The sequence below is a fragment of the Nostoc sp. CALU 546 genome (assembly GCF_048836525.1).
On the sequence record NZ_JAWJTF010000044.1, the window covers coordinates 1 to 57,671 of the forward strand.

Below are 57,671 nucleotides of genomic sequence, written 5' to 3' on the forward strand. Positions count from 1 at the left end.
TACCTTATCCCCCCTTGGCAAGGCTACGGTGTACACACAAGTCAAAAAAAGATCAATTTCTCATTGTTCGTTGGTTTATCTCGTTCCTATGCAGAGCATAGGAATGCCTGATTAGAGGCTCTGCCTAGGCTGTTGACTTTGTTGGTTTTAAGGCAAAATTATTTCATGCAATAATGATGTTGCTAGAGTCGAGAAAAGCCAAAGTAAATGCAAGAGTTTAAAAGCCCAGTCAGTAGATTAGCACGGTTGTTTCATAAAGGTCGAGATAGCTGGAGAGAAAAAGCCTTAGAAAAACAAAAGAAAGTCAGGACGTTAGAAATAAAAGTCCGAGATTTAACTGCATCACGAGAGCATTGGAAACAGCGTGCGCTGGCAGCAGAATCACAGATAAAAGAGCAGAAAATGGGAGGAGAAGTCGGTGAAAAAAAGAAGAAATTGCTAGCGAGGAGAACAACTTAGACGAGAAAAAATATAGTGAGGAATTAAGTATTAAGGGACATACTTATGATGCTCAGACAATTCAACAAGCTTTAGAACTTTTAATTGACTGTGGTATCAGTTTTAGAGCGACAGAAAAAGTATTCGAGTTATTTAAATCTGAGTCAAATATAACCCCAAGCTTTACTTGTATAAGAAAATGGTTAGGAAGGATGGGGATATATGAATTGACAAGAAAAAAAGAGTATCGGGATGATTGGATATTTATTGTTGATTTTACACTGGAATTAGGAAAGCAAAAAGCTTTAGTTATACTAGGAATCTCACAAAAGTATTTTAGTGAACAAGTAGTTGCAAAAGGACGAGCATTATCACATGAGGATGTCGAATTATTAGGATTAGAAATTATGGGTTCGACAAAAGGAGAAATGATTCTTCATCAGCTAAATAAAATCACTGAAAGAGTTGGCGTACCAGTACAAATAGTTGCAGATCATAGTAATGACCTGGCTCGTGGAATCAAGCTATATAAAGAAAATTATCCAGGAATCATTTACACTCATGATGTCACTCATGCAATGGCTTTACTTTTAAAATACAGGTTAGATGCAGATGATAGATATCAGTCATTTATGCAAAAATGCAATACATGCAGGCAAAGACTCCAACAAACAGAATTATCTTTTTTGTCTCCTCCATCTCAACGTTCTCAATGTCGTTACTTCAATGTTGAAAGATTAACTAATTGGGCGATTAAGCTATTAAACTCTCCAGCAGAAACTCTGATTAAATTAATGCCAGATATTGAACATAAGCTGATTTATCCAAAAATAATAGAGAAATTGGGATGGTTAGCTGATTATGAAGCAGACCTGATTCACTGGAATCAAATGGTGGCAATGACGCGCAGTCTAGAAACCCAATTAAAACAATTAGGACTTAATTCTCAATTCCTGGAATATTTTCAGCAAAGTAAATTTGAATTTGTTAACAGTTCGCTCCAAGATTTCCAACAGCAAATATTTGATTACGTGACTAATCAGTGTTTGCAAATCAAGGATAAAGAAACTTTTTTAGCTACTTCTGATGTAATTGAATCGTTGTTTGGAAAATATAAGCAATTTTCTGCACGTTGTCCAATTAAAGAGATGGGGCAGATGTTATTAACTATTTGTTTATCTACCATGAATTTAACAACCTCCGTTATTAAAAATGCACTGGAAAACATTAGTTTTACAGATGTTGAAGAATGGCTCTCTGAAGTTTTTGGACAATCTATGCTCTCAAAGAGAAAAACTTTATTTTCAGCCAACACTAACGACACAGAAACTGCATGAACTTTTACCCTCCAAAAAGGCACAAAGTCAACAGCCTAGGCTCTGCCTCTAGTCAGATATTGAGTCAGAGACTCAATGAATGCATTCCCAGTCGGAGACTGGGAACGAGGAAATGCTTATCAAGCTAGGTTTTTAGGACTTGTGTGCACACCGTAGAAGGGGGGTTAGGGGGGATCTATAAGTGCCTAAAATTACAGCCAAATACTTTTCAAACAACCTCTTAGCCAGCCAGTCTCGCGTACTAGTAGCAACACCGAGATACAAAGCACTCGCTTTACTACTACTGAATCCCATCCCGCGAAAAATTGATATTCCTGCAAACTTAATAGATTCTTCTATCGGAGTTAAGCGATCGCAACTACATATAGCCTAAATCCTGCTTTCTTTTATTCGTCAGTTTTTGACCTCGATATCAGTCATTACGCAAGTAATTTATACTACGCAAAATCGGTCGAGTTTTAGTAGTTAAATGACTTCTGTAAGAATGACACAAACTGCTTTCACAGAGCAAGACAAACCAGAGGATTCAGCGATCGCTCCACTTAACGGATCGCCAAATTGCATACAATTGTGACGAGATGTAAAATCAAAAAAACAGTTTAGAAATTGGCCATTCCACACTTTTTACAAAACTCAATATACATACGTTTTATCGTGCCGACTTATTTATTCCCTTATTTCCTGTTAAGAGTTTCCTGTTAAGAGTTTCCTGTTAAGAGTTCCCTGCCTACGCATTTAGTACTTTACTTGATCGCATCGCAATCCTAGATTTTGAAAAAACGAACTTGCGACTTATTCTCATTTTTTTAACTATAGGCTCATTTAAATATGAGGGATTTTTTTGAACTTATATCAAGCTGCAATATGCATTTCTGCTATATCTTCGCATGGCGAAAGTGCTATGGTTGTGGTAATTTCCTAGTGTGTGTGCTTGATCACAGTATTAACGTGTTTAACCTCACTGCTAATTTAAACAACTTACTATATGCCTTAAGAAGACAACATCCGCCATCATCACTTCCATCATGCTACGCTGCCTATCTGCTTACAGATTTCATATATAAATGGTTGTAAATATATTTTTTCTGCTAGAGACTATCTACTAGATGATTTTCAAAAAAAATACATTAAGAAAGTCCTAAATTCTTCCAATTCAAAGTTGATCGGTGTAGACTAATGGTGTCTAATGATGTAAATATGATGTTTGCAAATATTTTTTAATCACTTGCATTTATGACACTACCGGAGGTATGATATGAACTTAAGTGACTTGCTAGATGTTCCCTTAAAGATATAAACATGGCTGCCAAAGGATTCGCTGTAGAATCTTGTGAGCCGACTTAAACAGTACTTGTTTAAGTGAGATTTTTCCTGATTAGTAAAATCTCTAAGAGTTATGATGTGCTTTAGAATTTTTATAGTCCTCTAATTCCTGTAGCCTATCCAAATCTAGCTTTTCAGTGAGTGATTGAGGCTGCACCCTTGAAACTGAGGCTATCCCGGAGGCTCTCCCCTAGACTCGCAAAACCCTAGGGGAATAACACCGGGCACTAATTGCACATTGTGTAAATCCCTGATTAACCCTACAAGGTTAATCAGACATGTAGTTGTGGTATTTTTGCTGTCAGGCTTTGGTCACACAACTGCAATGGATTAACTTTGCCCATAATTTACGACTCAATGCAATTTATACAATTATGTCACACCATTTTAGTCAAGACAAGGCTGTTAAAAAACTAAGAATGCCTGAAATCAGACTTTTAAGGCTATTTCCGAGTTAGGTCTTGTTCAAGAGCCTGAAAGCTAATTTTCAGCCAGGACAAACTCTTGACAATCAATATATGGAAAAAATTTTGACAGTTGGTGATTGAGAACTGGAATAATTTCCATAGCCATCGCTGCATCTACCAAATTTTGATCTGAAGATAAATCCTCTTAATCATCAATTACAGACGCCGCTGATTGTCAAAATGAGCGAACCATAAGGGTGTCGAGTCTGTTGATGCAATTAGTTGATGTTTGCCTAAGTCTAGCTAAACAAAGCTTTAGCTCAATTTTTGGGCATTCACATTAGTGATTGTCACATCAACATTGATCACATCAATACTTGGCTTGGTGCAACGAGCAAGGCTGTCCACCAAACAAAAATACCTTGTATTTAAGAGAAGGTTTTTACCCTGCTCTTTCCTCCCAACATTACTTTAAGGAGGTTTAGGGTTTCCTCAGTGAAATTACGGCATTCAAAAATATTTTTTATTAACTTTTGTATCTGATTCAGGCTGATAACTAAATTCTGTTGCGGAGACGAAAAAATGCCACCAGTGCTTTATGAGCAACATCTGGGTGAAAAGCTCTTGTACACCTTGGGTGCAAAGCTTTCAGAAAAAGAATTACAAAACTTCCTGGTAGAAATGGAGATTGTGGAGCCACCAGTGGCAAAGCAGTTCTGGCAATCTGCACAGACGAATCCTGGTATCTACATTATCCTCACAGGTAAAGTCAGACTGTTGGATAGCTCTGAGAATTTAATCACTACCTTTGATGCATGGTCTTGTTTTGGCGAATTGACTCTGTTTCCCGAAGCTAACTTTAGTCCTTATGTAGTCAGAGCTTCAACCAACCTAAAACTTGGCTATTTCAGGCAAGAGGCATTGCAAATATTAATAGAGAAGTATCCCAGCATTCGCGATCGCCTATTTGCCCGTGCAGAACTTTGGGATCTGCTATTGTTATGTCGCCAAACCTCACAATTTCCGGGTCATACATCACAAGTTCCAGGGATGCTCAAAGCCTTATCTCTCTTTGAGCGACACCAACTAGATCCTGGCTCTATAAGTCCACAAATATCCCAAGATTCGCAATTGTGGCTATTGTACAGAGGTCAACTGCGGCATTCTCAAGGCCATTCTTTGACACCAGGCACTATCTTTGCACAACCAGAACAAGGTGATTGGCAAGCAACGCAACCAACGATTGCTTACACTCTGAAAAACGACCAGAGGCAAACAGCACTACAATACTTCCCGGAGTTAGGAAACTGGGGACTGGGGACTGGGGACTGGGGGCTGGGAACTGGCGACTTGGGACTGGGAGCTAGGGAAAAAACTTCTCAATCTCCAAAAGCCAAAATTATTCCTTTTCCCCAACGAGAGAAGCAATCACAACAACAGCCAAAAAAATCAAATTTTTATTTTCCCAGTCCCAAGGTGCAAGTAGGGCATTGGTGGAAACGCCTCACTAAGAGCTATCCCTTTTATGCCCAACAAAGCGCAGCCGATTGCGGCTCTGCTTGCTTGGTGATGGTTGGTAAGTATTGGGGCAAGCATTTTAGTATCAATCGCCTTCGGGATATGACCAACGTTAGCCGCAGTGGTGCATCCCTAAAGGCCATGGCAGCAACAGCAGAAAACCTGGGTTTTTCTACCCGTCCGGTGAAAGCGACTCTTGATAAATTGGCAGAACAACCTTTACCTGCAATTGCTCACTGGGAAGGCAAACACTTTATTGTCGTCTATGAAATCACCAAAAAGCGGGTGGTTGTATGTGATCCCGCTCTTGGTCAACGCAGCCTGACAAAAGCTGAATTTCAAGCAGGTTGGAGTGGTTATGCATTGTTACTGCAACCTACAGCTCTCCTAAAAGATGCTAAAGACGAAAGTATTAGTTTTTGGAAGTTTTTTGACTTAATTAGACCTCACCATCGGGCACTACTAGAAATTTTTATAGCTTCGATATTAATCCAATTATTTGGATTGGTAACGCCAGTATTCACCCAGCTTTTGCTCGATCGAGTACTTGTACAGCGTAGCGTTACAACCTTAAACGCCATTGGTTTAGGGATGATTATTTTTGGGTTGTTTGGTGTCGCTGTTAACGCCCTACGGCAATATCTTCTATTTCATACTGCTAACCGCATTAGTGTTTCCTTACTCGTAGGTTTTATTAAACATACCTACCGCTTGCCCCTTTCTTATTTCGAGTCGCGTTTTGTTGGGGATATCATCTCGCGCATCCAAGAAAACCAGAAAATTCAGCGCTTTCTCACCGGTCAGACACTCTCCATCTTGCTGGATATGCTGACATTGGTGGTTTATCTGAGCTTGATGTTTTCCTATAGCTGGCGAATGTCATTATTTGTATTGTGTACAGTACCGCCATTTTTTATCTTGGCGCTGGCTAGCACAAGTATTTTGCGCCGGATGTCCAGAGAGATTTTTACTGCTGGTACTCAAGAAAAAAGCTATCTCATTGAATCCCTCAGCGGAATTCGTACCGTCCGTTCATTGGCAATTGAACAGACCGTGCGCTGGCGTTGGGAAGAACTGCTGAATGATTTGGTCAAAAAAGGCTTTAATGCTCAGATAATTGGTAATCGCCTGCAAATTATCAGTGGCGTCATCCAAACTTTTGTCAATACTGCATTGCTATGGTATGGAGCAACCCAGGTAATTAATGGCGACCTGACTATTGGACAATTAGTTGCTTTCAATATGTTGGTGGGTAACGTCTTGAGTCCTTTCCAACGGCTGTCTATGTTGTGGAATCAATTACAGGAAATTGTGATTTCCACTGAACGCATTAATGACGTGTTGGAGGCGGAACCAGAAGAAGACTTAGAAACTAAGCCCCGGAAGACTTTGGGTAAGCTGCACGGTAACATTCGCTTTCAGAATGTCACCTTTCGCTATCACCCAGAAAGTGAGATTAACGTACTAGAAAATCTCAACTTTGAAATTCAGCCAGAACAGATGGTTGCAGTGGTGGGGCGTAGCGGTTCTGGAAAAACAACCCTTAGTAAATTGATTTTGGGTTTATATCCACCAACAGACGGCAAAGTATTGATTGATGATCATGACATCACTGCTGTTGCCTTGCGATCGCTCCGTTCTCAAATTGGCGTTGTAGACCAAGATACTTTTCTCTTTGGTGGGACTATTCGTGAAAACATTGCGATCGCTCATCCAGATGCCTCTTTAGAAGAAATTATCCAAGCAGCAAAATATGCCGGAGCCGATGAATTTATTCAAAAACTACCAATGGGTTATGAATCCCAAATTGGTGAAGGCGGCGGTATGCTCTCTGGAGGACAGCGCCAACGCCTAGCGATCGCTCGTGCGTTGCTCGGAAATCCTCGGTTATTGCTGTTTGATGAAGCCACCAGCCACCTAGATTCCGAATCTGAGCGAATTATTCAAAACAACCTCAAAACAATTCTTCAAGGACGCACAAGTGTAATCATTGCCCATCGTCTCTCTACAGTCCGCAACGCTGACTTGATCTTAGTTTTAGACCAGGGCGTTTTGGTAGAAAGCGGTACCCACGACGAATTAATCGCCAAAAAAGGTCATTACTACTACCTGAATCACCAACAACTTGCTCAAACCGGTTGAGTCTAGGAACTGAGGACTTGGGACTACTTTGTTTTTTCACTCCATCTACAATTTATTGGAAATAAAACTATGCCATATCCCAACAGATCATCCCCACTTACCCAAGATGAGCGGGATGAGTATCAAAGTTACACACAGCAAGAGAAACCTGTAGAAGTTAACGAGGAGACAGAGGCAGAAAGTAACAGTCAAGACTTGTACTACGGTACTGAAGAATTGCTCGATGCCTTACCTCGAATTTGGACTCGTGGTTTGTTGTACCTACTCATAGTATTTTCTGGTCTATTCTTGCCTTGGGCAACTCTATCGCGAGTAGATGAAACTGGCACCGCCAGAGGGCGGATAGAACCTAAAGGTGCAACTCAAAAATTAGACTCTCAAACTGGTGGTAGTGTCAAAGCCGTTCGGGTCAAAGAAGGAGATACAGTCAGAGCCGGTCAGGTTCTACTGGAACTCGATTCTGATGTCCTAGAAACAGAACTGCAACAAATCCAGAGCAAATTGCAAGGGCTACAAAATCGGCAATCGCAACTGGAAATACTTAAAAATCAACTCCTAATGTCAACTAGCCTTTTGGAGCAACAAAGTAAATCCCAAGACTTAGAAAAAATGGCTCAAGTGAACCAGGCACAGCAAGACCTTGACGCCAAACTAAATAGCTATAACCTCCAAAAGTTAGAAAAACAAGCATTAGTGAAGCAAGCAGAGCAGCAGATTTATACCACTCGCAACGATCAAGAATCGGCTAAAACTCGTTTGAGTATAGATTCTAAGCAAGTTGAACGCTTTAGTAAGCTCGTTCAGGATGGTGCGGTTTCTGCCACCCAAATTGATCAACTCAAAAAAGAAGAACAAGAGAGCAAACGACTCTACAACAAGTCTTTATCAGATATAAAACAAGCACAGTTGCAGTTAGCAGGAGAGCTAAATCGTTATCAAGTCACTATCAATACGTTGGAGTCTGATATCAAACAAGCAAAACTCCGGCTGCAAGGGGAACAAAGTAGCTATAAAAGCGTGATGCAAGCTGGGAAACTGGCTGTAATGAAAAATCAAGAACAGCTAAAAGACCTACAAACACAAATAACAGCAGTGCAATCAGAAGTTGCTCAGACTAAGAGCCAGATTCTATCTATCAGACTCCAAATGCAGCAACGAGTGGTGCGATCGCCAATTAATGGGGTGATTTTTGAATTACCCACCACTAAACCGGGAGCAGTAGTCCAACCAGGTCAAAGGATTGCCCAAGTCGCACCCCAAAATGCAGACTTCGTACTCAGAGCAAGTATGCCTAATCAAGATAGTGGTTTCTTGAAGCTAGGAATGCCAGTTAAGGTCAAGTTTGATGCCTATCCCTTCCAAGAATATGGCATTGTCGCAGGGAAGGTTACTTGGATTTCTCCTGACTCAAAAGTAAGCCAAACACCCCAAGGGAACGTCGAAATCTATGAGCTAGAAATCACCTTAGATCAGCAGTATGTCGAAAATGGCAACAAACGTATCCCATTAGGTGCCGGTCAGACAGCAAATGCTGATGTCATCATTCGTCAACGGCGCGTGATTGACTTTGTTCTAGATCCGTTCAAGAAACTGCAAAAAGGCGGTTTAGAGATTTAGTTCAGAGCGATCGGGACTGAGGAAGAGTTTCTCTAATTCCCAATCCCCTTAATTATTGGAGATATCATGTTATGCCCCATAATCTAAACATTTCCAGTTCAGATATCATTCACAGTCTCAAACTCTCTTGTCAGATACCTGATCTAGTGGAAGCAATAGCATCGCAAAGCATTATTGCCGAAACCGCCCAAGAGCTAGGAATTACGGTCACACCAGAAGAACTACAGCAAGAAGGAGATGACTTACGGTTCGCTAAGAAACTTGTTAGAGCTAAAGAAACCTGGACATGGCTAGAAAAACACCACTTGTCTGTGAATGAGTTTGAAGAATTAGCCTACAACAACGTCCTTTCGCGGAAGTTAGCAAATCATTTATTTTCTGCTCAACTCGAAAAGCACTTTTATGAACGTCAACTGGATTATGTCAGTGCCGTTACTTATGAAGTCGTCTTAGAGGATCGAGATTTGGCTTTAGAGCTTTTTTATGCTCTAGAAGAAGGCGAAGTCAATTTTCCAGAAATCGCTCGTCTATATATCTCAGAGCCAGAAGCCCGCCGTGCTTATGGATACCAGGGAATTCGATACCGAAAAGATTTTCGTCCAGAGATTGCAGCCGCCGTATTTGCTGCTGCACCACCAGAAGCTCTCAAACCGATTACGACTCCCAAAGGAGTGCATTTAATTTGGGTGGAAGAAGTCATTCAACCCAAATTAGATGAACAGTTGCGCCAAAAAATCATTACAGAATCCTTTGCTGGTTGGTTAAAGCAACAAATCAACGCTATGAAAATAGTCACTCGGCTAGACTCGGACGCAAATATGCGATCGCAGGAGGAATTACTAGAGCAAGTTTAAATCTGTTATTGACCAACACCCAATAGCTAATTAAGTGTCAAATATTTTTATGGCTGACAATCTCCCTTTTTTAGGGTTGATTCTTAGAAATATAAAATATTTTAAACGCCTATTTGCTGCGCTAAAAAATAGTTTATTTTTTTAGCTTTGGTCTTTTAAGAAATAAAATTCTACATTACAAAATTGACATACCCAGAAATTAGAATAATTTCTGGAAGCTTTTGCTGGTATTGATTAAATCGATCAATGCCATATTTTGCTGTGCTTTTTTAGAGCAGAAAACAAATTATTAAATATGATGATTATTGGCTAAATTTATCTTTTTTCTATAAGCAAATCTAATTAAAAAACTTTCAAAAACCTATTGACTTTCACTGTAAATCAACTATAGTTAGTACATAGCCAAAAACAACTTGGCTAGCCGAAAAAAGCTAAAAAAATTTACATCATTTCAGGAGAAAATCAATGATTATTGCAGACTTGAACTACTTGGAAATCACCTCTGAAGAAGTTATCGGTGGCTTTGGTTACGGTTACGGTTATGGCGATTTCGACATCGACAAAGACGTAGACATCGATGTAGACTTCAATGAAACCATCGATATCGACAAGAACGTAGATGTTGATGTTAACGTCAGCGGCAACCTAGCTACTTCTGAATCAGGTGCTACCGCATTGGGTAACAACAGCTTTGCTGAAACCTTCGCTTTCACCTTCACAAATGATGGTGTTGCTTCTGCTAACGCACTCAGCGTATCTGGTACTGGTAACTAAAAATTAAACTCCACTTACAATGAGTATAAACTCTTGCAAGTAGAGTCGGCTCGAAAGCCTACTAGATTCATAAATTACCGAAAGCTCTCTGCTCATTTGAGCTTTCGGTATTCATTTAAACTACACCGTTTAATTTCAAATAATAGTTTCAGCAACAAATTTTTACAAAGCTTAGTCCTCAACCCAACCTATAGTTATGTAAAGTTCGACCGCCCTGAGTTAAAACTCTAGGGTAGTAGCTATGTCTGCGATGTTTCCCTATAACAGCGTCCTGATCGTAAACCCCCCGAAGGTTAGATGAGGATGATTCGTTTTAATATACTAAAAATCAGAATTTTAATCGGTTAAAACCGACTTCAGCTATAGGTTACAGAAACTCAAGTTCCTGGTGGGTGTAGCAATAGAAAGACATATCAGATGTATAAGTTATGACTACACTTCCTGAGTCTCTAGAACTCGCTGTTCAACATTACCAAGCCAAGCGCTTCACCCAAGCCGAACAGGTTTATCGTCAAATTATAGAGGTAAATCCCAGACAAGCGGAGGCACTATACGGCTTAGGTATGCTGGCGCAACAGCAAAAAGAATATCAAAATGCAGAATCATTTTTCCAAGCCACCTTACAATTACAGCCAGAAATAGCGGCAGTACACAACAGCTTAGGGTATAGTTTACAACAGCAAGGTAAGCTAGAGGATGCGATCGCTTGCTATCAAAAAGCACTGGAAATTCTCCCCGACTGCATAGAAGTAAAAGCAAATCTCGGTAATGCTCTCCACCTCCAAGGAAAGCTGTCATCGCAGGAAAAAATTTACTATGCAGACTTAAATCAGCAATTTGCTTTAGGTAGACAAAACGCAGGTGATTTGAGGATTGCAGAGTTATACTATCGGCAGGCTATTGCATTGCAGCCAGATTTAGTATCAGTTCATAATAATTTAGGAGATGTACTTCAAAAACAGGCACGGTTAGATGATGCCATCAAGTCTTACCAACAAGCAATAAAAATTCAACCAGACTCTTTTTATGCCTATCACAACTTAGGGCATACTTTGCAGCAAAAAGGTAAGCTTAAGCAAGCAATAGCAGCATATCAAAAAGCGTTAAATATTAAACCAGATTTGGCATTAACCCATAATAATTTGGGAAATATTTGGAAGAAACTCAACAAATTTGATGCTGCTATTGAATCTTATCAAGAAGCAATCAAACTTCAGCCTGATATAAATATCATCCATTACAATTTAGCAACTGTTTTCAGACAAAACGGTAAATTAGAGTCAGCAATCAGAGCATTTGAGAAAGCTTTAAAAATTGCCCCAAATTATGCTCCTGCTAAATTAGGTATTTGTATCAGTCAGCTACCTATTATATATTCTAGTGTTGATGAAATTGAATTAAGCCGTAATCAGTATCAACAGCATTTGCAAAATTTAGCTGAAAGCTATCAATTAACTAAACAAGAAGAACAAGCAAAATCATCTGAAGCTGTGGGCACATTACAGCCTTTTTATCTCGCATATCAAGGTTTAAATGACCGAGATTTACAGCGAACTTACGGACAAATGATTTGTCAGATCATGTCGAGTCGCTATACCCAATGGAGCAAACCGCTTGTTCTCCCGAACTTAGATAAAAATGAAAAGGTTCGGGTTGGTATTGTCTCTAGATTTTTCTGCAATCATTCTAATTGGAAAATCCCTATTAAGGGTTGGGTAGAAAATCTCGATAGAAGTGAATTTGAAGTATTTGGTTATCACACTGGAACAACCAAAGATAATTCAACAATCAGAGCCGCTCAAGTTTTGGATAAATTTGTTCAAGGCGTTCGCTCAATTGAACAATGGTGTGATGCGATAACTGAAGATAAATTACACATCCTGATTTTTCCAGAATTTGGAATGGACTCAATGACTGTACAAATGGGTTGCTTAAGACTAGCGCCAATTCAAATGACATCTTGGGGGCATCCTGATACTAGTGGACTACCAACTATTGACTATTACTTGAGCAGTGATTTAATGGAATCAGAAAATGCTCAAGAACACTATACAGAAAAGCTAGTTAAACTACCAAATTTATCTATTCATTATACACCTTTGGCAATTAAACCGCAAGCAATTACGAAGGCAGATATAGGTTTAAAAGAAGATGAAATTCTCTTCTGGTGTTGCCAATCTTTGTATAAATACTTGCCCAATCATGATGATGTGTTCCCCCTAATTGCGAAGGAATTGGGGAATTCTAAGTTTGTATTTATTAAACATGAGAGTGAAGAAGTTACAGAAGTATTTCGCCAGCGTTTAAACCGTGCTTTTGAAGAATTAGGGCTGAATTACCAAAATCACTGTTTATTTTTGCCTCAGATGAAGAGTCAGGCTTTTGCTGGTACTACAGCCTTAGCTGATGTCTTTTTGGATAGTATTGGTTGGTCTGGATGTAACTCTACTTTGGAATCTATTGCTCACAATATTCCGGTTGTTACTTTACCAGGAGAACTGATGCGGGGACGACATTCTCTAGCCATCTTGAAGATGATGGGTATAGAAGAAACGATCGCCTCCAATAAAGAAGAATACGTAAACATCGCTATTCGGCTGGGGAAAGATGCTGAATATCGTCAATATATCTCCCAGCAAGTCGCAGAAAACAAACATAAACTATATGGCGATTTAAAACCAGTCAGAGCGCTGGAAGATTTTCTTTTGCAGCTGGTTAATAAATCCAGAAAATTTGACACCAAAGATGTTACTGAAGCTTTTAAACTTGCAGTTCAACATCATCGAGCTAATCGCCTGGATGAAGCAGAACAGTTATATCGTCAGATTATCGACAAACAGCCAGATTATGCAGAAGCACTATATGGGTTAGGAATGCTGGGACAACAGAAAGGTGCATTCGAGGAAGCAGAGAAATTCTTGAGTGCAGCTTCTCAAGTTCAGCCTAACTCTGTAAAAATTTGGTTTAGTTTAGGCAATTTTCGCCAAACTCAAGGGCAATTGCCAGAAGCAGAAGTCGCTTATAAAAAAGCTATTGCTCTCCGACCAGATGCGGGGACAATTTACAACAATTTGGGCTATACCTTGCAACAACAAGGTAAGTGGGAAGAAGCGATCGCATCTTATCAAAAAGCTCTGGAATTTCAACCCAACTGTACAGAAGCAGATGTCAATTTAGGGAATGCGCTTTTTGCCCAAGGAAAGCTTTCAATCGAGAAACAAACTTACTATGCTCAACTCAACTATAAGTTTGGCATTGCTCGCCAAAAAGCAGCTGATTGGAAAACTGCTGCTCTTTACTATCGAGCTGCGATCGCACTACAGCCAGATTTGGTAGAAGCTCATTATAACTTAAGGGTAGTACTGCAAAAACAAGGAGAGATAAAAGCAGCGTAGGCGTAGCTATCAAAAAGCTTTAGAGCTAAATCCTCAACATGGGGAAGCCAACATGAATTTAGAACAGATTTACCAAACTCAGCACCAAGAACTTATCCAATTGAAGTCACTATAAATTTGGATCAGACAATTAATTCAACTTAATAGGAAAACTCGAAAAATTTAAAGTGAAAAATTAAGGAGATAAAACTTATGGTTTTCAGACGAGGAAATAGTAGCAATAACTTACTTGAAGGAACTGCTGTAGACGATCAGCTCTATGGAAGTTTTGGGAACGATACTTTATTAGGGTTAGGAGGAAATGATTTACTTCAGGGCGACCAAGGAAACGATTCCTTAGATGGTGGCGCTGGTAATGATCTCCTCTTTGGTGGCCTTGATAGTGGTAGTGACACCTTATTGGGCGGAACGGGTAATGACTTCTTGGATGGAGGAAGTGGCAACGATAGTCTAGAGGGTGGCGATGACGATGACACCATTCAGGGTGGCCAAGGTAATGATACGATTCGCGGTGGGACAGGCAATGATGTCCTCTCAGGAGTCAGTGGCAATAATTTCATCGATGGCGGTGACGGTAATGACTTTATCCAAGGGGCTAGTGGTAGCGACATTAATGGCGGTGGCGTAGATATACTGCGAGGCGGTGCAGGAGAAGATACCATCTTGGGTAATGGACAGAGTGACCTGCTCTACGGCGAGGATGGTAATGACTTCCTCGATGGCGGTGGAGATAATGACTTCCTTGATGGCGGCAGCGGCGATGACTCCCTTGATGGCAATATTGGTAATGACACTCTGGTTGGTGGGGCTGGTGCTGACAACCTGAATGGTAACAGTGGTACTGATCTGGTTGATTATTTATCCAGTACAGCCGCAGTCAATGTCAACTTAGCAACTGGTAGCGCTAGCGATGGATTTGGCACTACCGATATATTGATCAATATTGAAGATGCGGCTGGTTCTAACTTCAACGATATCTTAATTGGCAATACTGGGAATAACCGTCTCATCGGAAACGCTGGTAATGACAGTCTGGATGGAGGTTCTGGTAACGATATTCTAATTGGTGGAGCGGGTAATGACACCCTCAATGGAGGTGCCGGTTTTGATCGGGTAGATTATTCCTCCAGTACGGTAGCTGTCAACGTTAACCTTGCCACTGGTATCGCCAGTGATGGGCTGGGTGGCAGTGATAGGCTACTTAACATTGAAGAAGTTGTCGGTTCTGCTTTGAACGATATCTTAATTGGCAATACGGGCAATAACTTCTTTATCGGTGGGACTGGCAATGACAGCATTGATGGCGGTGCTGGTACTGACCGGGTAAATTATTCTTCCAGTACAGGGGCAGTTGTTGTTAATCTGACGACTGGCATCGCCACTGATGGCTTGGGTGGCACCGATACGCTGCTCAATATTGAAGATGTGACTGGTTCTAGTTTCAACGACACCTTAATTGGCAATGCAGGGAATAACGTCTTTGTTGGAGGGGCTGGCGATGACTCCATTGATGGCGGTGCTGGTACTGACCGTGTGGATTATTCCGGGAGTGCAGGGGCAGTTGTTGTTAACCTGGCAACTGGCATCGCCACCGGGGGGACAAGTGTTGGTACTGATACCCTAATTAATATTGAAGATGTCATCGGTTCCACATTCAACGATAACCTGACTGGAAATACTGCAAATAACATCTTCGTCGGCGGGCCTGGTAATGACACCATTGATGGTGGCGATGGTACTGACCGGGTTGATTATTCCTCCAGCATTGCAGGTGTCACCGTTAACTTAGCAACTGGTACTGCTAGCGATGGGTTTGGGGGAACAGATAGCCTGACTAATATTGAAGAAGTCGTTGGTTCTAGCTTTAATGATAGTCTGATCGGAAATACTGCAAATAACCTCTTTGTGGGAGGGGTTGGTAATGACACCATTGATGGTGGTGCTGGTACTGACCAAATTGATTATTCTTCCAGTTTTGCAGGTGTCACCGTTAACTTGAGTTCAGGTAACGCTAGTGATGGATTCGATGATACTGATACGTTGTCCAACCTAGAAAACGTAGTTGGTTCCAATTTCAACGACAATTTGACTGGAAATGCTGCTGCTAACTTGCTCAATGGTGGCACTGGCAATGATACGCTGAATGGTGGTGCTGGTAATGATACACTGACTGGTGGTGCTGGTAGCGATCGCGCCGATTATGCCTCTAGTACCTCAGCAGTCAACGTTGACCTCACAGCAGGTACAGCCAGTGATGGACTAGGCGGCACTGATACCCTAATCGAAATAGAAGAAGCTTCGGGTTCAAGTTTCAACGACACCCTCACCGGCAATACAGCCAATAACTTCCTCAGTGGCGGGTCTGGTAATGACAGCCTGGATGGAGGTGCTGGCAATGACACCGTTGTGGGAGGCGCTGGTAATGATACCTTAAATGGTGGTATTGGAAGTGACCGAGCAGATTATTCCTCCAGTTTAGGGGGAGTGATTGTTGACTTAGCTACTGGTACAGCTAACGATGGACTCGGTGGTACTGACACACTAATTAGCATTGAAGAAGTTGCAGGTTCAAGTTTCAACGACACCCTCACCGGCAATGCAGGTAACAACCTCTTGCTTGGAGGTGCTGGCGATGACATTATTGACGGCGGCGATGGCAATGACTTCATTGATGGAGGAGCTGGTAATGACATTATTAATGGCGGACTTGGTATCGACCAAGTAGATTATTCTTCCAGTACAGCGGGTATTGTCATTGATTTGGGAACCGGAACTGCTAGCGACGGACTTAGTGGTACGGATACACTCGCCAACGTTGAAAATGTGACTGGCTCTGCCTTCGCAGATAGGGTAACTGGTGACGCTGGCAATAACCTCTTAATTGGAAATGGTGGCAATGACACCCTAATTGGGGGTGCTGGCAATGACACCCTAATTGGTGTCGGTGCTAGTAGCAGAAATGCTTCTGCTATTACTATCGGTAGTTTTGGTAATCGAGGATTCCAAGAGGTTGATGTCTTAACTGGCGGAACCAATAATGATCGATTTATTCTGGGAGGTAGTAATGAATTTTACTACTTGGGCAGTGGTACAACTGGTGCAGACATTGCCATTATCGGTCAGGAAACCAGTACGGCTGGAATCTTTGCAAGAGACTTTAATGCAGGTGATTTGATTCAAGTGCAAAAAGGCTTAATTTATAGAATCCAGAACGTATTTAACCCCACTACTTCAATTACCGACACTTATATTTTCGGGACTAATGCTGTTAGTACGTCGCCATCTTTCCTTGATTTAATAGGAGTTGTAGTTGGAACCTCCATCAATGAAGTCGCAGGTACTTTACGAGATCAGACTAACGCTAATCTCACATTTCTTAATCAAGCTACTAGTGGAGGTGTTCCAGTTATCCAATGGTTCAACTAGATTAAGGATCTGCAATAAGACTTAGACAACATTTAGTCATAAATTAAGAGGAAAAAAATGGAGACAAGCAAAAAAGCCAACCAACAAATGGAAATAAATGACCTAATTGCTGATGCCGTTACTAATGCAATGACACGAAGACAGCTATTAGAAACAGAAGAGGCTTTGTTAGGTTTATCTGAAGAAGAAGCCGCAGGGATTATGGGTGGCTTAACCTCGCAAATTGCAGATACAGAGTATAAGCAAATTGACCCATTGTGTCCACCAATTGTACTTGGGCTGATTGCATTACCTGATGATGAACCAGTCGTTTATCCAACAACTAAACTTCCAGTGAAGGGGATTTGTCCCCCTCTTGTAGTTGGGCTGATTGCATTACCCGATGACGAAAAATATCAACTTTCCTAACTCTTAGCCTTCAAGTTTTAAAAATACTCTTTCGGTGGAGGGACAATTCATGGAAGACATTACTACTGCTCAGACTACCCTTTGCCCCAGTGCTAGACCCGAATCTGTGGATGGTGTTGTTTTCGGCGTAATTGCTGGAGCGATCGCAGCACCTCGTGTAACTTATCTCAAACAACCTCTACCTATCACAGATGAAGTGATGGCAAAAGCTAGCCCAGTTACACCTGCTGAAATTTTTCGCACGGCCGCATCCTGCGCGGAATCGGGTTGTCAGCATTTTAACGGCAAAGACTGTCGTCTCGCAATGCGAATTGTAGAGAAATTGCCCGCAGTAGTAGAGCAACTACCACCTTGTTCTATCCGCCGAGATTGTCGCTGGTGGCAGCAAGAAGGTAAAGCAGCCTGTATGCGATGTCCGCAAATCATCACAGATAACTATTCTTCATCTGAGCAGTTACGTCAAGCAGCAGATCCTTCTATATATTTGCAAACTTGATGATTACTGGAAATACTAGCTGACTTTTACACCCCCAAACTGATATCAAAGGAGACAGCAAAAATATGTCCTTAGCAATTTTTGAGAAAGTTAAAGAGTTCCTTGTCAGAATAGTCAAAGACGAAGCTTTCCGCAGTCAACTAATGAGCGAGAAAGCTGAAGAAGTGAAAAAAGCTTTAGAAAATGGTGGCTATAATTTTTCTCAAAAAGAATTTGAAACAGCCGCCATCCAAATATTAGAATTAAAAGAGCTAGGCGAATTTCACGATCTCAGCGAAGAGGAATTGTTAGGAGCTTTTGGTGGCTTGACAAGAATCAGTGATAGAATTGTCCAGCCACTATATGGGGTAATACACTGGCCTCCCGAAGACGATCATCCACAACCATGGCCAAAACCAAAGCCAATTGACCCGCAGCCAATGTATGGCATAGTAATTGACCCGCTTGATCCGCCTCTACAACCAATGTATGGAGTAGTTATTCCAGAAGAACTAGCATAGCCTAATCAAAGAATGAAATTTCAGGGTGCAAAGTTTAAAGTAATGTCAAAAAAGTTCATTGTCTAAGTATGCTAATAGTTGATTTACCCTATTTAGAGAGTGTTCCCAAAGACGAGTTGATTCTAGGTTCTGCTGGAGTGAGCGTGACATCTGAGGCATTCGCTTTTGGTTCAACAAGTTACCTTTTTGTTAGTGCAAATAGTAGTGCTACATCTGGTTCAGACGGTGATTTTACAAAAAATGCTACAGGAATAGCTGGAGCATTTGGCGATAATGCTATAGCTACTGTAACAGTCGCAGTTGATGGTAATCCGGTAATTGAGAAAACATCCTCTAACTTGTTGCAAAATACTGCTGTTGAAAGTGGTTTTGTAACCGTGATTAGTTTGCCCTCCAAGCTGACTTTTTACGACTTGTGGAAAAATTTATTTTGAGAATTTTCTAAGTCCTGATTTTCCGTCGGTTCAAGTCAACTTCTAAAACCGAAATTGAGAGTTAACTTATGACATATCATCGCAAAAGCTACGCAGTTTGGGAAATTACCTTAAAATGCAATCTAGCTTGTAGTCACTGTGGTTCCCGCGCCGGACATGAACGCACCAAGGAACTCTCCACAGAGGAAGCTTTGGATCTTGTCAAGCAAATGGCAGAAGTTGGAATTAAAGAAGTTACTCTCATCGGTGGTGAGGCATTTCTGCGTCCAGATTGGCTAGAGATTGCCAAAGCTATCAATGACGCAGGGATGCTATGTGGTATGACTACCGGCGGTTATGGCATTTCGTTAGAAACTGCACAGAAAATGAAAGAAGCAGGGATTCGGACTGTCTCTGTTTCTATTGATGGCTTAGAAACAACTCATGATCGTCTGCGGGGAAAAAAAGGCTCTTGGAAATATGCATTTAAAACCATGAGTCATCTACGAGAAGTAGGTATTTCCTTCGGTTGCAATACTCAAATTAACCGCTTGTCAGCACCAGAGTTTCCGCGTATCTATGAGTGCATTCGTGATGCAGGTGCCCGTGCTTGGCAAATTCAGCTGACCGTGCCAATGGGGAATGCAGCCGACAACGCAGACATCCTTCTCCAACCCTATGAACTGTTGGATATCTATCCGATGATCGCCCGTGTCGCGGGGCGTGCTTACCAAGAGGGTGTACAACTCCAGGCGGGAAATAATATTGGTTATTACGGCCCTTATGAACGGCTGTTGCGCGGACGGGGTAAGGAGCATGAATTTTCATTTTGGCAAGGTTGCGGTGCAGGACTCTCAACTTTGGGAATAGAAGCTGACGGAGCGATTAAAGGTTGTCCTTCGTTGCCAACTACCGCTTACACAGGTGGTAATATTCGAGAGCGATCGCTGCATGACATTATTGAAAATACAGCCGAATTGCGCTTGAATCTGGGAGCAGGAACACCTGAAGGTACAAAACACCTGTGGGGCTTTTGTAAAACCTGCGAATATGCCGAGCTTTGTCGTGGCGGTTGCAGTTGGACTGCCCATGTTTTCTTTGACAAGAGAGGTAATAATCCTTACTGCCATCATCGTGCCCTTGTTCATGAGGCGCAAGACCTGCGGGAGCGTGTAATTCCCAAGGTGAAAGCTAAAGGTCTACCTTTTGATAATGGTGAATTTGAGCTAATTGTCGAGCCTATAAACACTCCTTTACCAGCAAACGACCCATTACGATTTAGCGCTGACAGCATTAAGTGGCCTGAAAGTTGGCAGCAACAACCCGAAGTTTCTTACTCGCTAGCAAGGCAATAAATCATGGCAGAAAATTCAGAAAAAACAACAGACCTAGATTTATCACCATCTGAAGACTTAGAGAAAATACCCCTGCTTCCACGTTCAGCTTGGAATAGTCAATTAACTTATTTAAAAGTGCTGTTAAAAGCGAAGCAAGTCCTCGATAAATCCATACAGTTCAGATAAGACCAAAACATTTGTAGAGACTGCGATTTATCGCGTCTCGAAAACTACAAAATAATTACTCCCTAAATATTTACACTTTAAATTGTTTATTAATAAGATAAACAGAGAATTATATGTCAACACTAGCTACACTTTCGGACTTATTGACTCCCAGTCTCAATCTCGATGTCGATTCCACTCTCACTCTCAATTACTATCGAAATCCCGATCCTAATCCCAGCCCTAATTTTGTTACCGCTCAAGGGGGGACTATTTTTTCCAATTACAGTCAGAGTCCTTCAGCGATTTTGACTACTGCCCAGACAGACACATTAGTTCAAGGTGGCGTTGCTTTAGCTATTGCTGAAGCTCAAGCGATTTTCTTAAACAATGATCTAACTTTTTCAGCCCTCTTTACTGATACTAGCATTACTGGATTAAGTGGTCAGTTTACAGGTAGTGCCGACAGTGAAACAAGGGTACTTGCTAGTTTTACAGTTGGTGCTAATCAAAGCTTCTCTTTTGATTTTTCAGCAGATTTTGCACTGACGGCTAAAGAAATTGAAAATTCCAGAGTTGAATATAACAAAGCTCAGTCTAAAAGTACTTTTTTAGTGTTAGACACCACAGATATTAATAAGCCCAAACTTTTAGACTATTTTGGCATTCAGGGTAGCTTAATATCTTCTAATCAAATCGGTGATCTGATCCTTGGTAATAGTCGCAATATTACGATTAACAGTCGTGATAAAAGTTCTGATATTAATGGCAACAATGGTACTGACTTCCTCAATGGTACTGCTATTGGGACTTATCGGCGGAATTTTACTAGCAATACCAATATAACTGTAGTCGAAATTAATATCAGTGCCGTTGAATTGGCAGGAGATACTTTAATCGGCAATCTGGGTAAAGATGTTATCTATGGAACGATTTGGAACGATAATCTAACAGGAACCAACGGTGCGGACAAAATTTATGCTAGCTTGGGGAATGATAAGTTATATGGAAAAAATGGTAATGATAACCTCGATGCCGGTCAAGGTAATGATTGGCTAGATGGTGGCGATGGCAATGATTCACTCTATGGCGGTTTGGGCAATGATATCCTGATTGGTGGTAGTGGTAATGATGTCTTAGTTGGTGGTGATGGTAATGACACATTTACTTTCAAACGTGACGATACCTTGCTGAGAAATGACTTTGATGTTATTAAAGATTTCCAGGTTGGTATTGATAAGATTGTATTGAATGATTGGGGTTACATTAATACTAGCCTATGGTTACAACTAGGTAACATAATAGATACTGAAAATGGTGCTATACTCAAATTAAATTCTATCTTTAATCAAGAAACAATACTAATCTCAGGTGTGAGTGCTAGTCAGATTAACTCTCAATCAATAACATTTAGTTAAAGCTAATTAATTTCTAGGAAAACTACTTCTATCCTGGATGATTATCTCTTAATAAAGTAGGGCTGTTTCTTTTGCTAAAAGGCTCTGATTTACAAGCTTATAAGTCAACTAGTCGCCGCGATCGCACTCCTTACTAAAATTATTGGTAGTGCTCTTTACTAGATAATAGTAAATTGTGAAAAATATGTTCTTTATTCAAAGCTTCTTCCAGAATTTTGAGGAGTAAAAACTAAGTCACCAAATCCTTAGTCCCTAGTCAATAGTCTTTTTAACTAAAGTTTAATAGCTACTAAATTTTGTTAAGTTATAAATCAAGTTATATAAAGCAAATATAAATTATTAATTTTAAAGTCTGGAGAGCTAAGTAATACCGAAGATCACTGTGAAACTTTGATGAAGTCAAATATTTGTAACACGTTAATGTAGTAGCCTATTACAGAAAACCCACATAATAGGATAAGCAGAGGTTTTATGTCATCAGAAACTATATTTTTACAATCAACTGCTACAAATCCAAACCCAAACCCTAATTTTGCTAACGCTCAAGGATCTGCTGTTTTCTTCAACTATAGTCAAAGTCCTTCAGGAACTTTAACTCAAGCTCAGACTGACACATTAGTTAAAGGTGGTGTGACTTTAGCTATTGCTGAAGCTGGAGCAACTTTTTTTGACAATGATCCAGCTTTTTCAACACTATTTACTGATAGTAATGGCATTGGGTTAGATGGTTCTTTTTCGGGAAGTGCCAATAGCAAAACAAAGGTTGTCGCTAATTTTGCCGTTGGCGCTAACCAAACTTTCTCTTTCGATTTTTCCGCAGATTTATCACTATCAGCTAAAGAAATTGAAAATCGTGATGCTGAATATAACCAAGCTAGGTCAAAAACCTCTTTCTTGGTACTAGATACCACAAATCCCAATAAGCCAAAAGTCTTAGATTATTTTGGTATTGAGGGTAACTTAGTTTCCTCTAAAGAAATTGCTAATTTGAGGCTTGCTGGTAGTCGTAATGTTAATCTCATTAATCGAGATAAAACTTCTGATATTGATGGTGACAATGGACAAGACTCGCTAACAGGAAATGCTATTGGTCGTTATCACAATAGGTTTAAGAAAAGCACCGACATAACGATAGTAGAAATTAACGTCAGTGAAGTTAAATTTTTGGGAGATACTTTAATTGACAACTTGGGACAAGATGTTATTTATGGCACGATTAAGAATGATAAGCTGAAAGGAAGCAAATTTGCAGATAAGATTTATGGCAGCTTAGGTAATGATTGCCTAGATGGAAAGAAAGGTAATGATATCCTCGAAGGTGGTCAAGGTAATGATTGGCTATATGGTGATGAGGGTAATGATAAACTTCATGGCGGTTGGGACAATGATACTTTAATTGGCGGTCGTGGTAGTGATATTTTGGTTGGTGGCGAAGGTAATGACAAATTTGTTTTCAACCGTGGCGATAGCTTGTTCAAAGGTGAATTTGATATCATTCAAGATTTCGAGGTTGGTATCGATAAGATTGTATTTCAGGGTTGGGGTAAGGTGAATACTGACCACTGGTTAAATCAGATGTTCTCTCAAGGCCGAATAACCGATACAAATGATGGTGTTCTTTTCGATTTTAATACTGGAATAACTCAAGGAAAATTACTGCTTTCAGATGTGACTTCTAACCTAATTACCTCTGACTCAATAACGTTTATTTAGGAATTATTGCAGGGCAAATGTATCTAAATTAGAGAAATACTTTTCCCACAATGGTCTCAGTATTGGAAAATCACTGCTATCTTATCACCAAAAACTTTGTTCAGTAAGTGTTTCATAAATTAGGTGCATTTACCCTCTACAGCAATTAAATACAAGTAGTAAATACTATAGTTAACAAACTGCAAAGTATACAAAATAATAAAATATTGATGATTGCGATCGCAATATTTTTAATATCAACTAATTGCGATGTTTTTATCCAAGGTTATTATAGCTATGAATACTAAAATTATTTCTACATATAATGTTAAATCTCTCATTGAAATGGCGATTAAGAAGCATAAATCAGGTCAATTGGATGAAGCTAAATCGCTATACAAACAGGCATTACAAATTCAATCCGAATATGGAGGTGAATCAGACTCTTTAGAAGGTAAAGATCAGATACAATCAAACTACTCTGAGGCTTTGTATGGCATAGGAATGCTGGCGCAGCAAACAGGAAAATTCCTAGAAGCTGAAAAATTCCTGAGTCAGGCTGCACAAGTTCAACCGGACTCTGTGAAAACTTGGTTTAGTTTAGGTAATCTGCGCCAAGGTCAGGGACAGTTACCAGAAGCAGAGTTAGCTTACAAACAAGCGATCGCTCTACGCCCAGATGCAGCACCGATTTATAATAATCTGGGCTACACCTTGCAAGAACAAGGCAAGCTTGACGAGGCAGTTGCCTGCTATCAAAAAGCTCTGGAAGTTCAACCTAACTGCATAGAAGCAGATGTCAACTTAGGGAATGCCCTCCATACCCAAGGGAAACTCTCCCCAGATAAACAAGCCCATTATGCACAATTGAATTACAAATTGGGTTTTGGGCGGAAAAATGCGGGTGATTTGAAGACTGCCGAAGCTTACTGGCAAAAAGCCCTAGAACTCAACCCCAACTATGGAGAAGTTTATATGGGTTTGGGAGAGATTTACCAAACACAAAAGCAACTCAATGAGGCAGCAGCAGCTTTTCGGCAAGGCTTAAAGCTGATTAATCCTCACTATGCCAAAGCTGTAGAAGCTAGCGACGAGGCTAAAATCCCTCAACAAGTAACAATAACACCTCTAATTCCTTTAAGAGAAATAATTGTAGGCAACCATAGGTTTCCCGCTATTCCGAGCGTAGCAGATAGTACAGACAAGCGGCCTTTCTGGAGTGTAGTAGTAACTGTATATAATCGGATCGATTATCTACTCGAATGCCTTGCCAGTGTGTTAGCACAATGGCAGGGGAAAGAGCAGATGGAAATCATCGTTATGGACGATGCTAGTAGAACGTCAGTATTTGAACTGGTGAATAGTATTGGACAAGGAATAATTCACTACTACCGCAATCCGCAAAACCTCGGTCTGCCAGGAAATTGGAATGCTGGAGTTGCTCTAACTCGTGGTCGGTGGGTTCATTTACTTCACGACGATGATTATATTCTCCCAGGTTTTTATTCCCGACTGCAAGAGAGTCTAGAAGCGTGTTTAGATTCTGTGGGAGCAGCTTTTACGGGTTATCAAAATATTAACGAGAAAGGAGAAGTAATTTTTCGCCAACAAGTGTATGGAGAGCAGCGAGGGATTGCTAAAAATTGGCTGCAACGCATTGGAGTAAGTAACTCATTGAATATGCCTGCGGTGGTAATTCGTCGAGAGGTACACGAACAATTGGGCTTATATCATCCCGAATTGACCTATACAAGTGATTGGGAAGTTTATAAACGTATTGCTGCTGTTTACGATTGGTGGTATGAGCCGGAAATCTTAGCTCGTTATCGCCAACATGCTAACAACGTGACCAGCGAACTCTTATTGACTGGGAAGCAGATGCTATCTATCCGCCGTGCAATTGAAATTTCAGAGAGTTATTTTCCCACTGAACAATCTGCTGAGATTACGGCCAAATCCCGGAGTCATCATTTTCTTTCTTGTTTACAATTTGCCCTAATTCCTTTACGGGCTGGGAATCTGGCTGGAGCTTGGCAAGTGTTAGAAGAGGCTCTAAAAATAGATTGTAGTCCGAAAGCGGTAGCAAAGTTGTTCAGTTGGTTAACACGGGAAGAAGCAACTCCCCTTCAGGAAGCAGGCTATATCCAGACAGCGCTTACTTATTATCGACAAGCGATCGCTCTAAGACAAGACTTGCAAGAGATATATTATAACTTAGGGAAAATCCTGCAAGAACATGGTGAGTGGGAAGAAGCGATCGCATCCTATCACCAAGCCTTAAAACTCAATCCCCAAAACTGGGAAATCTACACTCATTTGGGTCAGGTTTACCAAGCTCAAAACAAGATCGCAGAGGCGATTTCTGTATATCGTCAAGGATTAACTTTACTCAATCCTCACTACGCCAAAGCGGTAGCTGCTTACCATAATGCTGAAACCACCCCAGAAATGCTCATTACTCCCCCCATTTCCCAAGGCGAGGTGACTATTGGAGCTTATCAGTTTCCAGCGATTCCACGTGTAGCAGACCCAGAGAAACCCCGACCGTTTTGGACTGTGGTGATTCCGGTTTATAACCGCACCGATTATCTGCTCGAATCTCTGGCTAGTGTGTTAATCCAATGGCCAGGAGCAGAGCAGATGGAAATTCTGGTGATGGATAATGCCAGTACGCCACCCTTGTTTGATTTAGCGAACAGTATTGGGGGAGGAGTAATCCGTTATTACCGCCATCCACAAAATATTGGAGGCGAGTCAAATCACAATGCAGGTATTTCCCTCAGTCGTGGTCACTGGATTCATGTTCTGCATGATGATGACTGTGTTCTTCCCGGCTTTTATACACAACTCCAGCAAAGTCTTCAAGAGTCTCCAGATTCCGTAGGAGCAGCTTTTACAAATTTTGAATATTTCAATGAAGAAGGGAAAATAATTGCAAAAGGAGAAGTAATTTCCTGGTTTAAAAACCATAAAGGTATCCCTCGAAATTTTTTGCCCCGAATTGGTGTGACATGTCCGTTGCAGGTGCCTGCGGTTGTCATTCGTCGCCTTACTCATGAACAAATAGGAGGTTATTATCCACAGTTAATTTGCGCTTCTGAATGGGAACTCTATAAACGCATTGCTGTTTCTTATGATTGGTGGTATGAACCGGGAAGTTTAGCTCGTTACCGCGTACATTCCCACAGACTGACAGCTGATGATTTATCATCTGGTATTCTAGCGACCTCAATTCGCCAAGGTATAGAAATTTCTGAAAGTTATCTTCCAGCTATGTATTGTGCAGAAATTACAACCCAAGCTCGTAGCTATAACTTCAATTATTGTCTGACACGCATGGCAATCCCTCTAAAAGCTGGCAATGTTACAGGGGCTTTGCGTATGCTTCAAGAAATTCTCAAACTTGATCATTCTCCACAAGCGATAGCAAAGTTATTTACTTGGTTGACTCAAGATGAAGCAGCTCCCCTCCGGGATGAGATTGCTACTAAATTATTTGCTATTTCTGGAGAAAATATTTCAGATAGTATCCCTACTCAATTAAAACCCCCACAAACTGCGATCGCACCATAGGATATGAAAATACTTGTAACTGGAACCGAAGGTTATATCGGCTCGTTATTAGCTCCCCTCTTAATTCAACAAGGTCATGAAGTTATTGGTTTAGATACTGGCTTTTATAAAGTAGGTTGGCTATATAACGGCACCAAGGTAACTGCCAAAACCCTCAACAAAGATATCCGTCACATCACAACAGAAGACCTGCAAGGGGTAGAAGCAGTAGTTCACATGGCAGAACTCTCCAACGATCCTCTAGGTCAGTTAGCCCCTAATATCACCTACGATATTAATCATAAAGGCTCAGTAGATTTGGCCAAGTTGGCGAAAGCATCTGGAATCCGCCGCTTTATCTACACCTCTTCATGCAGTGTCTATGGTTTTGCTACTGAAGATTATGTTCACGAAGAGTCTACCATCAATCCCCAAACAGCTTATGCTAAATGTAAAGCGCTTGTCGAACAGGATGTGAAACTCCTTGCTGATGATGGTTTTTCACCCACCTTTCTCCGAAATGCCACAGCCTATGGAGCCTCTCCCAGGATGCGCTTTGATATTGTTTTGAACAATCTAGCAGGTTGGGCATGGACAATTAAAGAAATCAAGATGAACAGCGATGGTACACCTTGGCGACCCCTAGTGCATCTGTTAGATATCTGCAAAGCAATTATCTGTACCTTAGAAGCTCCGCGTGATGTAATTCACAACCAAATTTTTAATGTTGGTGATACAAATAGCAACTATCAAGTCAAACAAATTGCTCAGATAGTCGCAGATATATTTACAGGTTGTCAATTGAGCTTTGGTAAACACGATCCTGACAACCGTAGCTATCGAGTTTCGTTTGATAAAATCAACCAAAATTTACCAGGATTCAAATGTGAGTGGGATGCCCAACGCGGTGCCCAACAACTCTATAATGTCTTCCAGCAAATTGACATGGATAGAGAAACATTTGAGTCTAGAGGCTTTACTCGCCTGAAACAACTGGAGTATCTCATTCGCACTCAGCAAATCGATCAAGATTTCTTCTGGCGGACTGCTTAAATTCAAAACCTGATTTTGGCAAAAAAATATAAATTATGAATTTACCCAAACCAATAACTGGTAATTGTATGTTTTGTGGGACAGGGTTGCACCATACTTTTGTCGATTTAGGTATGTCTCCTCCTTGTGAAAGTTATCGCAGTCTCAAACAACTTAATGAAGTGGAGCCTTTTTATCCTCTCCATGTCTATGTTTGCGAAGAGTGTTTTTTAGTTCAACTCCAAGAATACATTAGTCCAGAAAATATTTTTAGCGATTACGCTTATTTTTCTTCTTACTCTGATAGTTGGTTACAACACGCCAAGAAATACGTTGATTTGATAGTAGAACGTTTCCAATTAAATCAGGAAAGTCAGGTAATAGAAATTGCTAGTAATGATGGCTACTTGCTGCAATACTTTGTTGGTAAAGACATCCCAGCGCTGGGAATAGAGCCAGCAGCAAATGTTGCTGAGGTAGCAATTAAAAAAGGCATTCCTACAGTTGTCAAATTTTTTGGACAGGAGACAGCCAAAGAACAGGTTGCAAAGGGCAAACAGGCAGATTTATTATTAGGAAATAACGTCCTTGCTCACACACCTTATCTCAATGATTTTGTTAAAGGGATGAAAATTATCCTCAAACCGCATGGTGTAATTACTATGGAATTTCCCCACCTGATGCGGTTAATCGAGGAAAATCAGTTTGATACTATTTACCATGAGCATTTCTCTTATTTTTCTTTCCTCACCGTCGAAAAGATTTTTGCTGCTCACGGGTTGACAATTTTTGATGTAGAAGAATTAACTACTCATGGCGGTTCTTTGAGAATTTATGCCCGCCATAGTGAAGATTCTTCTAAAGCAATTAGCCATCAAGTATCAGAACTTAAATATAGAGAAGAAGCGGCTGGGTTTACACAATTAGAATACTATTTTTCCTTTGGTGAACAAGTCAAAGAAACTAAACGCAAGTTATTAGATTTCTTGATCAAAGTCAAACGAGAGGGAAAATCGATTGTTGGTTATGGTGCTCCAGGTAAGGGAAATACTCTCTTAAACTACTGTGGTATCCGCACAGATTTTCTTGACTACACAGTAGACCGTAACCCTTACAAACAGGGTCAATTTTTACCAGGAACTCATATTCCAATTTTCCATCCAGACAAAATTGCAGAAACCAAGCCTGACTATGTACTCATTTTGCCCTGGAATTTGAAAAATGAGATTATGGCACAAATATCTTACATTCGGGATTGGGGAGGTCAATTTGTTGTACCAATTCCTGAAGTTAATGTCTACTCTTAAGTATTTAATATTTTTTTCATCATTAAAAAGGGGTAAGTAACATGAAAGTAGTTTTATTTTGTGGTGGTTTAGGAACTAGAATGAGAGAGTATTCAGAAAGTATTCCTAAGCCAATGGTGAATATTGGTTATAGACCAATATTATGGCATGTAATGAAATACTACGCTCACTATGGGCACAAAGATTTTATCTTATGTCTTGGTTACAAGGCTGACCTAATTAAAAGCTACTTTTTAAATTACAATGAATGGCTATCTAATAATTTTAGCCTTTCACAGGGTAGCCAAATTCAGTTGTTTAACCGTGATATTCAAGATTGGAATATTACATTTGTAGATACAGGTTTGACTGCCAATATTGGTCAAAGATTCAAGGCAGTAGAAAAGTATCTAGAAGGAGAAGAAGTATTTTTAGCTAACTACAGCGATGGATTGACAGACTTACATTTACCAACGCACATTAAGCATTTTTATCAACGTGATAAAATCGGTAGTTTTTTGTGTGTCAGACCAAGCCAAAGTTTTCACCTAGTTGACATGGATCAGGATGGCTTAGTCAGGGATCTCAAAGATGTCAAACAACGTGATATTTGGATTAATGGAGGGTATTTTATCTTTAAAAAAGAAATTTTTAACTACATTGAGAAAGGGGAAGAACTTGTCCTTGAACCTTTTCAAAGACTGATTGCCAAAGAAGAACTGATTGCATATAAATACACTGGCTTTTTTGGGGTTATGGATACGTTTAAAGAAAAGCAACAGTTGGATGATATGTATGGTCAAGGCGAAAGACCTTGGGAAGTATGGAGAGATAAACAACTAGAAGTAACTCATGTATGATCCAACTTAGCTTCAACAAGCCAGAAGAATCTGAGTACAAAATCCTTTGTCTAGGTTCTCATTGCGATGATATTGAGATTGGTTGTGGAGGCACAATCTTAAAGCTGATAGAGAATTATCAGCATATTGTCGTCTATTGGGTTGTCTTTAGTTCCAACGAACAAAGAGCACAGGAAGCAACGACAAGTGCCAATCTTTTTTTAAAAGAAATTCCGGTCAAGAAAATTATCATTAAAAATTTTCGAGATGGTTTTCTACCTTTTCATGGGATAGAGGTGAAGGAATGCTTTGAGCAGTTGAAGCAGGAATTTGCACCAGATATAATCTTTACTCACCATCGAGACGATCGCCATCAAGATCACCGCTTAATTTCCGATATGACTTGGAATACCTTTAGAAATCATTTAATTTTGGAATATGAGATACCTAAATATGATGGTGATTTAGGTATTCCTAATTTCTTCGTCCATTTAGATGAGTCACTTTGCCGTCGAAAAATACAATATATTTTAGAGGCATTTCCTACCCAAAATAATAAGCAGTGGTTTATGGAAGATACTTTTCGTTCAATTCTCAGAATTCGTGGAATTGAATCAAATTCGCCCAGTAAATATGCTGAGGCATTTTACTGTCGAAAAATATTTTTCTAAAAAATTAGATGTTTAATTTTTCTCTCAAATTTGCAAGTTCATGATATTTACCGAAACTAAAATCAAAGGGGCATTTATTATTGATTTAGAGTTGCAACGAGATATTCGGGGCTTTTTTGCTCGGACTTTCTGTATTCAGGAATTTAGGGATCATGGTTTAAAACCAACTATTACCCAATGCAATTTATCTTTTAACTATAAAAAAGGAACGTTGCGGGGTATGCATTATCAAAAGCCTCCTTCTCAAGAAACAAAATTGGTACGTTGCATCAAAGGAGCTATTTATGATGTAATTATTGATTTACGTCTAGAATCTCCTAGCTATTTATCCCATATTGGTATAGAGTTGACCGCTGAAAATCGCCTGGCTCTCTATATCCCCGATAGGTGTGCTCATGGGTTCCAAACGCTCATCGACGAAACTGAAGTGACTTATCAAATGGGTGACTTCTACGCCCCAGAATATGCCTCTGGCTATCGTTATGATGATCCAGCTTTTGGAATTGAATGGCCGTTACCAATAAGTGAAATATCTGAGAAAGATAGGGCTTGGACTTTATTTGAACAGAAAAAGATCGAGACACATCGGGGAGTATAAAAACAGTGAATACAATCTATTTCGATGCCACTGTCAATGACGATGTGAGAAGAGATTATCTTTACAAGGGACAGCTATTTGTTTTTTCTCCCTGTCCCAGCGCGATCGCATTTTGCGAATTTGCTCGTCAAATGGTCGAGGAAGCCTTTGCACCGCTAGACCCTAGAACAGCACAGCATAATTTGCCTATAGAAGCATACGTTGAAATTTTAGCAGAACTCAAGCCAGTCTTTATTCACCACCCTAAATCTAAACAATTCATTCAAGATATCTTGAAGGAAACTGGATGTGACTTAAGGAAAACTTACTTTGATGTACCTCGCCTGAGAACTGCAACTAGTGATGGCTATCTGACATCCGGTATTGCTTACGCTTTTCATCCTCATCGTGATACCTGGTACTCGGCTCCTCCCTGTCAAATCAACTGGTGGCTTCCCATCTACGATATTACGTCAGAAAATGTCATGGCGTTTCATCCTCGCTATTGGAGTCAGCCAGTTAAGAATGGCTCAAGAGATTATAACTACACGCAATGGAACAAAGAAAGTCGCCAAACTGCTGCCAAACACATTAAAAAAGATACGCGCCAGCAACCTTTTCCAGAAGAAACTTTAGAAGTAGAGCCACAATTGCGGTTAGTGACAAAAGTTGGTGGGATGATTCTCTTCTCAGGAGCGCAGATGCACTCAACAGTACCCAACACTTCAGGCTATACACGCTTCAGTATCGACTTTAGAACTGTGCATCTAGATGACGTGATTGCTCAACAGGGCGCACCAAATATTGATTCAGCCTGCACGGGAACTTCTTTAGGCGACTTCTTACGGGGTACAGACTTTTGCCGTATACCTGAATATTTGGTGACTCTCTATGACAGCCAAGTACCAACAGAAGCGATCGCTTCTAAATCTTTGACGATCGGCCATTCTGTGTTTGACATGAAATCTTAGTCAAGGAGAAAACCCATGTCTTTGATTAGCTTTAACGCTTTAAAGAAACAGTCTTTTGAACAATCGCAGACGTTACAACAAAAAAGTCATTCTCTGATTCCTGGTGGTTCCCATACTTATGCTAAGGGTGATGACCAATTTCCCGAAACGGCACCAGGCTTTATTGTTAGAGGTGAAGGTTGTCATGCCTGGGATTTAGATGGCAATGAATTTATTGAATACGGAATGGGACTACGTGCTGTCACTTTAGGACACGCCTACCCACCCGTCGTAGAAGCTGCTTATCGGCAAATGCTCCTTGGCAATAATTTCACCCGACCGGCAACTATTGAAGTGGAATGTGCTGAGGAATTACTCAGTTGGATTCCCGGTGCAGACATGGTTAAATTTGCCAAAGATGGCTCAACGGTGACTACCGCAGCCATTACCCTTGCAAGAGCTTATACGGGAAGAGATATGGTTGCCATTTGCGCTGACCATCCTTTCTTTTCATACAATGACTGGTTTATTGGCAGTACTCCTATGTCTGCTGGTATTCCCCAAGTGATTCAAGATTTAACGGTGAAATTTAATTTTAATGATGTTGAAAGTCTAAAAAAGGTTTTTGCTGATCATCCAGGGAAGATTGCTTGTGTCATTTTAGAACCAGCTAAATATGAAGACCCATCCCATAATTTTCTTCATGAGATACAAAAACTCTGCCAAGAAAATGGAGCAATTTTTATCTTTGATGAGATGATTACTGGATTCCGTTGGTCTAGTGGGAATGCCCAAACTTACTACGGTGTTGTTCCTGACTTATCAACATTTGGGAAAAGTATGGGAAACGGTTTTGCTGTTTCCGCATTAGTTGGTAAACGAGAGATTATGGAGTTAGGTGGAATTTATCACGATCAAGAGCGAGTATTTTTACTCTCAACTACTCATGGAGCAGAAAATCATGGACTAGCTGCTGCGATCGCGACGATGAAAATTTTCCGGCAACAAGGAGTAATTGAGCATCTATATCAACAAGGTGAAAGATTACGCCAGGGAATTAATCAGGCGATCGCAGCCAATGAACTTCAAGATTACTTCCAAGTTGTTGGCAAAGCTTGCAATCTAATTTACGTAACTCTTGACGAAAAAAAACAATCATCTCAGGCATTTAGAACTCTATTTCTGCAAGAAACCATCAAACGAGGATTGCTCCTGCCTTCTTTAGTTGTCAGCTTTTCTCATAGTAATCAGGATATTGATCTCACAATTGATGCTATCAGTGAATCTTTAAAGGTTTATCGCAAAGCTCTAGAATCTGGAATTGAAAAGTATTTGATTGGTCGTTCAGTAAAACCTGTATTTAGGAAATATTGTTGATGAGAATACTTAATATTAATAAGATGCTTTTACAAAAATCTCATGATTTTTGTAGAGTGCGTTACGCTATCGTTAACACACTCTACCTATCTTTCAAAAATTATTAGTTCCATATAAATTTTTATTGCATTCTTAAATATATATAAATGAGGTAAATCTAATGGTAAACAATAATCAATCTGTAATTGATTACAAGATGCAAACTACTTTCACAACAAGTGATATTGCTGAAGATATCTATCAACTGATAACTAAACTATATCCTATCTGTCGCAGCATTACAGGTAATGGCTTTAGAGAAACACTGAAAATTATCCAGCAATATATTCCTTTATCAATCCAGCAAGTACCGACGGGGACTGAGGTATTTGATTGGATAGTTCCTAAAGAATGGAATATTAAAGAGGCCTACATTAAAAACTCTCAAGGTAAGAAAATTGTAGATTTTGCTAACTCGAATCTACACATTGTTAATTATAGTATTCCAGTACATCAAAAGCTATCTCTTCAAGAACTAAAAGCACATTTATTTACACTTGCCGATTATCCTAATTGGATTCCCTACCGGACTTCCTACTATCAAGAAACTTGGGGCTTTTGTCTGAGTCACAATCAATATTTAGAACTAAAGGATGAAGAGTATGAAGTCTTTATTGATTCTTCCCTTGAACCAGGTCATCTGAGCTATGGTGAGTATTATATTCCAGGAGACAGTACTGATGAAGTCTTAATTTCTTGCCATGCCTGTCATCCTTCACTGTGTAATGATAATCTTTCGGGAATTGCGATCGCTACTTTTATCGCTAAATATTTAAGTCAAACTACACCAAGATATTCCTATCGATTTCTCTGGATTCCAGGAACCATTGGCTCAATTACATGGTTAGCTCTCAACGAGGCTAAAGTAAATAATATCAAACATGGCTTGGTATTATCTTGTTTAGGAGATTCAGGAAATTTTACTTACAAAAAAAGCCGTAGAGGTGACGCGGAAATTGATAAAGTTGCTGCTTATGTACTCAGAAACTCAAAACAAAATTGCGAAATTATAGATTTTTTACCCTATGGCTATGATGAGCGACAATATTGCTCACCTGGATTTAATTTAGCTGTAGGTTGCATGATGCGATCGCCTCATGGTACTTTTCCCGAATACCACACCTCAGCAGATGATTTAAATTTCGTTCAACCCCAATATCTTGCCGAGTCATTTTTTCAATGTAATTCGATATTGGATATCCTCAATAATAACGAAATCTACTACAACAAAAATCCCAAATGTGAACCACAGTTAGGTAAAAGAGGAATATATCGGGCAGCTGGTGGTCACAAAAATAGCGAACTAAATGAAATGGCAATCTTGTGGGTTTTAAATTTATCTGATGGTCACCATACTCTTCTAGATATTGCAGAAAGGTCGGGAATGCCATTTGATGTGATTAAATATGCTGCTGATACATTATTAACACATGACTTGTTAACAAGTGAAAAGCAAAAATAATCTCTCTGAGAAGATATTTGGACAGTTTTAAACTGTACTAAAAAACCTCTCTCCGTTTTGGGGCTACGGTGTACACACAAGTCCTAAAAACCTATCTTGACGAACCTTTCCTCGTTCGTTCCCATACTCTGTATGGAAATGCATTCATTGAGTCTCTGACTCAATATCTGAACATCCTCTTATACCAATTCTTTATGAAGCTGCATAGAATTCGATCCCCCCTAGCCCCCCTTATAAAGGGGGGAATTCAAAGTCCCCCTTTTTAAGGGGGATTTAGGGGGATCAAGATATGTGCAACTTCACATTAAATTGGTATTAGCTCGACTTTATCCATTTTTTCGCAATGTGATGTCTACGCTATCGCTGAAACTTTTGTGGTACAGAAGTTTTCTTTTTTAGCTTCATCAATAATCTGTGATGTGGAAAAAGTATTTGCTAAAAGCCAGGCTTTTGCCGGATAAAGAAAACCGAGTTCTTAATTTTGGATAAAGTCGAGCTTAGAGAATTGATATGACATTACAAATTTTTTTGTACTATTTTCCTTATGTAGTGCGTAATAACACTTATTTGTCCTACATATTTTTGATCTTATTTTTACATTTTATTTACAATTGCTGCCCAGAAAGTAGCTAAACTTTATACTCTAGGATATACTTTACCTCTTCACTATTGTTTATAAAAATATCCTATCCAACTTCATGATTACTTGAATCAAATGTCATTACTTATACCATTGTAGTAGCAGTTTACATGATTGATATTAGAGAAGTAGTTTAAAACATAGCTTGTCTAATACATATACATGAATAAAAAATGGGCTGCTAAACGACTTACAATCAACCTCACATCAAGTGAGGCACAGAGACTTGAACAATACTGTTCAATCACGGGAAGACCCGCAACTGATGTAATTAGAGAGTTAATTCGCTCTCTTTCTTCTAAGGAGGAAAAAGCCTCTGAAAACTAGGAAATCACACTGTACAAAAAAGAAACCCAGGGTAAGTACATTTCAATTTGTGAGTGTATAGTCCTTAACAGTTATCAGCTAACGGTTAATCCGCATTAAAGTTAGGGGATTTCAATAAGAACACTTTCTTATAAGGTGACGCTCCGACGCCGCTAACAGAGTGAAGACTTCCTCCACTCTGACTTTTTTTTGGGATATTGTGCAATCATCTTGATACATTTGCGTAAGAAAGCGGGAAGCTGACGCAACAGTGGGAGTCTTAAACCGTGAACTTCCCTCTGGTCGCGGCAGGAAACAGAGAGCATCAGGCAGTTTTCCTCCAGCAATAACTGCCTGATGCCTTCCTTGATAAATAGTAATATTACTGATTTTTTTTAGAAAAATTTAAGTTAGATATAGTGGCTGCCATGTATTTACTTATACTTTAGAAGTATTAAGGATTCGATCTGTAATTTAATTTATTTAATTACAAATAATGATTAGAAGAACCTTGGTTATAAATCAGCCAGAGGTAGGCAAGTTCGCGGGCAAACTGAGGATTTTTTCTGGATGTCTAACACTTAGCTTTGCGATCGCAGCAGTATTATGCAACTATCAAAATGCGATCGCCCAGACTCCCAATCCTCAGACATTACCCCCAGGTCGATTAGAGGATATTCCTGAAACTCCGTTACCGTCAGATGTTCTACCCAAGCCAACAGACAAGAATCAACTGCTTCCATCCCCAGAACTACCGAATCAGCCAATTGGGGAACAGGGTGACTTTAATGCCAGATTTCGGGTTGATCGCATTGAAGTTTTGGGCAGTACAGTTTTCAAAGCAGAACAGTTTACCGCTGTCACAGCTGCTTTTGTGGGACGAGAACTGACCTTTGCTGAGTTGTTGCAAGTTAGAGATGCCATCACAAAGCTTTACACTGATAACGGCTATGTAACTACAGGGGCGTTGATTACACCACAGACAGTAGAAGCTGGGGTGATCAAAATTCAGGTGATCGAAGGCACTGTGCAAGAAATCAAGATTATCGGTAATAGACGATTGCATAGTCAATACATTCGCGATCGCATCCAACTTGGTACTGGCAAACCGCTAAACATACCGCGCTTACTAGAAAAACTACAACTACTCCGTCTCGATCCGCGGATTCAAAACCTGTCAGCCGAGTTGCAAACAGGACTGCAAGTGGGAACTAATGTGTTGCAAGTTGAGGTTGAAGAAGCAGAAACTTTTAAACTGACAGCAAATCTAGATAATGGGCGATCGCCCAGTGTCGGCAGTTTTCGTCGAGGAGTGGATCTGCAAGAAGCCAATTTATTGGGCTTGGGCGATACTCTGAGTGTGGGATACGCCAACACCGATGGCAGTAATACAGTTAATGTCAATTACGCGCTGCCAATTAATCCCCGTAATGGCACTGTATCTTTCGGTTTTAGCCAGGGATGGAATCGCGTCATTGAAAAGCCATTCAACGTTCTTGATATTCAGTCAAATAGCCGTTCTTACGAATTGAGCTATCGGCAACCACTGCTGCAAAAAACAACCGAAGAATTGGCAATCGGGCTGTCATTTTCGCGTCAGGAAAGCCAAACTGAGTTAGGAATTGACAACATTGGGCCGTTTAAACTCTCCCCTGGTGCAGATGCGAACGGAAAAACTAATATTTCGGCTCTGCGCTTTTTTCAAGAATATACCCAACGAAGTAACCAGTATGTATTTGCGGCGCGATCGCAATTGAGCTTTGGCGTAGATTGGTTCGATGCTAATGTCAGTGATAATGAACCAGATAGCCGCTTTTTCGCATGGCGGGGACAGGCGCAGTGGGTGCGGCAATTAGCACCGGATACTTTATTTTTAGCTAGGGGCGATTTCCAATTGGCAGCAGATTCCCTAGTGCCTTTGGAGCAATTTGGTCTTGGTGGACAGCTAAGTGTACGAGGCTATCGTCAAGACGCATTACTCACAGATAATGGTCTGTTATTTTCCGCAGAATTTCGAGTCCCCATTGTCCGCGCGAAAAAGATTGACGGGGTGCTGCAACTGACACCCTTCATTGAAGTTGGCAAAGGCTGGAATGTTAAGGGCGAAAATCCATCACCAAGTACACTTCTTAGTACTGGGTTCGGGCTATTGTGGAAACAGGGCGATGACTTCTTAGCCCGCCTAGATTGGGGCATTCCTCTGATCTCAGTGGATGGTGAAAGGCGATCGCTCCAAGAAAATGGGTTGTACTTCTCGGTACGCTATTCACCATTTTGAGATCGGTTAAACACTATACCGTTTTGGGCATCCTAAATACAAAGTATAAATAAAGGCTTGGCGATGAATGCGACCTCTACCAATACTTGTCGGTTAAGGGGAAAAGGGGAAGGGGAAAAGGGGAAAGAAAAAACCTTTAACCTTTAACCTTTAACCTTTAACCTTTTCCCAAACCCTATTCCGAGTTAAAAATGCACAAAGCGAGCAGTATTGCGACCTCTACTTGGTTGATATGTGGTGGAATAGTGCCGTTGATCGTAATGCCAACCTGGTGCAGCTTTGCCAATGCTCAGGTAGCTCCCGATGGCACATTGGATACTACTGTCTCCCAAAGCGCTAATAACTTCACCATCATCAACGGCGATCGAGTTGGTAATAACCTTTTCCACAGCTTTAGCCAATTCTCAGTTCCTACAAACGGCTCGGCATTCTTCAACAACGCCTCAGATGTGCAAAATATTTTCAGTCGCGTCACTGGAGGCAGTGTTTCATACATTGATGGTTTAATTCAGGCGAACGGTGGCGCTAATCTGTTTTTGCTTAATCCTAGTGGGATTATTTTCGGCGCCAATGCTCAATTGAATATCGGTGGTTCGTTTATCGGTACAACTGCCAACAGTATTAAATTTACTGATGGTGTTGAGTTTAGCGCGATTAATTCCCCAGCGACTCCACTGTTGAGCATCAACGTTCCCGTTGGTTTGCAAATGGGTAGCAATCCCGCATCTATAACCGTTCAAGGCACAGGACACTCCTTGAGTAATCCTGGTGGACTGCCTCTTGTGACTCAAAATCCGAGTGCTACAGAATTGCGGGTACAGCCGGGAAAAACTCTAGCTTTGGTGGGTGGCAATCTGGAGTTGAAGGGGGCAACGCTCACCGCCAAGCAAGGGCAAGTAGAATTAGGCAGTGTGAGTGGTGCAGGATTGGTTAGTTTGCTCCCAACTTTACAGGGGTATACTTTGGGATATGAAGATGGGCAAAACTTTGGTGATATTCAGCTAACAGGGCGATCGCTATTAGATATCAGTGGGGTGAATGCAGGTTCCGTTCAAATTCGGGGGCGACACATTCAATTCACCGATGGCTCTCTGGTGCTGGCACGAAATTTAGGCAATCTCCCCGGCGGCGACATTCGCCTTCAGGCTACAGAGGCGATTGATTTGATTGGCACAACATTTGATAGCACAATTCGGAGCGGGGTACGTACCGAAGCTGTGGGTGTCGCAGCTAGTGGGAACATCAGTGTAATTACTCCCCGTCTTACCCTTCAGCAGGGAGGGGGGTTGAATAGCAATTCAGTTGGAGTGGCCCCCAGTGGCAATATCCACATTGATGCAACAGCAATTGAAATGTCTGGCTTCTCACCAATCAATCCAAATAGCGTTAGTACCCTTTCTACTTCTGTTTATGGTTCTGGAAACGCTGGCGATATCTCCATCAAAGCCAATAGTTTACTGGTGTCAAATGGTGCATCACTGATTTCAGCTACATTTGGTAGAGGCTCCAGTGGTAAAGTAGCAATTCGCACTAATCACACCACTGTGATGGGACAAAGCCCCGCCGGGCAATATAGCAACATTAGCTCAACTACATTTGCAACCGGAAACGCCAAAACTTTGACCCTAGATACCGCCAAGTTGCAAATTCTGGATGGGGGAGCAGTTGCGACAACCACATTTTTTGCAGGTAATGGGGGAGATATAAGCATTAACGCTACGGAATCCATCGAAATCAGTGGTCGCAGTCGGAACAATAACAGCAGTATCAACTCATCTACCACTCGACTAATTCCACAACTGCGGCAGAGATTCGGTTTGCCAGATATACTCACAGCGAATGCCGGCAGTGTGAGCATTACCACGCCGAACCTGACGGTGACAGATGGCGGAACAGTCAGTGTCACCAGTCAAGGTAGTGGAAATGGTGGCAGTCTCAACATTACAGCCAATACCATCCGATTAGACCGTCAAGGAAGCATCCAGGCACAAACAGAATCAGGTGATGGAGGTAATATCGCCTTACAAGTTGGGAAGTTGTTGCTGCTGCGTGACAATAGTGCGATCGCAGCAACAGCAGGTGGTAATGGTGATGGAGGTAATATAAACATTAATGCACCCATCATCACCGGATTAGAAAACAGTGACATCATTGCTAATGCCATTAAAGGTCAGGGAGGCAATATTCAAATTACCACCCAAGGCATCTTTGGGCTGAAGTTAAGCGACCAACTCACACCAGATAGTGACATCACCGCCAGTTCGCAATTTGGGTTGAGTGGCACTGTTCAAGTTAATACTATCGGTGTTGATCCAAATTCTGGCTTAGTCCAACTACCAGCAAATGTGGTTGATCCATCGCAGAAAATTGCCACAGGTTGCACGGGCAATGAAGGCAGTCGGTTTGTGGCAACGGGACGGGGTGGTGTGCCGCAAAATCCAACGCAGCAAGTGACAAGCAATCGCATTTGGTCTGACATCCGCGATATCTCTGCATACCGGACAAATAGTGAAATCACAGCCCAAATTCCCCCATCCCCAAAAGTTATTGACCAAGCGACTTCCTGGCATCGCAACCCCCAAGGCAAAATTGAGTTAGTTGCAGATAAATACCCTGCTCAGACCCAACAAGTATTAACTTGCGCTGATCTACTTACAAGTCTTAACAATGTTAGCAATAACACCATTGATGGGAACTCTAAACATAGAGTATAAAAGGAAACTTGGCGATGGGTGTTAATTCTGGTTGTTTGGGTTTAATTGGTGGAATATTGATAGGTGCAATATGGTGTGACTTTAGCAATGCCCAAATTATTCCCGACGGAACCCTCAACACCACTGTCTCCGCAAATAGTAATAATTTTACTATTACAAATGGAAATCGTGCTGGCAATAACCTTTTCCACAGCTTCAGCCAATTCTCAATTCCCAGCAACGGCTCGGCATTCTTCAACAACCCCTCAGATATTCAAAATATCTTCAGTCGTGTCACTGGGGGGAGTGTTTCCCAAATTGATGGTTTAATTAAAGCCAATGGTAGCGCCAATCTGTTTTTGCTCAATCCTAGTGGGATTATTTTCGGCACTTATGCTCAATTGAATATTGGTGGTTCATTTGTGGGGACAACGGCGAGTAGTATTAAGTTTGCTGATGGGACTCAGTTTAGTGCAGTAAATTCAGCGACAGCACCATTATTAATTATGAGTGTACCCATTGGTTTGCAACTGGGTATTTCTGCTGGTCAGATTGAGGTGCAGGGTAATAGTAATGATGGCATTGTACCTACTAGTAACTTGGGAATAGTAGCTTCTCCAGGAAAAACCATTGCCTTAGTTGGAGGAGATGTTACGTTTACAGGTGGTGTAATTACTGCTCTTGCAGGTCGAATTGAAGTGGGTGCAGTGGCTAGTGGGACTGTAAATCTGACTCCCACACCCACTGGATGGCAATTAGGTTATACACAAGTTGAAAATTTTCGAGATATAAAATTTACGGAGCGTTCTTCTCTGTGGAATCCCGATCCTGTTGGCAATCCTTTTGGGGGTATTCAAGTCGTAGGGCGAGATATTACCCTGGATCAATCCCAAATTGCCGCCGCCACAGCAGGAACTAGGCAGGGTGGTAATATTACGGTGAGTGCAGAGCGATCGCTCTTTTTGGGTGGTGTAAATCCTCAAGCTCAAGCTCCGAGCGCCTGGATTGTCAATCAGGTGGCTCCAGGAGCAACTGGGAACGGGGGAGCAGTGAAACTTCAAGCAGGCGATTTGACTTTACGAGATGGTGCAGGTATTGAAACCCTCAGCTTAGGTGCGGGAGCCGCAGGTAAGGTGGAAGTCGTAGCAGATACCATTGCGGCCAGTGGTGTCGTTGCTCTGCAATCTCCTTTCTTTGCATCTACTAATATTAATAGCCGTATCGCCAGTCAAGTGTATGGATCGGGAAATGGGGGAGATGTTGCCCTGGTAGCTCGAAAACTTATGCTGGAAGATGGTGCTTCAGTCACAACATCCGTATTTCCTGGAGCAACTGGACGGGGTGGAAATATTTCGGTCGATGTCGCAGATGAGATTTATTCCTTACGAGTGAATTCCATTGGGTTTCAGGCCAGTGGTATTACTGCTTCCACATTTGGAATTGGTAATAGTGGAAACATCTATGTTTCTTCAGATAAATTAAATCTCATTGATGGAGGAACAATTAGCACCATTACTTCTCGCTTGTCAGGAATACCTGGTACGGGAATTGGTAACGCTGGAGATGTTACCTTAGTTGTACGTGAAGCGAGCAATTTAGTCGGAGTATCACCCATTTCTCCCTCCCAAAATAGCTTTATTGGCAGTCTCAGCACTGGCTCTGGTAATACTGGCGATGTGTTAATAACGACACCAATACTATCTATCCAAGATGGTGCTACCTTGGGAGTGATTACTGTGCCAGTGGTTGGTGGACTTGGAGACCCCAACCAGGTAACTAATCTGGGAAGCAATGGCTCTGTTACTTTAAATGTAAGCGATCGCTTAACCGTTAGCGGTCTCAGTCCCATAACTGGCGGCAGTAGTGTTGTCAATAGCGTCAACTATAGCAGTGCCAAACCTGGAGATGTCACAATCACAACCAATCAATTGCTCGTTCTTAATGGTGGGATCATCAGCAACACAACTGTGGGAACTGGTGATGCTGGGACTTTGACAATCCAAGCCAATGACATTCTGATCGATGGTGAAAATAATTTTGCAGTGATCGTTGCTAATGCCCCCCTTTTGGATGCCACTAATCGTAGTTTGTTTAAGCTTCCAGACTCTCCCACCGGCAACACAGGTGTTATCAACATCAATACTCAGCAATTAACCCTTCGTAATCAAGGTATTATCAGCGTTACTCATCAAGGTATTGGTAATGCAGGAGAGTTAAACATCAAAGCTGGTCGATTATTTTTAGATACTGGGGCAATTACTGCAACTACGGCATCTGGAAAAGGCGGTAACATCAATCTAGCATTAACAAATATACTTTTGGCTCGTAATGGGAGTCAAATTAATGTCGAAGCACGTGGTAATGGTAATGGTGGCAATATCAACATCAATGCTCCGGTGATTATTGGGTTAGAAAACAGCGATATTATTGCCAATGCTTTGAATGGTAATGGTGGCAATATTCAGATTAGTACTCAAGGCATCTTTGGCTTAAAATTCCGCGATCGCCTCACCCCAGAAAGTGACATCACTGCTAGTTCCCAATTGGGTATCAACGGTATGGTAGATATTAATAACTTCGGTGTTGATCCCAATTCTGGTTTAGTAGAACTAGCAGCAAATATAGCAGACCCATCGCAGCAAATTACCGCAGGTTGTTCTGATAATAAAGGCAGTAGTTTTGTAGCGACTGGAAGAGGTGGAGTACCGCAAAATCCTAATCAGGAAGTGACAAGCGGTGTCTACAACGGGCTACGCCTACGCACTTGGTCTGATATCCGCGATATCTCTGCACACCGCAAAACAGGTAATGTAACTACCCAAATAACAACCTCCCCAGAAACCCTTATTCAAGCTACTTCCTGGCATCACAACGCTCAAGGAAAAATTGAGTTAATTGCAGATAAATCCACCACCCAGGTGCAAACATCATTAACCTGTACTGCGGTTCCCAACTGAAGTCTGAGCCATTGGCATATCTACAGCAAGTTCCGTTTTCATCAAGATAACTACTAAAACTGTTGATGTTGTTCAAACGCAATGCCATTTAGGGAATTCTATTTATAAGAAGAATTCAGAACTCAGGAGTCAGAAAACAGGTATGAATTCTGTACGAGTGGGTGACGAATATTGGTTAAAAGTGAGTGGAATAGTGGGCGAAAAAAACTAAAATATTCTCGCCTTAAAACTCTATCCCTTTATGGGTGGAGTATTCTGAATTCTGAATTCTGTATTCTGACTCCTGTTTTATACAAATATTAATGGGAACCGAGCGATGAAAGCACCCTCTGTTTGCCGGGGTTTGATCAATGTAATGCTGACAGGTGGGATGCTCCTTTGGTGTGGCTCTGTGAGTGCCCAGGTAACTCCCGATCGCACTCTCAATACTACTGTCTTCCAAAGCGGTAATAACTTTACTATTACTAACGGTAGTGCCGCCAACAGTAACCTATTTCACAGTTTTCAGCAGTTTTCGGTTCCCACTGGCGGTTCAGCTACCTTTGATTTAGTGAACACGCCCAATATTTCTACCATCTTCAGCCGTGTTACTGGCGGTAATATCTCTAACATCGATGGCTTGATTCAGACAATTAACAGCAACAACCCCGTCAGTCTGTTCTTGATCAATCCTAGTGGGATAATCTTTGGAGCCAATGCCCAACTAAACATCGGGGGTTCGTTTATTGGTACAACTGCCAACAGTATTATATTTGCCGATGGTGCTGAGTTTAGTGTAATTAATTCTGAATCTGCCCCCTTGTTGAGCATCAATGTTCCCATTGGCTTGCAACTGGGCAGCAATCCCGCACCCATAATCGTTCAAGGTACAGGACATACTTTGAGGAATATCAGTGGACTGGTTCTGCTTCCTCCGATTCAGACTCCCAGTTCTACAAAACTACGGGTACAGCCGGGAAACACCTTAGCTTTAGTGGGTGGCGACATACATCTAAATGGGGCAAACCTGATCGCTGAAAAAGGGCGAGTTGAATTGGGTAGTTTAAGCGGTGCAGGATTGGTAAATCTGATACCAAGCGCACAGGGATATACACTGGGATATGGGAATGTACAAAGCTTTGGTGATATTCAGCTGGCACAGCGATCGCTATTAGATATCAGCGGTGTGAATGCAGGTTCCGTTCAAATTCAGGGTAGGCAAATTCAATTCACTGATGGCTCTCTGGTACTGGCGCAAAATTTTGGCAATCTCCCCGGTGGTGACATTCGCCTTCAGGCTACAGAGTCCATTAATCTGATTGCCAAAACAGCTGATGGCACAATTCAGAGCGGAGTGCGTAGTAATGCTTTGGGTATGGGAGCTAGTGGGAATATCACCGTTATTACTCCCAACTTCAATATCAAGTCGGGAGCAGGGTTGAATAGCACAACTTATGGAGCAGCTCCAAGTGGCAATATTTATATTGATGCGATCGCTATTGAACTATCTGGCTTTTCACCCACTAATCCCGCTGACGTCACCACGTTAAACACTACTACACTAGGCACTGGAAATGCTGGTGATGTTTTCGTCAATGGTAATAGTCTACTAGTATCAAGCGGGGCCTCACTATCTTCGACTACCTTTGGTAGTGGTTCTAGCGGTAAAGTGACAATTCGTAATACCAATACCACGGTGATCGGAGAAAGCCCGTCTGAACTCTACAGCAACATTAGCTCAACTACATTTGCAACCGGAAGTGCCAAAACCTTGACCCTAGATATTGCCAAATTGCAAATTTTGGATGGAGGAGCAGTTGCCACCACCGCATTTTTTGCCGGTAATGGGGGAGATTTAAGCATCAACGCTACCGAATCAATCACAATCAGCGGTCAAGGTAGAGCAACTAATAGCAGCATTAACGCCTCTACCATCCGACCCGATCCGTTATTGCGGCAGCGATTCGGTTTGCCGGATATATTAACAGCGAATGCCGGCACTGTCAGCATTACCACACCGAACTTGACGCTGACGGATGGTGGGACAGTCAGCGTTACCAGTCAAGGCAGTGGAAATGGTGGCAATATAAACATCAGTGCAGACACCATCCAATTAAAGAATCAAGGGTTTATCCAGGCACAAACAGAATCCGGGAATGGTGGTAATATTGCATTGTCCGCCAGAAACCTGTTACTTCTGCGGAATAATAGCCTGATTACCTCAACAGCTGGCGGCTCAGGGAATGGGGGTAATATCAGTATCAATGCACCCATCATCGCCGGATTAGAAAATAGTGATATTGTCGCCAATGCAGTTGTAGGTAACGGTGGTAACATCCAAATCACCACCCAAGGCATATTTGGCTTACAATTCCGTCCTCAACTCAGCCCAGAAAACGACATCACCGCCAGTTCACAATTTGGCGTAAGTGGCACTGTTCAAGTTAATACTATCGGTGTTGATCCAAATTCCGGCTTAGTTAAACTACCAGAAAATATCACTGACCCATCGCAGCAAATTACTACAGGTTGTGCCGGCAGTGAAGGCAGTCGGTTTGTGGCAACGGGGCGGGGTGGTGTGCCGCAAAATCCCAGTCAGGAAGCGAGGAGCAATCGCACTTGGTCTGACATCCGGGATATCTCTGCACACCGCAAAATGGGTAATTTAAATGCCCAAATTCCAGCATCACCGAAAGTTCTCACCGAAGCCACAACTTGGCATCGTAACGCAAAGGGCAATGTTGAATTAATTGCGGCTCATCCAGCTAACTTACAGCCATCTTTAACCTGTGCTGCGATGTCAAAATAATCAGTCCCGATGCTGGAAATGGTAAATTCAAATTATTTTGATTCTAGGCAATAGTTGTTCTCAACACGACTATTTCGGGAATCTTAAGACTATCAGTTAAAAGTAAGTATTTATGCCATGAGAGCGATGCCTAACGACAAGCCGCAAAGCGTCTACGCTTTTCTATCTGCACTCACAACAGGATTTTTGGCTTCCGGGATGGTATTACCTGTGATACTCCTTTGGAGTGGCGACGCAAATGCTCAAGTGATATCTGATAGTACTACCAACAGCATTGTCAATCCAAACGGTAATAATTTTACCATTCTTAATGGTATTGAAAAAGGTGATAATTTATTTCATAGTTTCAGTAATTTTTCGGTGCCAACTGGTGGTTCCGCTAGCTTTGATTTAATCAATACACCCAATATTACAACTATATTTAGTCGAGTTACGGGTGGAAGTGTTTCCAATATTGATGGCTTAATTCGGACTCTTAATAGCAACAACCCTGTTAGTCTGTTTCTGCTCAATCCCAGTGGAATTGTGTTTGGGCCTAATGCCAGTCTGAATATTGGTGGTTCATTTGTTGGTACAACTGCCGACAGTATAGTATTTGCGGACGGGTTTAAGTTTAATGCCACCAATGCTACGCCACCCTTATTAACTATGAGCGTACCTGTTGGCTTACAATTTGGCAGCAATCCGGGAGCTATTACAGTCCAAGGGTTAGGACACAATGCCCAATTAGGCGACTCGCTTCAGGTTTCTGGACTGAACATCGGCACAAGAGGATTACAGTTGCAACCTGGAAAAACGCTAGCATTGCTGGGTGGGAATGTTGCCTTGGATGGAGGGTTGCTCTCCGCACCAGGAGGACTAATAGAACTGGGTAGCATCACTAACGGAAGCGTCGCCCTCAATTCCATCCCTCAAGGATTTGCACTAAGTTATCCCAATGCTTCGAGTTTTGGCGATATTCAGATCAACCAACGAGCTTTAGCATCTACACGCGATCTCAGTAATGAAAGTGGAGGAGCAATCCAAATTCAGGGGAAACAGGTCAGTATCCGAGATGGTTCGCTGATATTAGTGCAAAATCGCAGCAACCAAACTGCTGGCAATATTGCAATCAATGCTACTCAGTCCCTCCAGATCATCGGCAAGTCTCCTGATTTTAAGAGTTCCAGCAGTTTAGTTAATGAAACTATATCCTCCGGCGCGGCAGGGAATATTATCATCACCACTCCACAATTGAATATTGATCAAGGTGGGTATATCTTCAACCGTACTTTTAGCACAGGTCTGGGTGGCAACATTGCACTCAATACTGGTGAAATGCGGGTCAACGGTTTTGCATTTGGCGACCCTTCTCCTTTCCGAGCAGTCAGCCAGATATTAGCCGCTTCCTATGGGACTGGGAAAGGTGGAAATGTTGCCATCTCAACTCAAAACCTGTCTATTTTAGCTGGCGGCAATATAGCAGCAAGACCCTACGCTTCAGGCAATGGCGGCGATGTCAGCGTGAAGGCAGATACGATTCAGGTGACAAATGAGGGAGCGCCAAACGGTCTTTATTTTAGTCTGTTGTCTACTGCCACATTCGGGTCTGGTAACGCAGGGGATTTGAAAATCGATACCCGCACACTGTCGATTCAAGCTGGCGCCAGAGTGTCTGCTTCTAGCATAGTTTTAGGAAATGCGGGTTCACTGACTATCAATGCGTCTGAATCGATTGATGTCAATGGTGTAAAAGATGCACAAAATCCCAGCTATATTGGTACGGCGGTTCGTCCTGTTTTTGGAGTTTCTAGGGCTAATTCCGGTAGTACCACGATTAACACCCCAGTTCTTAACATCAGTAATGGTGCAACGGTTTTTGTCCAGAATCTTGGCTCCGGTAACGCTAACACCCTGAAGATTAATGCCAACACCCTACGACTCGACAATGGGGCAAGCATTTCAGCATCCACAAAAGCAGGCGAAGGTGGTAATATTAATTTCCAACTGCGGGATCTACTACTCATGCGTCATGGCAGTTTCATTAATGCAGAAGCTGGTGGCAGCGGTAATGGCGGCAATATTACGATCAATGCTCCGATCATTGTGGGTTTAGAAAACAGTGATATTATTGCCAATGCATTTCAAGGAAGGGGTGGCAATATTCAAATTGCAACTCAGGGGATTATCGGACTAAAGTTCCGTCCCGAACTTACTGCCGAAAATGACATCACTGCTAGTTCGCAATTTGGCGTAAGTGGAACTGTTCAAGTTAATACTATCGGTGTTGATCCAAATTCGGGTTTATTCCAACTACCAGCAAATGTCACTGACACATCGCAGCAAATTGCGACAGGTTGTGCCGGCAGTGAAGGCAGTCGGTTTGTGGCAACGGGGCGGGGTGGTGTGCCGCAAAATCCTAGTCAGGAAGCGAGGAGCGATGTCTACGACGGGCTACGCCTACGCACTTGGTCTGACATCCGCAATATCTCTGCATACCGCAAAACGGGTGATTTAAATGCCCAAATTCCAGCATCACCAAAGGTTCTCACCGAAGCCACAACTTGGCATCGCAACGCAAAGGGCAAAGTTGAGTTAATTGCAGCTCAACCAGCCAACTTACAGCCATCTTTAACCTGTGCAGTGGTGTCAAACTAATAGTCTGTCCTATTAGTTCTGAAGGGTTATAAAAGTTTGTAGTAAGAACTTGAGTCCTGGATTTTTAAGCACTTAAGTGCTTACTACAAACCTTGTAAAATTAATGGGACAGACCACTAATCAGTCCCGATGCTGGAAATGGTAAATTCAGATTATTTTGATTTTAGTAGTTCGCTTTCGTGACGCAAGCGGGGTAAAGGGGAAGGTGGGGCCCCCTCTGAGGATAAGGGGCAGGGGGAATGGGTAAAGGGTTTAAATCCCTTACCCTTTTCCCTTTCCCTAGTCCTCACAACCGCATTTTTGGGTTGGCAGACTACTAGGCAATAGTTGTTCTCAACACGACTATTTCGGGAATCTTAAGACTATCAGTTAAAAGTAAGTATTTATGCCATGAGAGCGATGCCTAACGACAAGCCGCAAAGCGTCTACGCTTTTCTATCTGCACTCACAACAGGATTTTTGGCTTCCGGGATGGTATTACCTGTGATACTCCTTTGGAGTGGCGACGCAAATGCTCAAGTGATATCTGATAGTACTACCAACAGCATTGTCAATCCAAACGGTAATAATTTTACCATTCTTAATGGTATTGAAAAAGGTGATAATTTATTTCATAGTTTCAGTAATTTTTCGGTGCCAACTGGTGGTTCCGCTAGCTTTGATTTAATCAATACACCCAATATTACAACTATATTTAGTCGAGTTACGGGTGGAAGTGTTTCCAATATTGATGGCTTAATTCGGACTCTCAATAGCAGCAACCCTGTTAGTCTGTTTCTGCTCAATCCCAGTGGAATTGTATTTGGGCCCAATTCCAGTCTGAATATTGGTGGTTCATTTGTTGGTACAACTGCCGACAGTATAGTATTTGCGGACGGGTTTAAGTTTAATGCCATCGATGCCACACCACCCTTATTAACTATGAGCGTACCTGTTGGGCTGCAACTCGGAGCCAATGCCGGAACCATTCGCACCCAAGGAACGCCAGCACTCAATTTCCTTTTTCGCCCCTCGCAAATATTCAAGGCTCAAACTGTGGCTTTGGTAGGTGGTGAAATCGACATCAATCAGACTAGTTTAGCTAATCCAGACGGAAGAGTTGAATTATGGGCATTGCGGAATGCTGAAGTTGGGTTGAATAATCAAACTGGATTGCAACTAACTAGCCCCATTTCTGCTAATTGGGGAACAATTGCGCTACGCCAATCCTCGCTCATTGATACTAGTGGGATTAATGGCGGAGCAATTAACATTCGGGGACGGGGTTTAACACTTCAGGAAGGTTCAGGAATTTCTTCTGCTACTGGTAATTTTGGTCAAGGGCAGGGTATCACTGTCAAAACCACAGAATTTGTAGATTTGTTGGGACTCTCTGCCCCAGCGAATTATGACACCCCTGGATTATTCACCAATGTATCGGGAACTGGGGCAAAAGCAGGAGACATTATCATTGAAACTGAACGTTTACGGATTCTGAATGGAGCTTGGTTGCAGTCCATTAATAATGGCTTTGCCTTTAACTTTTCGACTTTTCAATCAACCCCAATCAAAGATGCTAGTACTGGAAATATTACTGTTCGTGCTAAAGATGTGGAAGTGAACGGATACAATCCATTTCCCTCTCCTTTTACTGGTATTGCTAATTTCCGACCTAGCGCTATTACTACTTTGGTAAATGGTGGTAACAGGAATAATAGTGGCAGTATCACCATTGATGCAGATCGAGTTCATCTGCTCAACGGAGGTCGCATCAGTACAAATATCATTGGCTTTAACTTCCCTGGTTTTGAGTTCATTACTACTGGCAATGCAGGGGACATCTCGATCCGTGCTGCTGAGAGTCTCGAAATTAAGGGGGTCACACCTTCTGGATTGACTGGTGCTGTCATCAGTGGAATTCAACCTTTTGCAGAAGGTTCAGGGGGCAATATTACTATCGACACTGGACATTTGCAACTAGCAGATGGTGGGGCTATATCTAGTGCGCTATCAGGTACTGGCAAAGCTGGAAATATCGAGATTCATGCAAAAGATGTAGAGGTTAGCGACCCAGTGATCGATAGTTTTAGCCAGACAGTTAGTGGCATTACCGTTGCAGTGGGTAAGAATGCAGTCGGTCAGGGAGGAAATGTGATTGTGGAGAGCGATCGCCTACGTATTTTTAATGGTGGACAGATCACCTCATCCAGTTTGGGTCAAGGATCTGCTGGCAGTGTCAATCTGCGAGTCAGTGATATAGATGTGCAGGGCATCTCTCAGCCTTTACCTGATGGTCGAATACTGCCCAGTACTATCACTGCATCCTCAGCAAATACCTTTACTGCTCGGTCAGTGAATATCACGGCTGATAGCTTGCGTGTCCGTGATGGGGCAGAAATTAGCGTCAGCAATTCTGGAACAGGGGATGCGGGTAATCTCAATATCAACGCCAGTAATATCTTCCTCGATAATGGAGCCAGCCTACGAGCCGAGGCGAATGGAGGTAGTCGTGGTAACATCCGTCTCCAGGCAAGTGATTTGCTCTTGTTGCGACGCGGCAGTAACATCATCACTAATGCCCGTGGTGCTTCTACAGGAGGCAACATTGAAATCAGTGCGGGGTCTATTGTTGCTGTCCCAAAAGAAAACAGCGATATTTCGGCTAATGCTGTACTCGGACAAGGTGGCAGCATCCAAATTACTACTCAAGGTATCTTCGGATTGCAATTTCGCGACCAACTCACACCAGATAGTGACATCACCGCCAGTTCTCAATTTGGAGTGAGTGGCACTGTTCAAGTTAATACTATCGGCGTTGATCCAAATTCCGGCTTAGTCGAACTACCAGCAAATGTCACCGATCCATCCCAGCAAATTGCTACAGGCTGCGCGGGCAATGAAGGCAGTCGGTTTGTGGCAACGGGGCGGGGTGGTGTGCCGCAAAATCCTAATCAAGAAGTGAGGAGCAATCGCACTTGGTCTGATCTCCGCGATCTCTCTACACACCACAAAACTGGCAATGTAACAACACAAATATCACCATCATCAAGAACTCTTATTCAAGCTACTGGTTGGAGACGCAATGCTGACGGTAAAATTGAGTTGATTGCTGCTCAAACAGACTACATACAACCATCTTTAACCTGTGCTGCGGTGTCGAACTAATTAATCCCAACCTTGGAAATGGTAAAGTCAAAACAATCGGAGGTTTTGATATGGCTCAAGTTTTACCCAAAAATTTTAATTTTGAAGAATTTATTGCATGGCTGCCAGAAAACACCGGGAAGCGTTATGAATTACACGATGGGATAATTGTAGAAATGTCTCAACCCAGTGGAAAACATGAAAAAGTTATGGGATTTTTAGCTGGGGAAATTACTGTTGAATATAAGCGATTAAAGTTACCCTACTTTATCCCCAAAACAGCATTAGTAAAACCACCGAGAAAATCGTCGGGTTACTTGCCAGATGTCATATTAATCAAGGATGCGAATCTACACAATGAAGAATTATGGTCAAAACAATCTACTGTAACTCAAGGTGAATCCATCCCTTTAGTTATTGAGGTTGTCAGTACAAATTGGGAAGATGATTATTACACCAAGTTAGGTAATTACGAATCAATGAAGTTTCCCGAATATTGGATCGTTGATTATGCAGCTTTGGGAGCAAGAAAATTTATTGGTAATCCGAAACAACCAACTATTTCTATTTATAATCTAGTTGATGAAGAATATCAAGTAGCTCAATTTAGGAATTCTGAACGTATTATATCCGCTACTTTTCCAGATTTAAACCTGACTGCTAATCAGATTTTTAATGGTGCTTTTTAGAGCATTTTTTTGAGGTACAGTTTTGGTAAGTGTAATACAGCAGATTTCAAGTTAGTGAAGTACACAAGCTAAGTCCCAAAGCCAGATATAAAGCCTGCTTTTCTACGAGACGCTGCGCGTAGCTTGCTTCTACGTAGGAGTATGCATATACATGAATTGCCCCTACAGTGTATATATAGGAATCCGCTTTGATTTCTGAACTAATTTGCGTAGGCAGGCAATAGGCAATCTTGCTACAGGAAAGAAGGCTTCTTAGTTGTACTGAGTTTTTTCAGAAATCAAATATGAGTCCTATATAGTTTTGCGTAAGTCCTAAACCTGTGTTGCGGTTAAGATGAGTTAATTTTTCTGGGGTCAAATGGACTAACTAATTCCCCGAAGCGATCGCCCCCTAAAGACTAATCGATGAAAGTTGCAATTGATAGATCCCTCGATCCGTTGGGCAATATGTAAGTGAGCGTTGTGACTGAATCTTTAAACTATCAGTAATTATTTATGCTTTTCCAAATTAAACAACGTCGCTGGCTATATATCAGTCTCAGTATTTTGAGCTTGTGTTTAGCAGTGGCCATTACACCTGCTAGAGCATCTCTGCAAGTACCAACAACTTCTACCCTGAATGTGTCTGCATCCACTTCCCAACCAATCAATTGGCTAGAACAGGGACGAAATCTCTACCATTCAGGACGTTTTGTGGAAGCTGTCACAGTTTGGCAAACGGCAGCACAACAGTATCATAACCAAGGCGATCGCCTGAACGAAGCTCTAAGTTTAAGTTACCTCTCACTAGTACAACAGGAACTTAATCAATGGGAAGCAGCACAAAAGTCTATTGAGCAAAGTCTGAAACTATTGCAAACCTCTATTCCCTCTGCTGATCCAATTCTTTGGGCACAAGCACTCAATACCCAAGCAAATTTGCAATTACATACTGGCAAAGCCGAAATTGCGATCGCTAGTTGGCAACAAGCTCAAAAATATTATGACCAAGCAGGTGATACAATGGGAAGCCTGGGTAGTCAAATCAACCAGGCACAAGCTTTACAAAGTTTAGGATTTTATCGGCGTTCTAAACAACAGTTGGAGGCGCTGACTGAAAAACTCCAAGGGATGCCAGATAATGAAATCAAAGTTAGCGGATTGCGATCGCTTGGTTTAGCCTTGCAAATAATTGGCGACTCTAGTAAAAGTCAACAGGTTTTAGAGCAAAGTTTAGCGATCGCTCGCCAAATTTCAGCCCAACCGCAGTTGAGTTCTATTCTGATCAGCCTGGGCCAAACTGCCATTGACTTGCAAGATCCAGAAACGGGATTAGATTACTTTGAACAGGCTCAACTCTTAGCCACCAACCCAAGCGATCAGTTGCAAGCGCGTTTAGCTCAGTTTAAACTTTTCCTCAATTACGATAAACCGGAGTTTGCTAACCCACTCGCACCTCAACTACTCCAACAACTCCGAGAACTACCCCCCAGTCATACATCTCTCTACGCAGCAATCAATTTTGTTGCTACTGTCAATTATCACCAATCAAATTCTGACGAAATCCTACCACTCAAAGATTTGGCGCAATTGATGGCAGTCACAGTCAAGTCTGCACAGCAAATCCAAGATACTCAAGCAGAAGCTTATGCATTGCATCAGTGGGGAAAACTCTATCGTCGTACACAGCAGTTATCACAAGCACAGGAGTTAACTCAGAAATCCCTCAACATTGCCCGTCAACTCCAAGCTAGCGATATTATTGCTCAATCGGCTTGGCAGGCGGGACAGTTATATAAACAACAAGGCGATCGCGATCAAGCAATTACTGCCTATACAGAAGCAGTCAATGCTTTAAAGGCACTGCGGGGGGATTTGGTGGCTATCAACCCTGATGTTCAGTTCTCTTTTCGCACCAGTGTGGAGCCTGTCTACCGGGAACTGGTTGATTTACTTCTACAGAGTGAAAAACCAGGGAGCAGGGAGAATAAAGAGGAATTGGGGCAAGGGTACAAACCCAAGGCATTCGCCTCTGCACCCCGCCCCCCTGCCTCTGATCAACCCAGTCAAGCAGCACTGATGCAAGCTCGTGAATTGATTGAGGCACTCCAAATTGCCGAACTCGATAACTTTTTTCGGGAAGCCTGTTTAGATAGAACTCAACAGATTGATCAAGTTGATCCCACTGCAACTGTCGTTTATCCGATTATTCTGCCAGATCGTTTAACAGTAATCCTCTCGAAAGCAGGGCAACCACTCCGTTCCTATGTCATTCAGAAATCTCAAGCTGAAATTGAGCAAACTCTGGAAAACTTTTTGGTTACTCTTAACCCTGTTTCGGATTCCAAAGATCGGGATCGATTATCCCAACAGATTTATGATTGGTTGATTCGTCCAGCAGAGGTGGATCAAGCATTCATTGATACTAAAACATTGGTGTTTGTTTTGGATGGTCGATTGCGGAACATTCCCATAGCAGCTCTTTCTGACGGTAAACAATATCTGATTGAGAAGTATGCTGTGGCGCTCTCACCAGGATTGCAATTGATGGCTACACGATCAAACCACATCGGTGCGATCGTGGGTGGTATCAGCCAATCCCGCGCTGGTTTTAGTGCTTTACCCGCTGTGGAATCAGAAGTGAAACAAATTTCCAAGGCGATGTCCTCCTCTCTGTTGCTGAACCAGGAATTTACCAGTCAAGCCCTTGCTGAACGAGTGAAATCTAGTAGCGCAGGTATTGTCCACCTCGCAACCCACGGACAGTTTAGTTCCCGCCTCGAGGATACTTTCTTGCTCACTTGGGATGGACAAGTCAACGTTAAAGAGTTATCCGAACTCTTGAAAAATCGGGGTAGCGATCCATCGAAAGCCATAGAGTTGTTGGTATTAAGTGCCTGTGATACAGCAGCCGGAGACGATCGCGCCGTCCTGGGATTGGCGGGTTTGGCTGTCAAATCCGGCGCTCGTTCAACTGTTGCCACCCTATGGCCCGTCAAAGATCGGGCAGCTGCAATGCTGATGACTCGCTTTTATGACCAACTGCGACAACCTAAAATAACTAAAGCCGAAGCACTAAGACAAGCACAAATTAACTTAATTCGCCAAACTGATTTCCACGATCCGTTTTTTTGGTCTGGCTTTGTTTTGATCGGCAACTGGATTTAGCTACGTAATAACACTGGTTAAAATGTAAGACAATTATGCTGTTTTTTTACATTTTTTTAGTGCTAATCGCTTATGCTGATAGTAGAAGTTACCTAACTTGACTGTTACTTAGACTTATCTCTAAGCTTCTGTCCATAGTCGAAGGAAACATATTTTGCATCACATTGCAATTAAATGAGGTCAAACATTATGAAACGTCGATATTTAGCTAGTACATTGAGCGTCATCGCTCTGATCACTAGCAGTGCATGGACTACTGCCCATGCTGTTACATTTACCCCGCCCACCAACAATGGTGCGCCTAGACAAGCAACCGGAGGTGCTTCTCGCGGTAGTCTCTTTACTCCTAGTGCCGGCAGAGGTGCGCCCAGACAAGCAACCGGAGGAGCTTCTCGCGGTAAACTATTTACTCCTAGTGCCGGCAAAGGTGCGCCCAGACAAGCAACCGGAGGAGCTTCTCGCGGTAAACTATTTACACCTGCCGCCGGAAAAGGCGCTCCCCAACAAGCAAGTGGGGGTGCTTCTCGCGTTGGTACTTATTACTTGAATCCATCGGCTGTAAGCACAAAAGAACCAGCAGCACTAATCGCCCTCTTGCCCCAAAGCTTCTATGGCACAACTGTGTCTGAACGTCCCACAATTCTGGTGTATCTCCCATCTTCCAATGCTCAAGAAGCCTTGTTCAGCCTCAAGGATGAAGCTGGCAATATGCAACATCAGATGAGCATTCCAGTTGCAGGAAAAACTGGGGTAATCGCGATTAAATTACCAGCCGATGCGCCCGCTTTAGCTGTTGGTAAAAACTATCAATGGTTCCTAGCGCTCAAAGTAGATGGACAACTCAGCCCTAGTACGCCTTATGTCGATGGTTGGGTTCAGCGTATCCAGCCCAATGCTGAGTTGGTAACAGCAATGCAAGAAAAAGATGCTCTAAAACAAGCTACAGCTTTGGGTAAAAACGGTGTTTG

The 57,671-nt window shown here is 41.8% G+C and carries 36 protein-coding genes (1 of these 36 running past the window's edge); all 36 read left to right on the top strand.

Annotated features, from left to right (window positions below; translation table 11 throughout):
* The first annotated feature begins 207 nt into the window (after positions 1–207).
* Positions 208–459 (top strand): hypothetical protein, encoded by a 252-nt coding sequence (locus tag RRG12_RS21120; RefSeq protein WP_420760619.1) that lies wholly within the window; start codon positions 208–210, stop codon positions 457–459.
* Positions 460–665: 206 nt separating this feature from the next.
* On the top strand, positions 666–1,775 hold the full coding sequence (locus RRG12_RS21125) for a hypothetical protein (protein ID WP_420760620.1): 1,110 nt from the start codon (positions 666–668) through the stop codon (positions 1,773–1,775).
* 181 nt (positions 1,776–1,956) lie between these two features.
* The gene (locus RRG12_RS21130) at positions 1,957–2,148 is read left to right on the top strand and encodes a hypothetical protein (RefSeq protein ID WP_420760621.1); all 192 of its coding nucleotides are present in this window, start codon (positions 1,957–1,959) and stop codon (positions 2,146–2,148) included.
* 1,939 nt (positions 2,149–4,087) lie between these two features.
* Positions 4,088–7,165 (top strand): peptidase domain-containing ABC transporter, encoded by a 3,078-nt coding sequence (locus tag RRG12_RS21135; protein WP_420760622.1) that lies wholly within the window; start codon positions 4,088–4,090, stop codon positions 7,163–7,165.
* A gap of 69 nt (positions 7,166–7,234) precedes the next feature.
* Entirely contained in the window at positions 7,235–8,782 is a 1,548-nt protein-coding gene (locus RRG12_RS21140; RefSeq protein ID WP_420760623.1) for an HlyD family efflux transporter periplasmic adaptor subunit, read from the top strand.
* A gap of 71 nt (positions 8,783–8,853) precedes the next feature.
* Complete coding sequence (locus tag RRG12_RS21145) at positions 8,854–9,636, top strand: peptidylprolyl isomerase (protein ID WP_420760624.1); 783 nt, start codon at positions 8,854–8,856, stop codon at positions 9,634–9,636.
* A 465-nt stretch (positions 9,637–10,101) separates the two neighbouring features.
* Entirely contained in the window at positions 10,102–10,410 is a 309-nt protein-coding gene (locus RRG12_RS21150; protein WP_420760625.1) for a hypothetical protein, read from the top strand.
* Positions 10,411–10,838: 428 nt separating this feature from the next.
* On the top strand, positions 10,839–13,805 hold the full coding sequence (locus RRG12_RS21155) for a tetratricopeptide repeat protein (protein WP_420760626.1): 2,967 nt from the start codon (positions 10,839–10,841) through the stop codon (positions 13,803–13,805).
* Between the two features lie 192 nt (positions 13,806–13,997).
* On the top strand, positions 13,998–17,231 hold the full coding sequence (locus tag RRG12_RS21160; protein WP_420760627.1) for a beta strand repeat-containing protein: 3,234 nt from the start codon (positions 13,998–14,000) through the stop codon (positions 17,229–17,231).
* 57 nt (positions 17,232–17,288) lie between these two features.
* On the top strand, positions 17,289–17,639 hold the full coding sequence (locus RRG12_RS21165) for a hypothetical protein (RefSeq protein ID WP_420760628.1): 351 nt from the start codon (positions 17,289–17,291) through the stop codon (positions 17,637–17,639).
* A 49-nt stretch (positions 17,640–17,688) separates the two neighbouring features.
* On the top strand, positions 17,689–18,135 hold the full coding sequence (locus RRG12_RS21170) for a nitrogen fixation protein (protein ID WP_420760629.1): 447 nt from the start codon (positions 17,689–17,691) through the stop codon (positions 18,133–18,135).
* 65 nt (positions 18,136–18,200) lie between these two features.
* Entirely contained in the window at positions 18,201–18,635 is a 435-nt protein-coding gene (locus RRG12_RS21175; RefSeq protein WP_069069867.1) for a Nif11-like leader peptide family RiPP precursor, read from the top strand.
* A gap of 68 nt (positions 18,636–18,703) precedes the next feature.
* The gene (locus tag RRG12_RS21180) at positions 18,704–19,069 is read left to right on the top strand and encodes a hypothetical protein (protein ID WP_420760630.1); all 366 of its coding nucleotides are present in this window, start codon (positions 18,704–18,706) and stop codon (positions 19,067–19,069) included.
* A gap of 68 nt (positions 19,070–19,137) precedes the next feature.
* A complete protein-coding gene (locus tag RRG12_RS21185; protein ID WP_420760631.1) occupies positions 19,138–20,403 on the top strand; it encodes a nif11-class peptide radical SAM maturase 3 in 1,266 nt (421 codons plus the stop codon).
* 3 nt (positions 20,404–20,406) lie between these two features.
* Positions 20,407–20,571, top strand: a complete 165-nt coding sequence (locus RRG12_RS21190) for a hypothetical protein (RefSeq protein ID WP_176726972.1) — start codon at positions 20,407–20,409, stop codon at positions 20,569–20,571.
* Positions 20,572–20,684: 113 nt separating this feature from the next.
* On the top strand, positions 20,685–21,968 hold the full coding sequence (locus RRG12_RS21195) for a calcium-binding protein (protein ID WP_420760632.1): 1,284 nt from the start codon (positions 20,685–20,687) through the stop codon (positions 21,966–21,968).
* A 471-nt stretch (positions 21,969–22,439) separates the two neighbouring features.
* Positions 22,440–23,681, top strand: a complete 1,242-nt coding sequence (locus tag RRG12_RS21200) for a calcium-binding protein (protein ID WP_420760633.1) — start codon at positions 22,440–22,442, stop codon at positions 23,679–23,681.
* 276 nt (positions 23,682–23,957) lie between these two features.
* Positions 23,958–27,233, top strand: a complete 3,276-nt coding sequence (locus tag RRG12_RS21205) for a glycosyltransferase (protein ID WP_420760634.1) — start codon at positions 23,958–23,960, stop codon at positions 27,231–27,233.
* A 3-nt stretch (positions 27,234–27,236) separates the two neighbouring features.
* Positions 27,237–28,265, top strand: a complete 1,029-nt coding sequence (locus RRG12_RS21210; protein ID WP_420760635.1) for an NAD-dependent epimerase/dehydratase family protein — start codon at positions 27,237–27,239, stop codon at positions 28,263–28,265.
* A gap of 35 nt (positions 28,266–28,300) precedes the next feature.
* Positions 28,301–29,551 carry a methyltransferase domain-containing protein gene (locus tag RRG12_RS21215; RefSeq protein ID WP_420760636.1) on the top strand — a complete coding sequence of 417 codons (1,251 nt, stop codon included), beginning with the start codon at positions 28,301–28,303 and terminating at the stop codon, positions 29,549–29,551.
* 41 nt (positions 29,552–29,592) lie between these two features.
* Entirely contained in the window at positions 29,593–30,390 is a 798-nt protein-coding gene (locus tag RRG12_RS21220; RefSeq protein ID WP_069069859.1) for a sugar phosphate nucleotidyltransferase, read from the top strand.
* Positions 30,387–31,040, top strand: a complete 654-nt coding sequence (locus RRG12_RS21225; RefSeq protein ID WP_420760637.1) for a PIG-L deacetylase family protein — start codon at positions 30,387–30,389, stop codon at positions 31,038–31,040. Before RRG12_RS21220 ends, RRG12_RS21225 begins: the two co-directional genes overlap by 4 nt.
* Before the next feature lie 40 nt (positions 31,041–31,080).
* Positions 31,081–31,638, top strand: a complete 558-nt coding sequence (gene rfbC, locus RRG12_RS21230; protein WP_420760638.1) for a dTDP-4-dehydrorhamnose 3,5-epimerase — start codon at positions 31,081–31,083, stop codon at positions 31,636–31,638.
* Between the two features lie 5 nt (positions 31,639–31,643).
* Positions 31,644–32,588, top strand: coding sequence for a hypothetical protein (locus tag RRG12_RS21235; protein WP_420760639.1), 945 nt, complete (start codon positions 31,644–31,646; stop codon positions 32,586–32,588).
* Between the two features lie 15 nt (positions 32,589–32,603).
* Entirely contained in the window at positions 32,604–33,944 is a 1,341-nt protein-coding gene (locus tag RRG12_RS21240; RefSeq protein ID WP_420760640.1) for a glutamate-1-semialdehyde 2,1-aminomutase, read from the top strand.
* Positions 33,945–34,104: 160 nt separating this feature from the next.
* Complete coding sequence (locus RRG12_RS21245; RefSeq protein WP_420760641.1) at positions 34,105–35,445, top strand: DUF4910 domain-containing protein; 1,341 nt, start codon at positions 34,105–34,107, stop codon at positions 35,443–35,445.
* A gap of 802 nt (positions 35,446–36,247) precedes the next feature.
* A complete protein-coding gene (locus tag RRG12_RS21250; protein ID WP_084226972.1) occupies positions 36,248–36,412 on the top strand; it encodes a CopG family transcriptional regulator in 165 nt (54 codons plus the stop codon).
* A gap of 475 nt (positions 36,413–36,887) precedes the next feature.
* Complete coding sequence (locus RRG12_RS21255; RefSeq protein WP_420760642.1) at positions 36,888–38,669, top strand: ShlB/FhaC/HecB family hemolysin secretion/activation protein; 1,782 nt, start codon at positions 36,888–36,890, stop codon at positions 38,667–38,669.
* A gap of 191 nt (positions 38,670–38,860) precedes the next feature.
* A complete protein-coding gene (locus RRG12_RS21260) occupies positions 38,861–41,383 on the top strand; it encodes a filamentous hemagglutinin N-terminal domain-containing protein (RefSeq protein WP_420760643.1) in 2,523 nt (840 codons plus the stop codon).
* Between the two features lie 14 nt (positions 41,384–41,397).
* Complete coding sequence (locus RRG12_RS21265; protein WP_420760644.1) at positions 41,398–44,319, top strand: filamentous hemagglutinin N-terminal domain-containing protein; 2,922 nt, start codon at positions 41,398–41,400, stop codon at positions 44,317–44,319.
* A gap of 316 nt (positions 44,320–44,635) precedes the next feature.
* Positions 44,636–47,107, top strand: a complete 2,472-nt coding sequence (locus RRG12_RS21270; RefSeq protein ID WP_420760645.1) for a filamentous hemagglutinin N-terminal domain-containing protein — start codon at positions 44,636–44,638, stop codon at positions 47,105–47,107.
* Between the two features lie 198 nt (positions 47,108–47,305).
* Complete coding sequence (locus RRG12_RS21275; RefSeq protein ID WP_420760653.1) at positions 47,306–49,744, top strand: filamentous hemagglutinin N-terminal domain-containing protein; 2,439 nt, start codon at positions 47,306–47,308, stop codon at positions 49,742–49,744.
* A gap of 399 nt (positions 49,745–50,143) precedes the next feature.
* Complete coding sequence (locus tag RRG12_RS21280) at positions 50,144–52,888, top strand: filamentous hemagglutinin N-terminal domain-containing protein (protein WP_420760646.1); 2,745 nt, start codon at positions 50,144–50,146, stop codon at positions 52,886–52,888.
* A gap of 50 nt (positions 52,889–52,938) precedes the next feature.
* On the top strand, positions 52,939–53,556 hold the full coding sequence (locus RRG12_RS21285) for a Uma2 family endonuclease (protein ID WP_420760647.1): 618 nt from the start codon (positions 52,939–52,941) through the stop codon (positions 53,554–53,556).
* A gap of 495 nt (positions 53,557–54,051) precedes the next feature.
* Positions 54,052–56,703 (top strand): CHAT domain-containing protein, encoded by a 2,652-nt coding sequence (locus RRG12_RS21290; protein WP_420760648.1) that lies wholly within the window; start codon positions 54,052–54,054, stop codon positions 56,701–56,703.
* Positions 56,704–56,892: 189 nt separating this feature from the next.
* Positions 56,893–57,671, top strand: partial view of a DUF928 domain-containing protein gene (locus tag RRG12_RS21295; RefSeq protein ID WP_420760649.1) — the 5' portion only. The gene runs 142 nt beyond the window's last position; 779 of the gene's 921 nt are visible here — the first part of the coding sequence; it begins with the start codon at positions 56,893–56,895; the stop codon falls past the right edge of the window.

What these genes read in the sequence shown, in the direction of transcription:
- RRG12_RS21265 (WP_420760644.1), top strand. Translation starts at nt 41,398, where the DNA reads ATGGGTGTTAATTCTGGTTGTTTGGGTTTAATTGGTGGAATATTGATA.
- RRG12_RS21190 (WP_176726972.1), top strand. Translation starts at nt 20,407, where the DNA reads ATGGCAGAAAATTCAGAAAAAACAACAGACCTAGATTTATCACCATCT.
- RRG12_RS21180 (WP_420760630.1), top strand. Translation starts at nt 18,704, where the DNA reads ATGCTAATAGTTGATTTACCCTATTTAGAGAGTGTTCCCAAAGACGAG.
- RRG12_RS21260 (WP_420760643.1), top strand. Translation starts at nt 38,861, where the DNA reads ATGCACAAAGCGAGCAGTATTGCGACCTCTACTTGGTTGATATGTGGT.
- RRG12_RS21275 (WP_420760653.1), top strand. Translation starts at nt 47,306, where the DNA reads ATGGTATTACCTGTGATACTCCTTTGGAGTGGCGACGCAAATGCTCAA.
- RRG12_RS21270 (WP_420760645.1), top strand. Translation starts at nt 44,636, where the DNA reads ATGAAAGCACCCTCTGTTTGCCGGGGTTTGATCAATGTAATGCTGACA.
- RRG12_RS21255 (WP_420760642.1), top strand. Translation starts at nt 36,888, where the DNA reads ATGATTAGAAGAACCTTGGTTATAAATCAGCCAGAGGTAGGCAAGTTC.
- RRG12_RS21225 (WP_420760637.1), top strand. Translation starts at nt 30,387, where the DNA reads ATGATCCAACTTAGCTTCAACAAGCCAGAAGAATCTGAGTACAAAATC.
- RRG12_RS21120 (WP_420760619.1), top strand. Translation starts at nt 208, where the DNA reads ATGCAAGAGTTTAAAAGCCCAGTCAGTAGATTAGCACGGTTGTTTCAT.
- RRG12_RS21145 (WP_420760624.1), top strand. Translation starts at nt 8,854, where the DNA reads ATGCCCCATAATCTAAACATTTCCAGTTCAGATATCATTCACAGTCTC.
- RRG12_RS21170 (WP_420760629.1), top strand. Translation starts at nt 17,689, where the DNA reads ATGGAAGACATTACTACTGCTCAGACTACCCTTTGCCCCAGTGCTAGA.
- RRG12_RS21280 (WP_420760646.1), top strand. Translation starts at nt 50,144, where the DNA reads ATGCCTAACGACAAGCCGCAAAGCGTCTACGCTTTTCTATCTGCACTC.
- RRG12_RS21250 (WP_084226972.1), top strand. Translation starts at nt 36,248, where the DNA reads ATGAATAAAAAATGGGCTGCTAAACGACTTACAATCAACCTCACATCA.
- RRG12_RS21240 (WP_420760640.1), top strand. Translation starts at nt 32,604, where the DNA reads ATGTCTTTGATTAGCTTTAACGCTTTAAAGAAACAGTCTTTTGAACAA.
- RRG12_RS21205 (WP_420760634.1), top strand. Translation starts at nt 23,958, where the DNA reads ATGAATACTAAAATTATTTCTACATATAATGTTAAATCTCTCATTGAA.
- RRG12_RS21185 (WP_420760631.1), top strand. Translation starts at nt 19,138, where the DNA reads ATGACATATCATCGCAAAAGCTACGCAGTTTGGGAAATTACCTTAAAA.
- RRG12_RS21165 (WP_420760628.1), top strand. Translation starts at nt 17,289, where the DNA reads ATGGAGACAAGCAAAAAAGCCAACCAACAAATGGAAATAAATGACCTA.
- rfbC (WP_420760638.1), top strand. Translation starts at nt 31,081, where the DNA reads ATGATATTTACCGAAACTAAAATCAAAGGGGCATTTATTATTGATTTA.
- RRG12_RS21210 (WP_420760635.1), top strand. Translation starts at nt 27,237, where the DNA reads ATGAAAATACTTGTAACTGGAACCGAAGGTTATATCGGCTCGTTATTA.
- RRG12_RS21285 (WP_420760647.1), top strand. Translation starts at nt 52,939, where the DNA reads ATGGCTCAAGTTTTACCCAAAAATTTTAATTTTGAAGAATTTATTGCA.
- RRG12_RS21175 (WP_069069867.1), top strand. Translation starts at nt 18,201, where the DNA reads ATGTCCTTAGCAATTTTTGAGAAAGTTAAAGAGTTCCTTGTCAGAATA.
- RRG12_RS21220 (WP_069069859.1), top strand. Translation starts at nt 29,593, where the DNA reads ATGAAAGTAGTTTTATTTTGTGGTGGTTTAGGAACTAGAATGAGAGAG.
- RRG12_RS21195 (WP_420760632.1), top strand. Translation starts at nt 20,685, where the DNA reads ATGTCAACACTAGCTACACTTTCGGACTTATTGACTCCCAGTCTCAAT.
- RRG12_RS21155 (WP_420760626.1), top strand. Translation starts at nt 10,839, where the DNA reads ATGACTACACTTCCTGAGTCTCTAGAACTCGCTGTTCAACATTACCAA.
- RRG12_RS21160 (WP_420760627.1), top strand. Translation starts at nt 13,998, where the DNA reads ATGGTTTTCAGACGAGGAAATAGTAGCAATAACTTACTTGAAGGAACT.
- RRG12_RS21245 (WP_420760641.1), top strand. Translation starts at nt 34,105, where the DNA reads ATGGTAAACAATAATCAATCTGTAATTGATTACAAGATGCAAACTACT.
- RRG12_RS21135 (WP_420760622.1), top strand. Translation starts at nt 4,088, where the DNA reads ATGCCACCAGTGCTTTATGAGCAACATCTGGGTGAAAAGCTCTTGTAC.
- RRG12_RS21290 (WP_420760648.1), top strand. Translation starts at nt 54,052, where the DNA reads ATGCTTTTCCAAATTAAACAACGTCGCTGGCTATATATCAGTCTCAGT.
- RRG12_RS21200 (WP_420760633.1), top strand. Translation starts at nt 22,440, where the DNA reads ATGTCATCAGAAACTATATTTTTACAATCAACTGCTACAAATCCAAAC.
- RRG12_RS21215 (WP_420760636.1), top strand. Translation starts at nt 28,301, where the DNA reads ATGAATTTACCCAAACCAATAACTGGTAATTGTATGTTTTGTGGGACA.
- RRG12_RS21140 (WP_420760623.1), top strand. Translation starts at nt 7,235, where the DNA reads ATGCCATATCCCAACAGATCATCCCCACTTACCCAAGATGAGCGGGAT.
- RRG12_RS21150 (WP_420760625.1), top strand. Translation starts at nt 10,102, where the DNA reads ATGATTATTGCAGACTTGAACTACTTGGAAATCACCTCTGAAGAAGTT.